Raw genomic sequence first — 57,671 nt, 5'->3', positions numbered from 1 at the left:
ACATTCCTCATCTCACATACTTATACCGGCATCGCCACCAATCCGGCAGCACGGCGGGCAATCGCCTCTGCGTCACGTAATGTCGCGCCTAGGGCGGTAATATGGCCCATTTTGCGACCAACTCGTTCGTCGCGCTTGCCGTAAAAGTGCATATGCGCACCGGGCACATCCAGTGCTGCAACGATAGCATCGGTATTGATCGGACCATTCCGCTGCCCAAGTAGGTTGACCATCACTGCTGCCGGCGCGCGCATGGTTGTCGCACCCAGCGGCCAGCCGAGCACAGCGCGCAAATGCTGTTCAAATTGCGAGGTGACGCAGGCTTCAATCGTATAGTGGCCGGAATTGTGGGGCCGCGGGGCCAACTCATTAATCAGCACATGGCCGTCGGCGAGGGCAAATAATTCGACACCAAAAATGCCCACACCGTCAACTGCCTGTATGGCAGCGACTGCCAACTCAGTCGCAGTAATTGCGGTATCCGGCGCGATGGCTGCCGGGGCATAGACAACGTGGCAAATGTGGTTTTGCTGCACCGTCTCAACCACCGGGTAGACTGTCGTTGTACCATCACGGCGACGGGCCACCATAACCGCCAATTCACGGGTAAACGGTACCCACGCCTCAACCAGCAATGGGCTGCCGCTGCGAGTCAATCGTTCCCACGCCGGAACGACATCGGCCGGCCCGCGCAACGTGGCATTGCCATAGCCATCGTAACCGTTACGGCGCGTCTTGAGCACCAAAGGCCAGCCAAACGCCTGCGCAGCTGCAAGGACATCATCGGGTCCGTCTACGGCCCGAAACGGGGGCACCGCAAGCCCTGCCGCTACTAGGCGCTCCTTCTGTGACAACTTATCTTGTACTACAGCGACAGTTGCCGGCGACGGCCACACCGGTGTACCTAACTCCTCAACCCGCCTAAGTAACCGGGCATCGATAAACTCATTCTCGAGCGTGACGACATCACACTGACGAGCAAAGGCAGCCAGTACCGCTTCGTCTTCCCCTGGCCCGACCACCGTATACTGTGTATACCGTGCCGCCGGGCTATCCGGCACCCGCTCGCAGATGACAATCTCAATCCCCAGACTTATTGCGGCTTGCACAAGCATCTGGGCTAATTGTCCACCGCCAAAGATTCCTACCCGCATACTGCACCAATGCACGAACAACTGCCACGCTAGATATAGTACCGTCAGAATAAGGGATGTGCAAGCTGCGCTATAATACAGCAGATATGACCAACTAACGCAAGGAGCATTTCAATATGTCCACTTCATCACGTGCTACTCGTCGCCGACCAACCCAACGGCCTAACCCAGCTCGCCGTCCGGTAGCTCGTTCACTTGAACCACCAGATTACCGTCGCGAATATGCTGATGTCCGACAAGATCTGTTTTGGATTGCCGTCTGGGGTGGTCTCTTAACAGTTGTGATGATCGTTGCGTCATTTGTGATCTAGGTCATGGTCGTTAGCTACCGTTTACGCAGCAAAGCCGCACGGTTGCGGAACCTTGAACACAAGCTCTACAACGCGCCACCGCAAGGCTGGAGCGTTGTAGAGCTAGCCAAACAATGCGGTGTCAATCGCCGCACTATCTACCGCGACCTTGAGGCGCTCAGCGAAGCGGGAGTACCGATCTGGGAGCACAACGGTAAGTACGGTATTGACCGCAACACCTATCTCGCCACCGTTCGGCTCAACCTGCACGAAGCAGTCGCACTCTTTTTCGCGGCACGACTGCTCAGTCACCATAGCGACGAGCACAACCCGCATATTGTCACAGCGCTTGATCAACTCGCTGCCGGTCTTCCCGATCAAACCATTGCCGGTCATATGGCGCGGCTGGCAAGCATTGTTCGGGAACGACCACCCAATCCACACTACGTTCACACCCTCGAACTGCTTACCCGCGCATGGGCCGACCGGCAGATGGTGCGTATCCGCTACCGTTCCCCCAACCGACCACTCACCGAACGCGACATTGCCCCCTACTTTCTCGAAGTAGCACGGACAACACCGGGAGTTTACGTGATCGCGTATGACCGGCTACGCAACGATCTGCGCACCTTCAAACTTGAACGGATCGAGCACGCCCAACTCCTTGACGAACGGTTTGACATCCCGGCAGCATTCGACCCGTATGAGCGATTGGCACAGTCGTGGGAAGTCATGCACGAGACCGCAGTTACCATCCACTTACGCTTCAGCCCGGCTGTCGCCCCGCGTATCCGTGAGACACGCTGGCACCATAGTCAGCGCCTGATTGACAATGCCGATGGTAGCTGTGACCTGCATCTCACCGTTGCCGGCATCCGTGAAATTCTGAGCTGGGTGTTAAGCTGGGGACCTGATGTGAAAGTGTTGGCTCCACGCGAGTTGCAAGACACTGTGATCGACTACGCCCGCCGTCTCTTAGCACGGTACCAACAGGAGCGGTAGCGGCAACAAACTGGGTCGCGACAGCGACCCACAAACACGAACCGAGGCCAGCGCTAGCCGACCTCGGAACAACGACTACGAGCACTATTCCCTTACTCAGTCTCTTCGCCGTAGATCTCCTTAAGCAAGCTCTTCTTTGCCGGCTGCGTGCGGCTAGAGCGCCGCGCCTCCAACTCACTCTGTCGCTCTTGGGCGACATTCAGACGGCGCATGAAGCGATCAACTTGCCCGGCGGTATCAACGATACGCTGCTCACCGGTGTAGAACGGGTGGCAATTGGCACAAATTTCGACCCGTAGATTAGGACGGGTTGAACCGATCTTCCACACCGTACCGCACGTCGCACAGACAATACCATCGGTATAGTACTTAGGATGAATACCAGGTTTCACGACGCATCCTCTCTAAATTAATTAGCCGTTGTGTCGGCGGCAACTGGGATCACGCTCACCTTCTTTTGGGTGCGCGAATAGTGACTGAACTGCACAACGCCATCAACGAGGGCGTACAGCGTCCAATCGCGACCAACACCGACATTCGCACCTGGCTTAATTTTGGTGCCACACTGGCGGACGATGATATTACCGGCGCGCACAAGCTCGCCGCCGAAGCGCTTGACTCCGCGCATTTTCGGATTGCTATCACGCCCGTTGCGCGAGCTACCTACTCCTTTTTTGTGTGCCATGGTTCAAGCTCCTCTAGGCGACGATCTCGCTAATACGAATCTGCGTATAGCGCTGGCGATGGCCAGTGCGGCGGCGGTAGCGCGTCTTATTGCGGTAGCGGAAGACAACGATCTTCTCACCCTTCTGTTCACCAAGCACCTCTGCCCGCACGACAGCGCCTTCAACCAGCGGCGAGCCGATCTTGACCTGTTCCCCATTGCCGACTAACAACACTTCACCCAGCTCAATGTGGCTACCGGGTTCGGCTTTGAGCAGGTCAATGGTCAACACTTGGCCCGGCTCAACACGGTATTGCATGCCTCGGTCACGAATAATCGCATACACGGTCTTCTTCTCCTTGAGGCGACGCACGTATAGCGTCGAGACAACATGAAAACAGAGCGGTTACACCGCCCTTCGCCTTGCGTAGTATAGCAAAGGCTCGGTACAGTGTCAAACCGGCTATTCGCTCCGCGCAATCCGCGCCATCTCTTCACAGGCGCGTAGCGTCGCGATCCTGGCCCATCCCAGTGAAGCGTTTGCCCCAATCGCCAACAGCAGGATCAAATCATCGATCGAAGCCATAATAATATTCTGGTCTTGGCCTTCGTGAATAACGAGATGGCCGGGTTGTTGTTGACCAAGATGGCGACCAATTTCGGCCAATGCTAAGGTATTACCGGCAGCCAAAGCCGCTACCACCGTCACATTGATATCGCGCCGTCGGCTCCAGTGGCTGAGCACGAGGCCGCTCATGTCGGCCAGAATAGCACACTGCACCTCTGGGGCAAGCGCTAGATCCTTCAGCGACTGCCGCATCCGTTCCAGTTGGGCTTCCGAATAGCTCCGCCCACCACGCCCGCTCTGGTTCGGCGTGAGACGCATCGCCACCGCCGATGTAACCGGCGGCTGGACAGACTGACGTGAGCGCAACGCGGCCAACCGTTGACTAAATCGGCTGCCGGTCACCGCCTCTGCTGATGGCGGTTCGGTCCGGCCGGTGACCGGCTTGATCGGATCGAGCAATGTCGTCGCCGCGAGCCGTAACTGTTCGGCAGTAGCCGGTTTGGAGAGCACGTAGTCAATTTGCAATTCGGCTTGGAGTTGCGGCGATAAGCCTTCTGGGCTAATGGTGAACACGACAATCGCCGTGTTCGGATCGAGTTGGCGCACGCGCTGAATAAGCTCGATCCCGCTCATACCGGGCATCAGCAGATCGGTTACCAACAGATCGACCGGTTGACGCGAGATGTGCAACAAGGCAGCTTCTGCCGACGAAACATCACTTACCTCATACGATGTTTCATCGGTAAGAGCCAATGTCACCAATCGGCGAATTTGCGGATCATCATCAACGATCAGAATACGCTTGGGCATAACTGCTCCGGCGAACACCACGCCGCGCCGGTATGGGCGCGGCGGCGGCATGGACGTCGTGCATAGTATAGTATACCGGTTTTGCTCGTGATTGTCGCCGGGTTAGTAGTACCAATTTTAGGTCAATTATGGTTGCCGTTAATCCTCAACGATCCGAATATGGAGTTCTTTCAATTGCCGTTCATCAACCGGTGATGGCGCATTTGTCATGAGATCGACCGCTTGTTGCGTCTTGGGGAAGGCCATCACTTCGCGAATCGTCGGTTCATCGGCCAAGATCATCACCAACCGATCGATGCCGGGCGCAATTCCACCGTGGGGCGGTGCGCCATACTCAAAGGCTTCGAGCATATGACCAAATTGAGCTTGGGCCTTTTCCTCACTGATTCCGAGCAAAGAGAAGACCTGTTGCTGTACATCACGCCGATGGATACGAATACTACCACCACCGGCTTCATACCCATTGAGAATCAGATCGTAAGCCTTGGCCCGTACCTTACCGGGATCGGTCGCCAGCAGGTGAAGGTCTTCGTCTTTGGGGGACGTGAAGGGATGATGAACGGCATCCCAACGCTGCTCCTCTTCATTCCACTCAACCAGCGGAAAATCAACGACCCACGCAAAGCAGAGGGTATCGGGATCGGCCAATTGGAGCAATTCGGCCAGTTTTCGGCGCAGTTTATCAAGCGAGGCCGCCACAACCGCCGGCTGATCGGCAACGATCAACAGTAAATCGCCCGGTTGTGCCCCCATCCGTTGTGCCAGTGCGTCAAACTCGCCGGGTGCAAGATTCTTCGCAAAACTCGACCGCACGTCACCACCATCGGTAGGCACCACCGCCCATGCCAACCCTTTTGCTCCCCCAGACCGTGCCACCTCGGTCAATTCATCGATCTGCTTACGCGAGAAGTGACCACACCCCGGCGCCCGAATTCCCTTCACCTGACCACCCGCGGCCAAGACACTGCGGAAGACTTGAAATGGGGTCTCAGCTAACACATCACTTAGATTGACAAGTTTGAGATCGTACCGTAAATCGGGTTTATCCGAACCGTAGCGTTCTATCGCTTCCGCATATGTCAGACGGCGAAACGGCGTAAGCAAGCGTTTATGCGGTGTCACAGTCCGGCACAATTCGGTGAAGAGCCGTTCGATCAGATTGATGACATCCTCTTGATCGACAAAGCTCATCTCCATATCAAGTTGGGTAAATTCGGGCTGGCGGTCGGCTCGTTGATCTTCATCACGAAAACAGCGGGCAATCTGAAAGTATTTATCGTAGCCGGCAACCATCAGCAACTGCTTGAGTTGCTGTGGACTTTGTGGCAAGGCGTAGAACTTACCCGGATGCAACCGTGACGGCACTAAATAGTCACGCGCACCTTCAGGGGTTGATTTGATCAAAATCGGTGTTTCGATCTCGATAAAACCCTCGGCATCGAGAAAATCGCGAATAAACTTGACCACGCGATGGCGTAAGATCAAGTTACGCTGCATCCGTTCACGGCGGAGATCGAGATAGCGATACTTCAAGCGCACCGATTCATCTTCACCAGCCTCTTTCGCAATATAAATGGGTGGTGTCCGTGCCGGATTCAACACCTGCGCCGCAAATGCGTCTACTTCAATCTCGCCGGTAGCAATTTCGGGATTAACCGCTTCGGCAGGGCGAATCCGCACCTTTCCTCGCACCTGCAACACGTACTCCGAGCGCACTGTTTCGGCGACTGCGTGGGCAGCAGCATTGGCGCTATTAAAGACCACTTGCGTAATCCCATAGCGGTCGCGCAAATCGATGAATATCAGATCGCCATGATCGCGCCGGCGATGTACCCAGCCGGCCAGAGTCACCTCTTGGCCGGCGTGAGCGGGGCGCAACTCACCACAAGTATGTGAACGGTACATAATCTCTCCTGCCGGATCGAAGGCGGTAATGTTCGTATAGCCGTCGCATTATAACATACGCATAGGAATGAGCTTATTCACCGCTCTGCTCGATGAGGGTAGCCAACCACGGGGTCGTACTACCGACCGGCAATTCGCTCAGGGCTTGGTGGGCGGCACGTTGTTGCGCTGCCAATGACTCACGGGCCAATGGTAAACCATGGGTACGAATAATAGGTAAGGCTGCAGCGACCGTTTCAGGCGTAGGATGGGCAAACACCGCTTGAATTTCGTCTGGTGGTGCTGCACCGGCTGCCAAGATGAGCGCCAATGGCGCTTGACCACTTTGGATGAAGCTGCCCTGAGATTCGAGATCGCGAATTTCGGCGGCCAGTTGCCGGGCTAAACCAAGATGCTTGCCCAGTCGGGCGGCCGGCGCCAGGAATGTATCAGGGAGGTTGCTACACAGAATACCGGCCTGTGCTGCGGCAGCGGGAAGCGCACCGGCCAATGCCTCAGCGCGTTGCCAATAGGTTGCTAACGCCGTTTCATGTGGTATCAGATTGGTCACCGTCGTAAGCTGCCCTTCGCAGATCTGCATCACTGCGTGTGAATAGAGACCAATGATGCGTGGATCAGGACTAAGCGCCATCTCTCCGGATGCCAGTGCAAACAGATAGTCGCCCACCATCAATGCCACACCGTGATCCCATGCACCATTCTTCACCCGACCAAGACGACGTGCTTGTTCGTCGATTAAATCGTTGTGGGCACGAGTGGCAGCTTCAATCAGCTCCACCGCCGCCGCAGCATGGGCAACATACTCACCGGTAGCACCACCGAGACGGGCAACTGCCAGGACGAGCAACGCCCGCAAACGATCGGTTGGGTTGGCGATCAGATGAGGATTCACCATCGAGATGACGGTCGCACGCGCACGAGTCCGTTCATGGAGCAAGTACTCGACCAACAGCAAATCATGGTGCAATTCTGGCGGTACGGTGAGGGTCATGGTGTTCACTTTGCCTAAGAATGTTCATCCATCGTTTTGAAAGATACGCTATCAGTGCCCCACTGTCAACATTACGGTTGACACAATAGCATTCGCGTTTGACAATACAGGTATGTACCTGCATAGACACGAACGGAGGTGGAGTGTGACATTCAACCCCTCTCGCATCGGACGGGCCATTGGCATTACCGTTGGCGCCGTAGCAGCGCTGGCCGGTGTTGGTGCTGTGGCAGCCCTACGCCGACCTTTACCCCGCACGAGTGGTCGTGTGAGCCTACCTGGATTACGGGCAGCGGTGGAAATACGTCGTGACCGGTGGGGTATTCCCCACATTTACGCCGAACACAACGAAGATCTATTCTGTGCGCTCGGTTATGTACATGCCCAAGACCGCCTCTGGCAAATGGAACTGCACCGCCGGATCGGCCATGGTCGGTTGGCCGAAATCGTTGGTTCGATAGCTATTGATTCTGACCGCTTCATTCGTACACTCGGCTTTAGCCGGATCGCACATCGAGAAGTTGCGTTGCTTGACGATGAAACGGCAACGCTTATGAGTGCATACATCCGCGGCGTTAATGCCTGCATCGAGCAGGTTAGTCATCGGTTACCACTTGAGTTTACTATTCTCGGATTCCAACCTCAACCGTGGGAATTGGTCGATTTACTCGTGTGGCCAAAGATGATGGCCCTGAATCTCTCAACCAATTGGATGCAAGAGCTGCTGCAGGCCCAGATCGTGGCCGTCGTCGGAGCCAAGCGGGCAGTCACCCTCCGTCCGCGCTATCCTGAAGACGGGCCACTCACCGTGCCGGCAGAGGCTCACTATACCCCCGATCTCGGTACAGGGGCACTGCAACTGGCCGGTGATGCCTCACTCTTTACCGGTGAAACCGAAACGCCCCAAGGTTCAAACGCATGGGTGGTAAGCGGTACGCGCACAACCAGCGGCCGTCCACTCCTGGCAAATGATCCCCACCTGAACGTTGCCATCCCCAACCTCTGGTACCACGTCCATCTGGAGGGTGGCGATTTTCACGTCACCGGCGCCACTATTCCGGCTACCTGCGGTGTCGTGATCGGTCACAACCAACGGATCGCATGGGGCATAACCAATGCGCGTACCGACAACCAAGACCTGTTTATCGAACAATTCGACCCCGCCGACCCCCGACGGTACCGGTGGCGTGATGAATGGCGAACTGCCGATGTCGTCCGGGAAACGATTAAGGTCAAAGGTCAAACTGAACCGGTTGTGATCGATGTTCGCATTACCCATCACGGCCCCATTATCGATCCGGTTGCCGGGGAACTCCACAGCCAATCTACCGACGAATCGGCTCAAACCGCGCTGGCTTTACGTTGGACCGCCCTCGATCCCTCACCAACGCTGACTCGCGCTGTTCTAAAACTCAACCGGGCCCGTAATTGGACGGAGTTTCGTGCTGCTTTAACCGATTGGGACACCCCACCACAAAACTTCGTCTACGCCGACATTGAAGGCCACATCGGGTATTGTCTGGCCGGACGACTACCCCTTCGACGACAAGGCGATGGGATGCTGCCGGTCCCGGGTTGGAATGGCGAGTATGAATGGGAAGGTATGATCCCGTTTGACGAATTACCGAGCCAACTCGATCCGGCGAACGGTACGATTGTGAGTGCCAATCATCGAATCGCACCGAGTACATCACGCAACGCCCCTATTCAGGGCTTTTGGCTGAACCCATACCGTGCTCAGCGTATTCAAGCCCTGCTCGACGAGACCAAACAACACGATGTGCGCAGCTTTGCTCGTATTCAGAATGATGTACTATCGCTCCCTGGTAAAGCGCTGGTCGAACAAGTGGCTCGGCTCCAACTGGAAACAAGCATCGAGCAGCGCGTGCGTGATCTGTTCGTCACGTGGGACGGGCAACTGCGGGCTGATAGTATTGGTGGGGCCATCTATGACGAACTTCGCTACCGTCTTTTGCGCATCGTCTACCAGGAATTAGCCGATCTATTTAAACGGCCGGTTGCACTAGGATCGTTTAGCGTATTACCGGCAAATCTCTATCTCGAATGTGCCTTACCGATGATATTAGCCCGAATGGCTGAACGTCCTCTCGATCAGGTTGATGACTGGCTTAGTGGTGGGCGTAGTTGGGGCGGTGTGCTACGGGCTGCATTATCACAAGCCATCGCCGAACTTAGCGCACGCCTCGGTCCCGATCCGACGCGCTGGCAGTACGGACGGTTCCATACACTTACGTTACGACACCCGCTCGGTAGCATTCCGGCGCTCACACCACTGTTCAACCGGGGGCCGTGGCCAATGGGCGGCGATATTGATACGGTTAATCACTGCTATATTCCGCGCGATATTGCCGGAATGACCATCTACAATGCCCCGTCCCTACGCTTTATTTTTGATCTAAGTGATTGGGACAACGCACGGGCAATCTTACCCGCCGGTCAGAGTGGTCATCCGGCCAGTTCACACTATGCCGATATGACCGATGCTTGGCGTGTCGGTGCGTATCATCCGCTGGTATGGAGCCGAGCAGCTGTCGAGCGGTATACTGCTGATGTGTTAGTATTGACAGCAGATGGCTAAAACGGGAACTCATACAGCGATGTATCCGAGCGAACTGCCAACAACCGATCTCTTCCAGTTCATCGCCATGCACAGTGACCAACCGGTGTGGCTGGTAGGCGGTTCGGTGCGCGAATTGCTGGCCGGCCGCCAGCCAGCCGATATTGATCTTGCCGTCGCCGGGAGCGGGCTGGGCTTGGCGAAAACGTTAGCGACAGCCGGGGGTGGGACTTTCGTTGTTCTCGACGACGAGCGTGACACCGGTCGGGCCGTATTACCCGGTGGGGTGACTATCGATTGTGCAAGATTGCGTGCAGTCGACATCATGAGTGATCTCCACCTACGCGACTTTACGATCAATGCGTTGGCGCTCCCGCTAGCGGCAGCCATTCGAGGTGACTGGCATGATCTCATCGATCCGCTTGGCGGACAAGCCGATCTGGCGGCCGGTCGTTTGCGTCTCTGTCTGCTAACCGGTTTGCACGAAGATCCATTACGTATCGTGCGAGCCGGACGTTTTCGGTCTACCTACCATCTCACACCCGATTCCGAGCTCATCACGATGGCGCGACAGGCAGCACATGCGCTCGATACGGTAGCTGTAGAACGGATTCGCGACGAGATACTTAAATTGTGTGATGGTTCGGCAGCAGCAGCCGGCTTACGCTTCCTCGACGAAGTCAGGGCGCTTACCGTCATCTTCCCCGAACTCGAAGCAGCGCGCGACTGTGAACAACCGTATGTGCATTTTCTCCCGGTATTGGCGCACGTCTTGGAAACGGTGGCTGCCCTTGATTGGCTAATCGACAATGGTGAGTCACCGGTCGCAGTACAAACCAACCCGCACCTAAGCCGTCGGTTACCCTTTGCCGAGCGGTATCACGAGCACCTTCACCAGCGGCGAGGAATAGTACGACGGGCAGCGCTACTCAAACTCGCGGCCCTACTTCACGACAACGCCAAACCGCAGACAAAGGTTCATCACCCTGACGGTACGGTTACCTTCTACGGCCACCAAAGCCTAGGCGCCGAAACGGCTGCTCAGATCGGTAAGCGACTCCGCCTCAGTCGCACCGACACCGTCTATATCGTGACGATTGTCCGTGAACACATGCGACCGGGGCAGATGCGGAGCGGTGGGCAACTGACCGAACGCGGGATCAACCGCTTCTTTCGCGATACCGGCGATGCCGGTCCGGATGTGTTGTTACATGAACTAGCCGATCATTTAGCGACCCGCGGCCCATGGCTTGATCCGAGCGCATGGCACGACCATCTTGCGTGGGTTGGCGCGCTGCTAGACCGTTATTGGAATGCTCCAACGCCACCGCCACCACCCCTGCTACGTGGCGACGAGCTGATGACAAGCTTGGGGATCGGACCGGGGCCGGAAGTGGGCCGATTGCTGCGATTGATTCATGAGGCACAACAGGCTGGTGAAATTCACAATCTCGAAGAAGCGCTCACTCTAGCGCGAACGCTCCATCGTGCAGAGCGCTCGTAACCGTCTCAGCGCGGTCGGCGTGGCAATCGGATGCGATCGGTCGGCTGACGTTCGGTAGCCGACGAACTCTCGTCCTCAAGCAACGGTAAGAGAACGAGCGTCAGCACGATCATGACAAACAGCAGGATCGTCGGTAGCAACGACAGCAAATCAGACATCTGATGCCTCCCGTAACGATGCAATCTACAGCAATAGGCGATTGTATCGTACCGGAAAGCAGTGGTTAAAGGAATGAAAATGATCTGATGTTTCGCTGACTTTGGGGGAAAAAGATTAGCCCCCCTCAGAACTGGCAGTAAGAGTAACAACATGACACCAAGAAGCTGTTGCCGTGTAACCGGTGTCATATCTGAGAGGGAGAAACTGGCGAAGAGCCAACCGTGTTCCAACCAGCTTTCAGGGGGCTACTGCTGGAGGACGTCGCGGATAATTTGTTCAAGGCGGTCGAGTGAGAATGGCTTGGGTAAATAGTAGTCAACCCGCTGTTCACGAGCGCGTTTCTCGAGTTCGGGGGTTGCGTAAGCAGTGATCATGACTACGCTCGTATCAGGTGACGTCTCTTTCACAGCGGCGGCCAACTGCAAGCCATTCATGCCGGGCATATTGTAGTCGGTAATCACCAACGGCACCCGACGCAGCGCTATTTGGGCTAGCGCATCAGCTCCGCTATTCACGGTAATAATATCGTACCCCCCGGTCAAATCACGCATCAAGCGATGCAAAATAATGAGAATATCAGGCTCATCTTCGACCAGAATGATTGCCGGATTGCGACCGGAAAAGTCGGCCATAAAAACGCTCCTTAATCGCCAGCGTCTGCTGCCGCCCTGCCACTTCCTATCAGCTAGGGTAGCGGTATTGTAGCACAGCCCTGAATGACGGGCAAGCAAAGAATGGTATTATTACGAATAAGGATCCCGACTTCCCTTGCTTTGACCACATGATAGTGGGTCTGTAAAGAAGACACAACCCGTATGAACCAACTACCCGGCATTTTTCTCAACGTCCTTGCCCCTGTCTTTTTACTCGTCTTGCTCGGTTACCTGACCGGCCCACGGCTACAACTAGAAGCACGAACGCTATCACGGTTCGCCTATTTTATCCTCACCCCGGCATTTGTGTTTTACGTACTTAGCCAGACCCAAATTGAAGCTGGTCTGGCCGGGCGTATGATCGGCTTCATCACGGTGGTGTACCTCGGTTCGATCCTGGTCGCCTTGCTCATCGCCCGTCTCTTGAAGCGCGGTCCGGCAATGACCGCAGCATACGTTATGCTGGCTGCATTCGGCAATGTTGGCAATTTTGGCCTACCGATCATTCAGTTTGCCGAAGGGCCAGGGGCATTAGGTGTTGCGACGGTCTACTTCTTAGCCAATCTTGTGCTTGCGTTCATCGTCTGCGTAGGCGCAGCCAACTTCAGCCGTGGCTTCAGCGTCGGTATGGTCATTCAAGTCTTTCGCACACCGGCATTGCTGGCATTACCACCGGCTCTACTTTTCAACTGGTTCGAGATAACGCTCCCACCGGTTGTTATGCGCCCGCTCGAACTCCTGTCAGGCGCGCTCATTCCTACGATGTTGATCGTCTTGGGCGCACAACTCGCTGCTGCCGGTATTCCTCGCCTCAACGCTGATCTCTTCGTTGCCAGCGCAATTCGGCTAATTAGCGGTCCGGCGTTAGCATTTGGGATCGTCGAGTGGTTTGCCCTGCCACAACTCGAACGCAACGTTGGCATCTTGCAAGCCAGTATGCCGACTGCGGTATTAGTCAGCATTATTGCAATGGAAAACGATCTCTTACCCGAATTTGTTACTGCCACCGTACTCTTCTCGAATCTTGCCAGCATTGTCACACTCGCAATAGTACTTGTCTTCCTTTAACATAACAACGAAAACAATGAAACTACCGATCGAGTAATCGTTTTATCTGCCATAAAAGCAACGTTTGCGCAATTTTATCAGATCAGGTATAATTAAGAGTACCGATCTCTAATTCACAGATTGCCTAGGAGCACAGCATGAAACGACGAGAGTTTCTTCGTGGCGCCGCCGCAGGCATTTTTGGCGGTCTTGGTCTAACCTTGGCTGCTTGTGGTCAGCCTCCGGCTGTTACCAATCCACCCACTGCTGCCCCGGCTCAGCCGACCACTGCCGGTGGCGAAGCACCAACCGCCGCAGCAACGACAGCCGCTCCGACTGCCCAAGCCCCGGCCCAAGGTTCGTCGATGCCGGCCATCGAGTGGCGCATGGGTACAAGCTGGCCGATCTCGCTCGACACCATCTACGGCGGTGCGACGGTGCTGGCCGAGCGAGTGGCCGAGCTGTCCAACGGCATGTTCAAGATCACAACCTTCCCCGCCGGCGAACTCTTCCCCGGTCTTGAAGTGTTGCAGAACGTGTCGCAAGCCACCGTCGAAGCAGGTCACACTGCACTGTACTACTACGTCGGTCTTGATCCGGCGTGGGCTTTTGCTACCTCACTACCCTTTGGTTTGACGGCGCAACAACAGAACGCTTGGCTCTACCACGGTGGCGGTGAGCAGGCGATCAATAAGTTGGGTGAGAACTTCGGTGTGATCTGCTTTGCCGCCGGCAACACCGGCACACAAATGGGTGGCTGGTTCCGCCGCGAGATTAACACTGTCGCCGATTTGCAAGGCCTCAAGATGCGTATCCCCGGTCTCGGCGCACAAGTCATGGGGCGCATTGGCGTGGTCACGCAGACCTTGCCCGGTGGTGAGATTTTCCAAGCCCTTTCGACCGGGGCAATCGACGCTGCCGAGTGGGTTGGTCCGTATGATGACGAAAAGTTGGGCCTACCCGATGCTACCGAATACTACTACACTCCTGGTTGGTGGGAGCCAGGACCTTCGCTCCACGCAGTGTTTAACCTCGATGCATGGAATAAGCTGCCGAAAGAGTATCAGAACTTCATTCGCGTCGCGGCATGGGAATCGAATATGAACATGCTCGCGAAATACGATGCGTTGAACAATGACGCCCTTGAACGGATTGTCGCGAAGGGCAAGAAATTGCGCCCATACAGCGACGAGATTCTCAGCGCAGCGCGGAAAGCAGCTTTTGAGCTGTTTGCTGAGTACGAGGGCAAATCGGCGGCATTTAAGGAAATCTTCCCTGGTTGGAACACTTTCCGCCAGAAGATTCAGCGCTGGCACCAGACCAACGAGCTGCCGTTCAATATGTTCGTTAAGAATAACCCATACTAATTCTTAGCCAGGAGAGTACAGCAGTAAGAATCTGCTGTATCTCTCCATAACGAACCGGAGGGGGTGTAATCCTTTCCGGTTTTTTGTTGCTCAGTTTGCTCGGTAAATAACAGTGCTTGGTACTAGATTGGCAAAACCGGAGGGGGTGTCGTCCCCTTCCGGTTTTTGTTGAGCAATGAAGTGAAATCGTGATAGCAACCCTACTGACCAAACGAGATAGCCGGCAGATAGAGCGCCAACTGGGGAAAGAAGATTAAGATTACGACAATTGCCAACTGAATCGCGATAAACGGAACTACACCACGATAAATATCAGCGGTCGTGACTCCAGGTGGAGCTACCCCACGCAGATAGAAGAGTGCGAAACCAAACGGCGGTGTGAGGAATGATGTCTGCAAGTTAGCACCAAGCAGTACACCAAACCAAACCAGATCGAAGCCCAACGTTTTCGCCACCGGTACAAAAAGCGGGATGACGATAAAGCAAATCTCAAAGAAATCGATAAAGAAACCGAGGAAAAAGACAATTAGCATGCTCACGATCAAAAAACCCCATGCACCACCAGGCAGATTGGTCATCAGATCAAAGACAAACTTATCACCACTGAGTGCACGGAAGACCAGAGCAAATGCGGTTGAACCGATGAGAATAAAAATCACCATGGTGGTAGCACGCATGGTGGAATCGCAGACTGCGATAAAATTCTTCCATGTTAGACGACGATTTACCAGCGCCAGCAACGTTGCCCCTAACGCACCCACTGCACCGGCCTCGGTCGCAGTGGCAATACCAAAGAAGATCGAACCAAGCACAGCCACGATCAGCAACAGCGGCGGGATCATGACCTGCACTACCCGCTTCGCCAGCGCCGCACCGGTCATCGAGCGGGCCGACAACGGCAGGGCCGGGGCCATTTCTGGTTTCAGCAGCGCAACGACCCAGCAGTAGAAGGCGAGCGCCGCCGACAGCAACAAGCCGGGGATTAGCGAACCAAGGAAGAGGCGGCCCACTGAGACGCCGATCTGGTCGCCGAGCACCACCAACACCACCGACGGCGGAATAATCTGGCCGAGGGTACCGGCAGCGCAGATCACGCCGCACGCCAGCTCTTTGTTGTAGCCGTAGCGCAGCATGATCGGCAGCGAAATCAGGCCCATCGCCACCACTGTTGCCGCCACCACGCCGGTGGTAGCGGCCAACAATGCGCCGACAACCACCACTGAGATCGCCAAACCACCCCGAATTGGCCCGAAGAGCACTCCCATCGTATCGAGCAAATCTTCGGCCAAACCGGATTTTTCGAGCATAGAGCCGAGAAAGATAAAGTAGGGAATAGCGAGAAGGGTATAATTCGACATCACGTTAAAGATACGCGACGGCATCGCCCGAATAATAATCGGGTCAAAAATACCCAGAGATACACCGATAATACCGAATACGATCGCCGTAGCACCGAGCGAGAAGGCCACCGGATAACCGATACCAAGTATCACCAGTGCGCCAAGAAACATCGTGGGACCGAGCCAATCGTACATGGATCCTCCAGAAACTACAATCGCGTTTCGTGTTCTTCTTCAACTTGGCTTGGGTCAAGCAACCCGCGATACGCAGCGAAATACTTGATTACCTCTGATATACCTTGGATAATCAGAAGCATAGGGCTGATCAATAGGAAGGTCTTAATAAGATAACGTGGTAAACCACCCGGATCAGATGAGTTTTCGCGAATACGCCACGATTGTTCAACATACGGCCAACTAAAATAGAGGAGAAGCCCACAGAATGGGATCAAAAAGAAGATAGTGCCAAGCAAATTTACAAGAGCCTTGCGCTTAGGGGAAAAATTACTGTAGAACACATCAACCCGCACATGCTCATTATGCTTCAACGCATAGGCTGCACCAAGTAAGAAAATGAGCGAAAAGATATACCATTGGGCTTCAATGTAGAAGTTAGATCCGAGAGTACGACCTATTGCACGACCAACATAGCGATTCGCAACATTCCATACCCCAACAGCCACCACGATCGGCACCAAAATGTACGCTAAGCGCCCAACCCATTCAGTGAAGGTGTCGATGATCCGTGAAAGGCGCAATAAAGCTTGCACGGCAATCCTTCCTTCCCAGTCCACAGCCTATGTCCAATACAAAAATTTGCCAAAGCCTAACAAAGCGAATGCCGAAATAGACATTCGCAGAGGGAAGTTTGAAACCTCAAAGTGGAAACAAGCAACTTTATAGGTTTATGGTACACGGAGTCAGCGATCTTGTCAAAAAGCGAAGGTGGTCATGCTACGACCACCCCCTTCGCTTCATATATGTGGACGACAGCTATTCGTGCGTAGCTCCCCACTTCTCCGGCATCCGCCAGAGGCTCGACAGGATGAGATCGCGCACCGACAAAAGCTCTTTGGGCAGCCGGTCGTAGAGCTTGATGAACAACTCTTCGTGGAGCAACACCTCTTGCTGCCACTCAGCGACATTACACTCCATTACCTGCTCGAACTGTTCGGGGGTAAACTGAAGACCACGCCAATCGATATCTTCGTAGCGTGGTACCCAGCCAATGGGAGTCTCAACACTGACTGCTTGCCCATGAGCACGCTCAACAATCCACTTCAACACCCGTAAATTTTCACCAAAACCCGGCCAGATGAACTTACCGTTTTCATCTTTGCGGAACCAGTTGACGCCAAAGATGCGCGGGGGGTTCTTCAAACGTCGCCCAAAGCTCAGCCAGTGGTTAAAGTAATCACCCATGTGGTAGCCAATGAAGGGTAGCATGGCGAATGGATCGCGCCGTACAATTCCCTGCTGACCCATAGCCGCAGCCGTCGTTTCCGAACCCATCGTCGCTGCCAGATACACGCCATACGTCCAGTTGAAGGCCTGATACACCAGCGGAACGGTGCGACTACGTCGCCCACCGAAGATGAAGGCTTCAATCGGCACGCCATTCGGATTTTCCCACTCAGGATCGATAGCCGGGTTTTGGCGAGCCGGGGCCGTGAAACGAGCATTAGGATGGGCGGCCAACCGACCACAATCCGGCGTCCAATCACGACCTTGCCAGTCGATCAGATGGGCCGGTGGCTCATCGGTCATTCCTTCCCACCAGACATCACCATCATCGGTTAAGGCTACGTTGGTAAAGATACTATTGGCCCGGCAACTCTCCATCGCATTAGGGTTCGTCTTGTATGATGTACCCGGCGCCACACCGAAATAGCCGGCTTCAGGATTAATTGCATAGAGCTTGCCATCTGGGCCGGGTTTGATCCATGCAATATCATCGCCAACTGTGGTCACTTCCCACCCTGCCCGCTTGAACTCCTTCGGTGGGATTAACATAGCGAAATTGGTCTTACCACACGCCGAGGGGAACGCAGCAGCCACATACGTCTTTCGCCCACTTGGCTCCTTGACCCCTAAGATCAACATATGTTCGGCCAGCCAACCCTCTTGGCGAGCCATCACCGAGGCAATCCGTAAGGCAAAACACTTCTTTCCGAGCAGTGCATTGCCTCCATAGCCGGATCCAAAACTCCAAATCGAGCGCTCCTCAGGGAAGTGAACAATGTACTTGGTTGGATTACACGGCCACGGTACATCAGGCTGGCCCACCTCAAGCGGCATCCCTACGCTATGTAGGCATGGAATGTAGTCACCGTTCTCGCCCAAGACATCGTAAATCTTGGTCGAAACACGAGTCATAATATGCATATTGACGACGACGTAAGGCGAGTCGGTCAACTGGATACCGATATGGGCAATTGGTGAACCAAGCGGTCCCATACTAAACGGGATGACATACATTGTCCGCCCACGCATGCTGCCCTTGAACAGCTTCAGCAAGATTTCTTTCATCTCTTTCGGTGCCATCCAGTTGTTCGTTGGACCGGCATCATCCTTTGAGATGCTGCAAATAAACGTGCGATCTTCGACACGGGCAACATCTGAAGGATCAGAGCGAGCAAGAAAACTATTAGGGCGAAGCTTCGGATTGAGGCGGATGAAGGTACCTGTTTCAACCATCTGGTTGCAGAGCATATCGTACTCGGCCTGCGTTCCATCACAGAAGTGAATGTGCGCCGGCTCACAGAGTTCGACGATCTCTTTAATCCACTCGCGGAGCCGATGGTGCCTAATGTATGTAGGGAACTGCATACTCTCCTCCCTTTTTTCAAGGCTACAACCGGAGAATGAAAGCTGTGACAACTTGCACAGTCGCAATCATAGCACGAATTGTTACCTATATGCAGGTAGGAAGCAGTAGACTCTCGGCAACAATTACGCAACCAACTACTTGAGCGCGACATGTCACCTGCCACTCTGTGGTATACTGTTGTGCCTGCATCATGCAGTAGACCCATAAGGAGCGAGATAACGATGGAAACTGCGTTGTACATTGCTATTCTGGTGATTAGCGCTGTCATGAGTGTGCTGGTGATTTTGCAGTCGCGAGGCGGTGGCATCAACCGTGATACCAGCTCGATCTACCATACGCGGCGTGGAGTCGAGAAGACGTTGTATCAAGCCACGATTGCGCTGGGAGTGAGTTTTTTACTGCTGGCGCTGATTACGAGTCTGCCGATCTTCGATTAGATTATGGCCCGCCGTATCCGTTGGCAAATTACCATTGCCCTGTTCGGTATTAGCGTTATCGTCGGTTTGTTTGGGCGTTTGGCTGCCCTGAGTGCCTCAACCGATAATCCAGCTATCGGTGGTACCTACCGTGAGGCAGTGGTCGGTTCGCCCATTATGCCGATCCCGCTGCTCAACGATCCGATTACCGATCCGACCGGTCGCGTGTTGATCAGTCTGCTCTTCGACGGTCTCACTCGCATTGGGATCGATGGGTTGATTGAACCGGCGCTTGCGGAAGGGTATACGGTTGATGCAACCGGTGAGATGTACACCTTTACGCTACGCTCGGGATTACGCTGGCACGATGGGACGCCGATTACCACCAATGATGTTATCTTTACCGTCCGCACCTTGCAAGAGCTGGAGACACCCGGCGAGCCGGCACTTGCCAATTTTTGGCGCACAACTCTCGTCGAACGGGTAGATAATCGAACAATGCGGTTTATTCTATCCGGCCCTTTTGCACCTTTTCCGGCATTGGCACGTATGCCGATCTTGCCGGCGCATCTCTTGCGTGGTATTGCGCCTTCCGAATGGCCAACCGGTGACTTTGCTCGGCGACTGATCGGGAGTGGCCCCTTCCGTTTGGCCGAATTGCGGGCTGATGCCGCCATCCTCACTGCCAACCCAACTTATTACAATGGGCGGCCATTCCTCGATCAGATTGAGTTGCGCTTTATGGCTACGCCCGAAGCAGCGGTTGCTGCGCTCTTGCGGGGTGAAGTGATGGGTTTTGCCGAGCGATGGGGAACTAATCTCAAAACTGTTGATGTACCCGGTGAAGAACGCCGCATCGTTTTACCGATAGATGAATATACGACGCTAACGTTTAATCTGCGCCTACCTTTATTTCAAGAGATTCCCCTGCGACGAGCACTGGCCCTCGGCCTCAACCGTGATGCTCTGATTGAGACGGTACTCAACGGACTAGCCCAACCGATTGATACACCGCTCTTGCCCGGTACATGGGCCGATGATCCGACGATACGTCGTGTACCTGCCGATCCGACGGTTGCAGCCGAACGACTGGCCGAACTTGACTTCGAGCCGGGTAGTGATGGAATCCGCCAGCGCGGTGCCCAGCGCCTGAGCTTTCGTTTGCTGGTTGATCAAGATGAACGACGGTTGGCAGTTGCTACGGCCATTGCTGAACAATGGCATGCGATTGGGGTAGAGGTAACGGTTGAATCGGTTGAGAGTACTACCCTCGTCGAACGATTGCGCAAGGGCGATTTCATGGCAGCAATCCATACGTGGACGCGCATCGGCCCTGATCCCGACGTGTACAGCCTCTGGCATTCTAGCCAAGCCAAGGGTGGTCTGAATTATGCCGGTCTGAACGATGGACGGATCGACACCTTGCTCGAACAAGCCCGATCGGAACCAGAATTGGCTGCACGGGCAGAACTCTACCACGAGTTTCAACGCCGATGGCTGGAGTTGTCGCCGGCAATAACCCTCTACCAACCGCAGTACCTCATCGTCAGTAGTGCAAATGTGCAAGGCCGAGCCTTTGCCAGTCCTGATTTTGCCAATCAAACCCTCTTCGGCGCCGAAGATCGGTTCCGCGATGTGCAGCGTTGGTTTGTCAATAGCTTTCGCCGCCTCGAAGGTGATCTGCCGTAGAACGCTTATTCTATAGTCCCGGCAAGCGCAGATCACGCAGATCGAACACCGGTCCCTCGATGCAGCATCGCTGCCAACCATGGCGTGTCTCGATCTGGCAAACGCGACAAATACCTAGACCACAGGGCAACGGCCCGGCTACGATGACTTGCGCAAATCCGCGTTCCCACCGTAATCGCATGGTACGGATGGCATCCACTGCTATACCAAAAAGCTGCGGTGGCAAGGCAAAGATGATTTGATCGGCCCACCGTAGGGGATTGTCCACCGGAGAAGCCGTGAGGAGATTGAACAATGCCGCCGCACCGCCGGTACTCGTCTGCACTTCAACCGTTGCTGGCAAGAGAAACGGCGGTGGGAGATATCCCTCATCACCGGTGAGCCAAAGGGAAATACTCAGGCGGGCAGCGTACTGACGAGCCGTAAACAGGAGGGCCGGCAACGTCGGGCCAACTCCGGCCAGCAACAAGGTTTGAGTCGTCGGGTTTGGCGTTACCGCCGGAACAACCGGCATACACACGTCGAGTTGCGTCCCCACCGGGTATCCGGCCAACCTCCCTCCTGCCGAATCACGTGGATCGATCAGTAATTCGACGGTACCACTATGGTGATCGACGCCGGCCAAAAAGAATACCGACCACAAGAGCGGATCAAAGCTGGGTGAAACGCACACAAGCACAAACTGGCCGGGCCGAGCGGTACGCGCAATCTCCGGTGCGATAAGAGACAGCCATACGAGATGGCCAAATTGGCGACGTTCGCGAATCGTCGCAGTATAATAGAGTGGCATGCAGGTTACCCTTGTTCTATCAACCGGCCATCAACCCCACTGAGCGAGTGGTTAGACACTCTATGAACGATGCTGTCGTCGTCAACTCATCCAACTGGTGGAACCAACCACTCACGGCAACAGGCTGGCTAAGCCATCTCCGCCGCTACGAAGCGGTGTTGCTATTCGCAAGCCTCGCACTCTACCTCTACACCCGTTTCACCGATCTGAGTGTATTCCCGATCTATTTCTTCTGTGATGAAGCGATTCATGGCGTGTTAGCGCGTGATCTGATTGCCAACGGGTTCCGGGATAGCAATGGGGTTTGGTTACCACCGTATTTTCGCAACGCTGAAAAGTGGAGCCTTAGCCTAAGTGTTTATGTTCATGCAGTAAGTATACTTCTCTTTGGGTTTAACCATTCGGTCTGGATGACCCGTGCCACATCAGTTATCGTCGGTCTGCTGGTCCCGATCGGCATTGCCGCACTCCTTCGCTTCGGCTACCACAACCGGTATTGGTGGCTTGGTATTCTCGCCCTCTGTGGTATGCCGGCGTGGTTTCTCCATTCACGCACTGCGTTCGAAACGGCGCTGATGGTTGCGTTCTATGCCTGCTTTCTCGCAGCATACGTGGCCTATTGCCATTACGACGACCGCTGGATTGTGGCGGTGATTTTGTTTGGAGCGGCTACCTTCTACAGTTACACCAACGGCCAGGGCGTGATGTTGATCAGTAGCCTGCTGCTGTTGATCAGCGATGCTCGGTACCATGTTAGCCGACCACCAGTACGCCTATGGATGGCGCTTGCGCTGTTCGTCGTTGTACTGATACCACTGGTCCGTTTTCGCCAACTCGAACCTGACGCCACAGTCGAACATCTCCGTACCCTCAATTCGTACTGGCTCCAACCGATGCCGCTTGGCGAAAAGATCCAACGTTTTCTTACGTTGTACGGTCAAGGACTCGATCCACGCTATTGGTTTTGGCCCAATACTATCGATCTCGACCGGCATCGCTTTCCTGATCGCGGCCATATACCGCTGCTGTTGTTGCCGTTCATCACCATCGGACTAGGAGTGTGTCTGTGGCGATGGCACGATTCACGCTACCGGCTGCTCATTATTGCCGTACTTGCGGCACCCTTCAGTAGTGCGCTGGTCGGTATTGCGGTAACCCGAACCTTGGCAATGGTGGTACCGGCGGCTCTGCTGAGTGTCATCGGACTGAACGCAGTGATCGAACGCCTCGTACCGCATCGGCAACGACTTGTGGCGCTCACATTGGGGCTTGTTCTCGCCCTCGACAGTCTCATCCTGCTGCGTACCGCTGTGCTCGGTGGACCACTTTGGTTCCGCGACTACGGCTTGTACGGTATGCAATACGGCGCACCTCAGATCTTCGGCGAGACGGTGCCAATGCTGTTGGCGCGTAACCCCCAAGCCATAGTACGGGTATCACCGGTGTGGGCAAACAATCCGAACAGTTTCGTTGATTTTTTTCTCGATCCGGCACAACGCCAACGTGTTAGCTTGACTAGCATTGATGCCTATCTGTACTATCGCGGTGATCTTGATCGACAACGCGATATTTTTATTATGACCGCCACCGAGTATCAGCAAGCACAAGAAAGCGGCAAGTTTATTATTGAACCGCCTGAACAGATCATTCCATACCCTGATGACCAACCCGGTTTTTACGTGGTTCGGCTCAGCTATGTCGCGAACATCGACGAACTACTAGCAGCCGAACGCGCGACACGCGCCGCGTTGATTGAGGAGCCGTTCGTCATTGCCGGAAAAGAGTTGGTGGTCGCGCACTCCCACTTTGATATAGGGAGCGTCGCCGATCTCTTCGATGGCAATCCGGCTACGTTGGCCCGCGGGTTTGAGGCAAACCCTCTGGTGATTGAGTTGCGCTTTACCAATCCCCAACCGGTAAACGAGATCGAATTGACCCTAGGGACGATGGATCTCGATTTGACCGTCACCATCACAACACCAGAGGGAGCAACAACAACTATCAGCCAACCGTATCGCAACTTACCACCCGACCCGACAGTATCCCTCGCCCTACCTCAAACGGTAATGGCAGCACACGTGCGTTTCGCTATCTTGCAAGTGGGGATCGGCGAGCCAGCTCACATCCACGTGCGTGAAGTGCGCTGGCGGTAAGGCGGTTCATCAGTCACTTGCACCCACTGCATCGGCAATCACCTTAGCCCGACGCAGATCGGTTACTAACGCGCTCGCCAACGCTACTGCCCGTGCTCCGACCTGCAACATCGCCCGCGCATGATCGGGAGCCGCGATACCACCCATTCCGATCACTGGTGCTGACACTGCCGCGGCAACGGCCGCAACCATGCTGAGAGCAATAGGAAAAATAGCCGGCCCGCCCAGCCGTCCATATACAAGCTGGCCGTCTGCCAGTGGCATACAGGCTGGCAACCCACCGATTAAGGCAATTGCATCAGCACCGGCAGCAATACTGGCTTGGGCCACGGCCACCGGATCGGGTAATTCACCGGGCAGACGGACAATCAGCGGCAAGAGAGTCGCACGTCGTACAGCCGCGACTCGCTGCGCAGCTTCGGCGGCGGTGAGCGCCGGCAAAGCCACCTCGAAGCCGGCAACACCGGCGACACCATCGAGGGCAGCGGCAACATCGGCTGCCTCTGCGCCGGCGATACTCACCAACACCGGTATGTGGTAGCCGGCCCAGCGTGGAGCTAGCCGATCACGCACCTGCTTGACACTCAGGCTGGTATTACCGTGGTGATAAAGGACGCCGGCCGGCGTGGCGAGTATCTGCGGTTGACCGCGCCGACCGGCTACGGTAACGGTCGAGCTAATAATCGCGCCGAGACCGTGGTCGGAATGTGGTTGGGTGAGGCCAAGCCACCGCACCACCCCAACGACATCACCGAGACTACCGGCAGCGGCAATCACCGGTGTCGTGATGGTCAGGGTGTGTGGGTTATGGGGAGCAAGATCGATCATGCTTGCTCTTTAGCATGATAGCCTAATTCGGCCAGCGCCCGTCGCGCTTCACCTTCTTCGTCCCACGGCAACGTATGATCGGCGTAGATGATACTACCTTCGTGGCCTTTGCCTAACAGCAACACCATATCACCGGGCCGAGCGGCAGCGATTGCCGTCCGTATCGCTTGTGCCCGGTCGGGAATACACAGGTAGCCACTACCGGGTCGTTTACCGGCTCGTTCGGCGCCGGTAGCGATCTGGGCAATGATCGCCTCACGATCTTCGCCACGCGGGTCTTCATCGGTCAACACGAGCAAATCACACATCCGACCGGCAATCTCGCCTTGAATGGTGCGTTTGCTCACATCGCGTTCACCAGCGCTGCCAAACACAGCGATCATCCGACCTGTCACCTGTGGGCGGAGCATTGTAAAGATTTGCTCAAATGAATCGGGATTGTGTGCGTAATCGACGATTACGGTAAACGGCTGACCAGCATTGATCGACACCATCCGCCCACGTGGGGCACGGACATGAGCGACAGCGGCAGCAGCACGTTCGAGCGGTACACCTTGCGTAAGGGCAACAGTGAGTGCGGCCAGTACGTTACTAGCATTGAAACGTCCGGGAAGCGGCACGGTCACTTCAATTTCACCCCACGGTGAATGGACCCGCATGTGGCTACTTGCCGGCCCGCTGTGAACAATCTGACCTTGCACGTCGGCAGGAGCATGCAATGCATAGCGTAATCGCATCGTTTGCGACGGTGCGGCAGCCAGGAACGTACCGTGATGCGGATCATCGGCGTTCACAATAGCCCACGTCGGGCCATTGCGTTCAGCAAGCAGGGCAAAGAGTTGGGCTTTGTCGGCACGGTATTGCTCAAAGGTACCGTGAAAGTCGAGATGTTCGTGACCGATGTTAAGCATCACCGCCACAGCAAACGCGCAACCCACCAATCGCCCCCAACGCGGTGAGAGAGCATGAGAAGTGGACTCAATCACAGCAGTGTCGCACCCAGATACAACCATTTCGCGCAAGAGGGCCTGTACTTCTGGCGCTTCCGGCGTACTCTGACGGGTGTCATTCGGCCAGCGCCGCGTACCGATCTGAAAATCAACCGTACTGATCATACCTACAGTACGCCCGGCAGCAGCCAAGAGCCGAGCCGTCAGGTCGGTGGTCGTACTCTTCCCTTTGGTGCCGGTAATCCCGATGGTCGTCAACTGTTGCCCTGGATGCTCGTAAAAGGCGGCAGCCAAAGGCGCTAGCGCCACCCGACTGTCGGCAACAACCACGACCGGCACTTCGGCCGACACCGCACCACGCCAGTACCGTTGATCGACGACCACCGCTGCCGCTCCGGCAGCAATTGCTTGTGGGATAAAGTCATGGCCATCGCTATGCTGCCCACGAATCGCGACAAACAGACTCCCCGGCGTCACCCGGCGCGAGTCGTAGACAAGAGCACTGATCGGTGTAGCAAGGTCACCGATCAGATGGTACACGGATACATCAGACAACAAATCAGCGAGTGTTTTCGGCATAGCACATCTTTCTGCGACGCGAAACAGCGGATTAGCCTCCCAATGCACGCCGCGCAAGCGCATACAGTGGTGGCATCAACACGACATCGAATGCCGGGACGAAACGCACAATTCGGCCACCAAATCCCTTCTTAAAGCGATAGACACCGATTAGAGGATCATGGTGGGCTGCTTGTTCGAGGGCCAGACGGGTCTGTTCATCAGGCGCATAGGCGGCTTGACCAAGGGCATCGGGGATGCCCCACAGATCGTAACCGATACAGCCCAATGCACGCGCCCAACGCATTGCATGCCACTCAAGGAGATGATTAGCGCCACTGCGCAAACCCACGTCCGTTGCCCCACTGTAGAGATAACGCCCATAACGAGCATCGGCGAAAACCAGATGAGCAGCGACCGGCCCGCCATCGTGTTCGGCGATCAGCAACCGAGCACGCGGCCGGTGCAGTCGCCACGCAGCGGTGTAATACTCAGGACTATGAATAGCAAATGACGCTCGACTACCGGTAGCCTGCATAATAGTATAAAACGTCGTAAGATCGGTTTCATCGCCTACCCGCACGGTCACGCCAAGCCGCTCGGCGCGGCGAATATCGGCGCGATGACCCTTCGAGCAAGCAGCGAAGAGCGCCTCTTCGGTCGGTTGGAGGTCGACCAAAATGGTACTACGGGGTTGGATCGTCTCGGCTATTGGCCAGCGATGACGGTGTACCCAATCCATCAGGGTCGTTGCGTGGGGTTCATCAAGCAATACATTCGGTTCCAATCTGATCAGTACCGCAGCCATCCGCCAACCCAACCATCGCAACGCCCGTATCAACCGATCATCAATGGCCGGATCGCCAGCCAACAACGGGCCACGTGGCACATAGCCGAATGCCAAACCATAAGCTCGGCGAAACAACACCTGGCAACCGGCGACAGGGGTCCCCATCGAATCGAACACCGCCAACCGGCGGCAATGCCAGCCAAATTGTTCTTTCAGCCTACCCCACGGACTCGCCTGCAACAAATTACCGTGCGGATGAGCAGCGACGAAGGCATCCCACTGCACCTGATCGGGAATGCCGATGAACCACCTCATACCCGTACCCATTGTCGCTCGGCATAGCGCATATTCTGCGGTGCAACGCGCATTGCGTATTCGGTAACGGCCGCCGGCATCGCCGCCGTACCGCCGAAGAGCACACCCAATTGACTGGCATACGCCGAGATCGCGGTTATCTTGCGCGTAAGCAATACCTCATCGAGCGGAACATAGCGCGGTGCATAACGTTCACGCCCGATCATCGTCATGCGTTGCTCGACGGCTGCTTCCTGCCGCGCATAAGGAAAATCCTCGTAATAAGCATAGGAGACACCTGTTTCAAGCAACGCAGCAGTTGCCGCGCTAAAGACCAGTTGATGATCGACATGGAGGCCAACACCTAAGGGAAGATAAAAACTGGCCCGCGCGTAGCGTTCGGTTAAGCTAGCGATGAGTGTACGAACCACATCGGCCAGATCATCATCAGGGGCCGGAACGGCAAACAGCTTCGTCTCATCGGCATAGACATCGGGTCGGCGATAAATCGCATCCAGTGCGGGGACAAGCAAGGCATCGACGCCAAGTACACCCAGCGCCGCAGCATCTTCAACTCGTCGGTGAGCAACGACCGTGGCCGGTGGCAAACCCCAGCGGGCATGCAACGATTGGGCAAACGGACTAAACTCGGTATCCGGTGGTGGGCTACCACTACAGATATTTACCACTAAGACCGGTTCACCGAGAGTGGTAGCGCGGGCAATAAAGCCTCCACAGGAAAGCGCCGCATCATCAAGATGCGGCGACAACACGATATGACGATAGCCGTCGGGCAATGTCGCGGCCTGTTCGGTAACAAACGGCATACATCCTCAGAGGGTATCAAAATCGAGTTCGGCAAGCGCATCTTGGGCCGCCTGCGCCCGGGTTTCATCCCGTGAACGAGACAGCCGTTGCAAAATCCGGCGTGCATCTGGGCCACCCACCTGACCGAGCGCCCAAATCGCCGCAAGGGCTACTTCAGTATCTTCCTCTTCCACCAACGGCAAGAGTAACGGCAGCAAATCACGCCCATCTTCACCAAATTCACCGACCGCACGTGCCGCTTCGTAGCGTAACGCCGGCGACGGGCTTTGCAACTCGCGTTTGATATACGGCATCCAGGTCGGTAGCATTGAGCGGCCCATCGCCAAGACAGCACTCTCACGCATGAGAATGTCATCTTCATAGTACGCCCGCCCGATAGCATCTTGGGCAGCGTGCGACGTGGCAAAGTAACCGAGGGCCTCAATAGCCCGCCGCCGCACCTCAAGCGGCTGAGCCTCATCATTAGCAGCCGCAAGTAATGCTGCATGCAAGCGTTCACAGGCACTTGCCGCCAACTCACCGATCTCGGCACGATAGGCAAAACGAGCGAGGCTGAGCAATGCCGCAGCTCGCACCTCACCCGCCGGGTCGTGGATCATCTGAATCAGTCGATCCATCATCTGTTCGTGGTCATCTTCCCACAACCCTTCAATGGCCAGCACCCGGATTTCGGGGTCTTGATCGGCTAGACAGGCGCGGAACACCGGACGGTAATCAAGCTGGATCTGCTCTTCTGCCATCTCGGCAAGCAGACGCATGATGTGGCGTCGCCGTTCGAGACTAAATGTACGCCACTGTTCCCAAAAAATGTAGACACTTTCGGGACCAAGGTTCGCCAGCAATTTCAGATCGAGGCGAGTTGGCGCTTTGTCACTCGTTTCAAGCTGAGCAACACGTTCAGCAAACGTTGGTTTGATCATAATGATATACGTAGGTGATTATCCAACCGGGTACATATACACTATCGTCGTAGGAAAGAGAGGGCAGCTCTCAGAAGCTGCCCCTCTTCATCGATATTGGCTTGGATAAGAGAACCTCACCTGAAACTCGTATACTCACCGATTGCAGATCAACAGCCGCCAGCGCTACTCATCGTCTTCGATATAGCGACCACTGCGCCGGCGCAAAGTCGGCTGAATCGGCAAATTTTCCTCATCCTCAGCTTCATCAGCTCCCCTCTCCACCGATGGCGGGGTGAAGAGGAAACTCCCCGGTGCAGCCGGATCGGCAGCGATAGAGGGGTGACTATTGATGAGTGCTTGTAGAAATGAGCGTGACGCCGGACGCAGCACATTGTACGCAATAAATACATCATCGAACGTCACACGGTACATGGGCTGGTCACGGCTCCCACTCCGTTCCCCCATCGTTTCGCACACGTGTTCGAGGATCATCTCTGCCTTACGCCGTTCACCCATCGCAAACGCCTTCAGATTGCGCAGCTTGCCGTAGTGATTCTGCTCAGGCAGCAGATCGTCATCAACCATGCAATAGAAGGTCATATTCGCGAAGGAGAACTTATTCTTCTTTTCATCGAACGTCAGCAAGCGTGCCATCGTTTCATCAGCCTCTTCATAGCTGATCGAAAAGACATTCACAGCATCGGTACGACTAATCGTGATCAGCGCACCGGGCACAAGATGCTCGTGGAAGAAGTCCTCTAGCCCTTGCAACCACCCACCGCGGTTACCGGTCGGATAACGGACTTCTACCAAATACGAGCTAAAGTGCTGTGGCGAATTGAAGCGCAGAACGGCACTGCGTTGATCGGCGAAGACCGGTTTCGGCAACAGCGCAGTCATCGCCGCATCGAGCGGCAGCACGCCGTACTCCCATTCAAAGAAGGTCAGGAAGCGTGTCACACTCCCACTTGCGGCAATCGACGCAGCACTCTCATCGGCGAGACTATCGTCAAAGCCCTCGATGAGATAGGATGTCAACTGCCCCATCTCTGCCGCTTTCACGCGCTTCGAGCCAATCGAGGGCAAGCCCTTCGTTGACCAGATGTTTGCCCCTTCAACCCCAACAAACTCAAAATCCTTCTCGCGCGACAAGCGATAGTTGAGCGAGAAACGGAAGACTTCGTAATCGGGTTGACGCGGGTTATGATAGTAGAGGTCGGCGATGATCTCGGTATCGAGAAGCGGCTCGTTCCGTTCGATAATGTAGTCGCGAATCTTGCGGAGATCGTTTTTACCAAAGCTGACAAGGTTCGCCTCAGGATAATGCAAGCGACCAAAGCTCACGATGCGCCGCAGTGGATCTTGCTCAAGCCGCTCGGTCAGAACACGCTCAAGCAGCGAACCGTGTTCAGCAACTATCTCGGCTGGCGAGCGACGTAGATCAATCGCGACCCCCTCGACAACGATCACCGTGCTCGGCTTGGCAGGTTCGGATGGCAGCGTCACCTCGGTAGCTACCGGCTCAGCTACAGCCGGCTCAGACGACCCAACCACCTCAGCCGTCGTCTCGCCTTCTACCGGCGGTGTCGTCACCTCGGCCACAGCCGGTGATGGCTTCAATTCAGTGACCGGTTGCTCAACCACAACCGGCTCTCCTACAGCCGGTGCAGGCACTTCTACCGGCGACACTTGTTCGGCGGCTTTGGCAGCCGCTACCAACCGTGCCTGCTCAATCCAATAATCGGAGATATACACCGGCTCTACCGTCGTTAATGCCGGACGTGATGTCGACACCACAACGCTCAGATCGTCAACCGGTAGTGGTTTCTCCGGATCGTAGAGACGCTGTTTAAATGTATGGGTATCAGTTGTGTCGGGCGAAACATAATGCCCTTGCCGAGAGGTAACAAATACGACCTGACCGTTTATCTCCTCTCGAGTAAACCGCGCATCGGCGGCAAGAGCAGCTTCGAGTTCAGCACGCACACTATCAGGATCGCGTTGGAGCCGGGCAGCAAAAAACTCAACCAGATTGCTGAGGGTCTGGCGGATAGGGGCATCAACGGCGAAGAGGATACCTTGCGCGGTCATTAGTCGCCATACTTCATCGGCCAATGTTCCAGTTGTGGCGGTCATTCGCTCTCCTCCGTCACCAACTTGTGTAAGATTTCGAGATATTGAAGCAACACTTCGCGCACGTCCTTCGGTTCACCGCTTGCACGCAACCATTGGAGCAAACGGTCGATAGCAGTATCGCCAAAGATGATCGTCTTCGCGTCCATTTTGCCCCCAACTATACTTACAGACAACAGGAAACAGAGAGGCGGACGATGCCTCCCTGCTATCCGTAGGGCTACGATATAGCTTATTGCATTGTAACATTGCTCGGCGCTCCGTGCAAACAGCGCTGAGCATCAATCCGATAAACTATCGAGTGCCATCGCCACTGCCCCGATCGCTACACTATCGGGACCAAGAATCGAGGCAACGACCGGCACCGGACGGGTAAATTGTGGCGCAATAAAATTGTTCACCTTCGACGCAATCGCCTCAACGAAGCGATCGCCGCCAATCCGAACGACAATTCCACCCAGCACGACCATTTCAGGATCAAGGAGTGCAATGACCTGGGCAATCCGGGTAGCCATCAAATCGACGGTATGCTGCACAACTCGATGCGCCACCGGGTGATCGCTAAAGATGTCTTCCAACCGATCGGTAGTGAGTCCCCCAGCAGCAGCTCGCCGTAACAACCCCCCAATCGAAACTAACTCTTCGAGCGTCTCCGGACGACCATCACCATCCCATCCGTGCCCGACGACCGCGTGCCCGATTTCGCCGGCCATTGAGTGTGCGCCGTGATAAAGACGACCGTTCAACACCGCACCACCACCGACACCGGTACTGAGGTGGAAGTAGAAGAGATGTTGGCATCCCTTCCCAACCCCAAACGTCGCCTCACCGAGTGCGATCAAGTTCGCATCATTATCGATCAGGGTGACGGTATCAAACGCCTGCTCAAACCGTTCCTGGAGAGGGTAATTTTCCCAACCGGGCCGCCGGAGTGCTAAGCGCACTGTACCATAGCGTAGATCGACCGGTCCACTAAAACCGACACCAACCCGTACCAATCGATCGATGGTTGCGCCGGTATGAGCCATTAGGCCTCGTGCCAGTTCAACGACACGCTTAACTGTGGCGTCGGGATCTTCGTGCTCGACCGATTCGATCGCTGCGTTGTGATAGGTATGATGCTGGAGATCGACCAACGCTACCCGCAAACCGTAACTACCGAGATCGATCCCCAGAATATAACCTTGATTACCGAGAACGCCCCACAGGTTCTGCGTCAACCGTTCACCGATCAGGGTAGGCAGATCTTTCATAGGGGGTTCCTCTCTGAATTATCTTTTCAGGTTATCGGCTACACCGGTGTTGTGAGATTATAGCATATCCTGATCGCGTTGCGCAGTTTTCACCGATGTTGGTTCGGCAACAAAGAGTAGGAGGGCAAGAACACCCAAAATGGCAGCAGCAATACGTGATAAAGACCAGTTTGGTTGTACACACGTGGTACATTCACTCGTTACGACCGGCAACGACGTGACTGCTGGAGCAGTAGACAACATGGTGGGTAGAGCACCAGAAACCGGTACACGGGGTAACAATGAGGCAGGCCGACGATTGGTGGGGACGATAACTACCGTCACAGCCAATTCCGCCGAAGCCTGTATTGCCGGCGGTATGGACATCGGTACATTGGTAGCAACCAGCACTGCCACCCCAGATGCTGACAAAGCCGGCTGTCGCCGGATAACACTACCAACCGTTGCGGTTGAATAACGAAACGTGTCAATCACCGTGCCCGACGGGTCGTGTAATTGAACACTATCGCCACTGTTGTTCAGCAAAGCCCGCGAAAGTGAAATCCGCACTGTTGCCCCTGCCATCAATTCCTGTTCAGAGAGCAACCGACGCTGACCGCTAGCATCGGTGATAAACCAACCACCGAGCTGAATCGGTGTCGTCAGTTGATTGGCAAGTTCAATCCATTCACTCTGCCCACTCTCTGGGATCGGCAACAACGCACCGATCACCACACTTCCTGCCGGCCAAGCAGTCGGGATGGCGCTTACCATTGACGCCGTTGTCCTCGTCACCGTCGGTGTTTTTGTAGCCGTCGGCGTTTTTGTAGCCGTTGGTGTTTTTGTAGCCGTCGGCGTTTTTGTAGCCGTCGGTGTTTTTGTAGCCGTTGGTGTTTTTGTAGCGGTGGGGGTCTTCGTCATAGTCGGTGTTTTTGTGTACGTCGGGGTATTGGAAGCAGTAGGAGTCTTGGTTACTGTGGGCGTGTTAGTCACCACTGCGCTAGACGGAACCGTTGCCGTCGCAGGCGCTGTCGGAGTGGGAAAGATATTCGCCGCGCCCGGCGTCGCCACCGTACTGATCACCCACGCATTGGCGTCAACCTCACGCCGCGCATAGACCGTCGTGGCGGTCAGCGCCGGGTACGTCACCACCGTACTCATCGCCCGCTCTCCCCACCACAACCGCAGCGCACCGCCGCTATCGGGGAGCGTCCCGCGCGGCACCTCGACCACGACATACGCCCCCGGCGCTATCGTCAGGTCGGGGAGCGCGCGCCGCACGCTGCTGCCACTGCTGCTCACCCGCTCCACGACCCACCCAACCACTACCACTGTACTCTCACCCCGGTTGGTCAGCTCAATCCATTCCACCTCCCCTGCCGCCGCGATCTCGGTGATGATGACCTGCTCGACCGCCGGGGTTGCTGTCGCCGTGACCGTCGGGGTTGCTGTTTCGGTCGGCGATGCCGTCGCCACCGGTGTCGCCGTGACCGTCGGGGTTGTGGTGGCAGGCGCTGTCGGAGTGGGAAAGATATTCGCCGCGCCCGGCGTCGCCACCGTACTGATCACCCACGCATCGGCGTCAACCTCACGCCGCGCATAGACCGTCGTGGCGGTCAGCGCCGGGTACGTCACCACCGTACTCATCGCCCGCTCTCCCCACCACAACCGCAGCGCACCGCCGCTATCGGGGAGCGTCCCGCGCGGCACCTCGACCACGACATACGCCCCCGGCGCTATCGTCAGGTCGGGGAGCGCGCGCCGCACGCTGCTGCCACTGCTGCTCACCCGCTCCACGACCCACCCAACCACTACCACTGTACTCTCACCCCGGTTGGTCAGCTCAATCCATTCCACCTCCCCTGCCGCCGCGATCTCGGTGATGATGACCTGCTCGACCGCCGGGGTTGCTGTCGCCGTGACCGTCGGGGTTGCTGTTTCGGTCGGCGATGCCGTCGCCACCGGTGTCGCCGTTTCGGTCGGCAGTGCCGTCGCTACCAATGTCGCGGTTGGGGAGGATATGTCGGTGGCAATTGTCGCGGTAGGCGTGGACATGCCGATGGCCGTCATCGTCACGGTAGCAGTCATCGTTTCACTTGTCGCAGACGGGACTATCATTGTCGGTGCTACGCCACCATTCCATACCGATTGTGATGATGGACCGATCTGCCAATACGGGCTCCCATCGGGTTGGCGAGCAATTGTCTGATCGCGTGACACTATTGTCAGCGGACTCTGATCAATTAAGTTGCCGAAACGGTCACTCAACTGAACCTGATCTGGATCATTATTGTTGAGTATCGGGTTAGACAGCTCAACAACCAGTAAATCACCGGGTGGGATAATCGTGCCCTCAGCAATGATCGTATGGAGACCGCCAATCGTAGCATCATCAATCCGCCAGCCGCTGAGATCGATGGGCAACGCGCCGGAATTATAGAGTTCTACCCATTCCGCGCCGGTCGACGGATAATGCATGACCTCGTTGATGAGGACCGATGGAAGCTGGGCATACAATGGTTGCCACCAACCACCGACCAAGCCCAAGATCAGAATTGTGATGAACCTCCAACACATTGCGGTTACTCCGGTAGATTGCGTGCTCTACTAATAAACCGCACAAGGTGGAAAAAAGATGCGCGAACATTGAACAATCGTGAAGCATTGTCGCTGACCTCGCTGCCCACAACAAAAAAACGACGGTTTATTGCACCGTCGCTCCGATCCTCAACACATTGTGATAGCTTCACAAACTAATGCTCATCGCATAATGCGACAGATCAGACCTCCATCCCAATCTTCTGTTCCATTCTGCTGCAAACACATCGCAATCTTACACCAACGGTAACTGACCATACGATGCCAAGCGATGGGCAAAGCGGGTTGTTTCGGGTAGGCGGAAGCGTGTTGTACAAGCCATCACCACTTCAGTGGCACGGTCGAGACTTACCCGATGACCGGGCGAAACAAAGACCGGCTGGGCATCAGCGCGCGTGCGCAACACCCAGCCGATCTGTTCTGAGCCGTCGTACAATGGACTACGTGCACCTCGCACCGTCGGCGGTGCCACATAGCGACCAATTAATCGCTGTTTCGCACAACCAATAGTCGGCAGATTCAGCAACACGCCAAGATGACAAGCAATCCCACACCTCCGCGGATGAGCAATACCGTGCCCATCACAGATCACCATATCAGGCTCGGTGTGTAAGTGGTCGAAGGCGGCAATCATCGCCGGCACCTCCCGAAAAGCCAATAAACCCGGCACATAGGGGAATGTCACCGGCTGGCGTACCAATGCGTAATCGACCGGCGCCAGATCAGGAAAGCGCAAGACGACGACCGCCGCACGGATCACAGTACCTTCGTTCTCAAAACCGGCATCGACACCGGCCACCAGACGTAGGTCGCTAAACTCATCACAAAGCGACACACGTGCGCGTAACGCATGCTGTTCGGCAATTGCCGCCGCAATACGTTCATCGTGATCATCAATCGTCGGCATATCGCTCTTCACGCCAGGGGTCGGCGTTATTGTTATAACCGTAGCGTTCCCAGAAACCAAGCCGGTCGTGATCGAGGAACTCCAAGCCGCGTAGCCACTTTGCGCTCTTCCAGAAGTACTTCTTGGGGACCAATAAGCGCAGTGGATACCCGTGCTCAGGAGTCAGCTCTTGGTTATCATACTTATAAGCCAACAGCACATCATCATCGAGCAGAACATCAAGCGGAAGATTCGCCGTATAACCCTGTTCGCTGTGGGCAACGACAAACCGCGCCGATGGTTTGAGTGGTGGAATATGACGCAGAAATTCACGAAAACTGACACCTTCCCACACCGTATCGAGTTTGCTCCAGCGCGTCACACAATGGATATCGGTCTTAATCGTCACCGTCGGCAGAGCACGAAATTCAAGAAAACTGAACCGAACCGGCTCAGCCAACTCTCCCCAACACCGCAGATCCCACTGCTCTTCAACATTGGTATACTGAGGGACGGTCCCGTAATGCAACACCGGAAATTTGTCAGTGACATATTGCCCCGGTGGAACACGCTTATCCTGATCGGTTGGATCTTTTCGTTTGAAAGGGTTAAACATGCGTCCCTCCTTGGATCACACTATAACGATAGAAGCTTCTTTTCAAACGTTATTATACTGCATATGAAAGGAGTTGGGGATGACGACCTTTGTCCGTGCATCACTTGATCGTCCGGCCTACACCTTGCCCGGCTATTATTTTAGCTCAACCGACATCTTTATCCGTGAACAAGACCGCATCTTTGCGCGCACATGGGTCTGCGTCGGGCGGAGTGAAGATGTCGCTACTGCCGGCGCATACCGTCTAATCGAAGTCGCCGGCGAAAGCCTTATCCTCCTACGCGACCAGACCGGTCAACTCCATGCACATTATAACGTCTGTCGTCATCGCGGAGCGCGTCTCTGCACAGAGTTGCAAGGTAAGTTAGGCGAAACGATTGTCTGTCCGTACCACGCATGGACGTACCGGCTCGATGGGACACTGGCGACCGCTCGCTATATGCAGGACGCGCCGGGGTTTCGCTGTGAAGACTGGCCGTTACTGAGTGCTGCCGTCGCCGAATGGGATGGGTTTGTGTTCGTATCACTGGCCGAACAGCCCGTTGCATTCGAGCGCGCGTTTGCGCCGCTCATCGGAAAGTTTCAGGCGTGGGATTCCGGACGATTGCGCTGCGGCGCTCAGATTGTTTACGAAGTGGCGGCCAACTGGAAGCTGATTATTGCTAACTATTCGGAGTGTTACCATTGCCCACTTATTCACCCCGAACTCGTAGCCGTTTCTCCGTGGCAAAGCGGGCGCAACGATCTGACGAGTGGCCCGTTTCTCGGTGGATATATGGATCTGAAACACGAGAGCATGACGCTAGACGGTCATACTCGTCGCCCACCGTTGCCCGGTCTAAACGCCGAAGATCGGCGGCGCGTTTATTACTACTCCATCTTTCCCAATCTGCTCCTCAGTCTCCATCCCGATTACGTGATGGCGCATCGTCTAATCCCACAACGCCCCGATGCAACGACGATTGTCTGTTCCTGGTACTTTGCGCCGGAAGTAATGGCTACACCCGATTTCGATCCTTCTGACGCCGTTGAGTTTTGGGATCGCACCAACCGCCAAGACTGGCGAGTCTGCGAGTTATCGCAGCAAGGAGTCAGTTCACGTGCGTATCGCCCCGGCCCGTATGCTCAATCAGAAGGATTGTTGTGGCAATTCGATCAGGAATATCTACGGATCATGGGTGAAGAATAAGATACACACGTTATGCGAATCTTCATGTGTACCTACGGCAGTCGCGGTGACGTTCAACCATTTGTGGCACTGGGGAAGGCACTCCGCGCTGCCGGTCACACCCCGATCCTCGCTGCACCGGCCCGCTTTGCCACATTTGCTGCGGCGTATGGAATTGACTTTGTACCACTACCGGGTGATGTCGAAACACTGGCACGGCAGATCGCCGACGAAGCTCGTAACCGTCCGTTACGCTTAATCGGTATTGTCTACCGCTTTGCTCTACCACTCGGCGTCGAAGTGGCGCGTCGGCTGCAACGAGCAGCAGCAAATGCCGATGTGATTATCCATACATTTTTGACGGTTGCCGTCGGTCATCTCTATGCTCAGCAATACGGCATTCGTGAATGGGCCGTCGATCTCTTTCCCTTTTTCGACCCACCCGATGAGATTGCCAGCATTATGTGGCCGAAGACCTCGATGGGACTACGCTGGCGCCGACTGAGCCATCGTTTCGCCCAGACTGTCTTTCAATATAGCCAGCAGCTCACCTATCGCATGATCCGCCGACGTGCGCCAGACATCGGTCCACCTCGTCTATCGTGGGCGATGCCCGGTCGTCAGATTCCACTGTTGCTCGCCTACAGCGCGACGCTTGTCCCGCCGGGAACAGGACCACTTACGGTACAAACGGGTCCGTGGTATCTGGAGCATACTTACTGGCAACCGCCGCCCGATCTCCGTGTCTTTCTCGCCGGTGGTCCACCACCGGTTGTCGTCAATTTTGGCAGTATGGCAACGCGCGACACACCACAACTGATGCATATCGTACTGTCGGCGCTACGCCAGACCGGTCAGCGGGGCATTATCCAACGCGGTTGGGCACGACTCGAACTCACCAATCGATCCAACGACATCTATCTCGCCGATGAACTGCCGCACGATTGGCTTCTCCCGCAAGCCGCCGCGATGATTCATCACGGTGGCGCAGGGACAACCGCTACCGCGCTCCGCGCCGGCATCCCCGCCATCATCATACCGTTTGCCGCCGATCAACCGTTTTGGGCTTGGCGTGCGCACCTGACCGGCGCCAATCCACCACCGATCTCGCCGAGCGAATTGTCGGTTGCGCGTTTATGTTACGCCCTTGAACAGGCACTGGCACCGGAATACCGTCAGCGCGCTGCCAACGTAAGCGCACAAATGCAAGTTGAAAAAGGAGTAGTAGCCGCCGTCGAGCAGATTGAACGGCGGTATTTTGGGACTAAACAAGAAGCTCTCTTCACAAGATAATTTAGCGCTACTAAATAATTTTTCTAGCTACCATTCAACACTACCCGATCCGGCACCTACGCCTCGTGCCGAACCATCATCCTACCGTACCGACGACAGATCGAACAACAAGATGCCTTCATCGCGCGTACTAACGGCTAATTGCCGACCATCAGGGGTAATAGCGAGATCGAGCACCGCACCGGAAGCCAAATCGATCTCTCGCAGTAATTCGCCGTTGCTGATGTTGTAAAATCCCAGATAACCGCTAATTGTACCGGCAACTAACACCTTACCATTGGGCGTAATGGCAACACTCGTCATCCAGCCGCGATCTGCCGGCAGACTCATCTGCAATACTTCGGCATAACCATGCGCCACATCGCGCATCCGCAACGAACCATCGCTACTAGCGCTGAGGAGAAGCGTACCAGAGAAGACTAACTTCGCAATCGGCCCATTGTGACCACGGAGAATTTGCGGATTCCCCCCACGCGCCAGCTCCCAGACGGCAATCTGCGGTGCATCAGCAGGCTGGTTCGTCGCAGCAGCGAGATAAGCGTTGTCGGCACTGAAGGCCAACGTATAAACCGGCCCACTCAGACCGTCCAACCGACGTAAGTAGGTGCGGCTCGCCGTCTCCCACAGGTAGATTTCACCCCGCTCGTTCCCAACTGCGATCAAACTACGATCCGGACTTACCGCCAGATTGAGCGGAAAACCATTCATGCCGTCGAGCATTTCGTTGGGACGGCGATTGGTTAAATCAATGACGACAATCTCACCGGCTTCACTAATTGCCACCACTTCGTTATTGCTAATACATTCGATATAATCATTCGTCGCCGCGCCACCGTCAAGGTTCAAGGTACGTCCACTCTCAAGGACATGCACTCGTACCGCACCGTTCGCACCGCTCGCAACTAGCAACTTGCCGTCAGGGCTATAGTGAACACCCGTTACAACCCCTTGAGTTATTTGAAAACTCTGCACGATCTGGGCTGAAGCCACATCCCAAATAGCCAGATTCCCGCCCATATCGCTCGATGAGAGAATACGCGAACCATCGGGGCTCCAGCTTAAGCCAAGTAAACGAAGACCGCGTTGCCGCAACACTTCACGCTCGACCCCATTCACCGGATTCCAGAGCCGTACACTCCCATCGAGGCTAGCACTAGCCAACAGGCGACCATCCGGGCTGTACGCGACCCCACGAATCACCACCCACCCATCATGACCACGCAGTTCGCGCTGAACATTTCCTGTTTCAGCATCGAGGAGGTAGACATTACCGTTAATCGATCCGGCTGCGATTTGACGACCATCAGGAGAAAACGCGATCCCCGTCATCCAAAACGGTGTATTACTTTGGGTATCAACCGGCGCGGTAAACCGAAACGTATCGATCTGCTGCCCGCTCACTACATCCCACAAGCGCACCGTCCCATCGCGCGAGGCTGAGGCCAATCGCCGACCATCAGGACTAAACGTCACATTGCCGAGCAAGTCGGTATGTCCTCGCAACACCACGAGCGTCTCGCCACGGGCAACGTCCCAAATCCTAATTGTGCGGTCAGCACTCCCCGAAGCTAGCAATCGGCCATCGGGACTAAACGCCAGCGAGCGGATCCAATCTTCGTGACCTTGCAACTGGAGCACCTCACGACCGTTACGCACATTCCACAACCGCACGACCGGATCATCTTGCGCACCAGAAGCAAGGATTGTACCATCAGGGCTAAACACTAACGCACTAACATCACCCAAATGACCGTTGAGCGATTGTCGTAAGGCCAACGTCTCAGCATCCCGCAGCTGTACCACCTTACCAACAGCAACCGCAATGAGTTGACTGTCGGGGCTATACGTTGCAGCACCTAGACCGTCTTCACGTAGCTGAGCGGTTTGCGCAATCGCCTCAACCTGTTGTCGCAATTCTGTCGTCACTGCAGCAGACGGAGTAGGCAAAGCAGGCGCTGTCGGTGCCATCGCCGCAGTACTACCGAGCCACCCGAAGACCGAGCTATTGGTCATATACAAACCAACTAGCACTGCCACCAGGACACACACGCCGAGCGCAATCACGGCCAAACCGCCCACAATTGCCAACAAACACGAGGTACTTAGAAAAGGCCGCGACGGCGCGGTGGCTACCGGTGTATTCGCCGATGCTGTCGGTACGGCAATTGGTGGTGGAGTGGGAGGCAACGGTCCAGCCGGCGCCGGAGTAGGTACAGCAGTCACCGGCGCCGTCGGAGGAGGGACAGGCACTACCGGGGTAACCGGATGTTCAATTGGCGGGGTAGCCCCCATCGGTCGTCCCGCCATTAGCCGAACCGTCTCGAGCGCGCTCCGCATCTCGCTTACCTGCTGATAGCGGTTAGCCGGTTTCAATTCCAGTGCTCGCAAGGTCAATTGTTCGGCCAGTACCGACACCTGCGGATTCAACACGCGCGGTGCGTTGAGCGGCATCCCGGCTTGACGCTGATTGGCCGGCGGTGGCGGCCAACTGGTCAGCAGGAGGTACAACACTGCCCCCATCGCATAAATATCACTCACCGGAGCCGGCTCAACCGTATGATCGTACAACTCCGGTGCACGATACGGTGTTGCCTCTGTCCCAATATGGCGCGCACAGGCGAACGGCGCCAAACTCAACCCGCCTTCCGGTGATGACCACAAATCACAAGTACGTACATCACCCAACAAGAGTGGCGGCTGATGACGATGCAACCGTTCAAGAACCGCCAATAAGCGGTCGACTATCGCCAGCGTCTCTTGTTCAGACAACGGTGATCCGCGTTCTCGCGCAAACCGTTCTAAATCTGACCCACCCGGATCATCGGCTACCAGATAGCATACGTGTTCAATCGCAAAATAGTCGCGCAGCGCCAAGAAGCCCGGCATCTGCACCTGCGCCAGCTCGCGGGCTAACCGCAAGACATCGTTCACCGCCGTCTGATCCGGCTGTGGCAAGGCGGTAATCAAGACGCGCAGCGATGAACGCTGATCAATCGCCCGGTAAAGCTCAGCATCGGGGTAAGCGTCGAGCACAACGGTAATCCGGTAATATCCGTTTAGCAAGGTATCGATTGCGAGCATGGCGACCCTTTGCAGATACTCAATTCCGAATCGACGACCCGCCCGCAACAGGGCGGATCGCGATGAGCACTCTCCTTCAGTATACGGGATGTCTCAATCGGCTGCAGCAAGAATCTGTGGTTGAATCATCAGATCGCCGCGGGCCTGTGCTTCGGTAATACGTTCAACACAGCGATTCGCACTGATCACTGCTCCCTCAATTGAGGCCAAGAAGGGTTGGCGCGTATAATCGCCGGCGAGGAACAAATTGCGCACCGGTGTGGCCTGATCGGGCCGATACTTATCGACCCCCGGCAATGCCTGGTAGACCGAATTGGGAATACGTACAATCGTGTGCTTGAGCAGTTTGGCTTCGCGGGCAATCGGGTGCAAACGCACAAACTCACTCATCACAAATTGCACTAACTCAGCATCGGACAAGTTGATCAGCTCGGCAGCCGGCGCGACCACAAACTGCATGATACTTCGCTCACCCTTATGATACTCCGGGGCCACCATCGCCATATCGGCATAGACGCTCAGATGGGTACCGGCACTAAACAACAGGTTATCGACGCCGGCAATCCGACGGTCGAAGAAGAGTTGCATCGTGATCACCGGCGACCCTTTCAGATGGTTCAGGTTCGCGAAATAGGGCATCTCACGGAGAGCCGGCGAAAGAACTTTGCGTAGATTATGCACCGGCATCGCCGAGACATAGACATCACCGGTCACCAGACGACCATCGTCGAGCCGGAATCCACTCACCTGATTCGTCTCGGCATCGTATTCAATGGCAGCCACACGTGCATTCAGCTCGACCTTTCCTCCCAACCGCTCGATCTGCGCAATCAGCGGGCGCCAAATGTTGGTATCGGGTGAACCTTTAACGAGCGCCATGCGCGGTGCTTCTTTCTCATGCGCAAAGTGGAGCATTGCCGTTAACGGTAGCTTGGCCGAGACGCGATCGGCGCGCTGGAAGTTGAGCGCAAGCGCCATGGTATGCATCACTTCATCCAGCGACCGCTGACCCATCCCATGACGCAAGTGCCACGAGGCGTAGGTCTCGTTGTCTTGTTGATCGACGTACTCCTGATCGCCAAAAATTACCCGTATCAGCCCTAACCCCATGCGCAGCTTATCGGCCAACGAGAGCGGCTTAAAGGCAAAAACACCGGCTAGACCGTTGAAGGGTGTCGGTAACCACGGGACAAATCGGATTGGCGCCAAACCGTGACGCTCGGAGACGAAGATCATCTCCGCCGGCTTCCAATTGAAGGTGTCGCCAAGACCGTACCGCTCCAGAAACGCCAAGAGATTGCGATACGCACCAAAAAAGACGTGCAATCCGCTTTCAATCCAGTCACCATCGGCATCTTGCCACGCCGATACCTTACCACCGGGCACATGTCGCTTCTCGAGCACGATCACGTCGTGACCGCGCTCGACCATCGTCCGCGCTACGACCATGCCGGCAGGGCCGGCACCTGCAATCACAATCCGCATAGTTGTGTGATCCTCGTCGCTATTCAATGTGCAAAAATGAACAACCTACATCTTTATAGCACGGTTAGGATGGTGACGCAAGACAGATGAACAGTTCTTGCACAGGTTTTTTATGTCAAATCAACGTGACGTCATCACGTGTGGTAGGATGGTGATAACAAAGCCGATGCACCGTCCCCGCTGGGTAACGATGAAACCGTATGTACCGTCTCATCCTGCTCGCACTTGCCTTGCTGGCGCTGATCAGTGGGCAATTCTTACAACTACGGCTCCCACGCCCGCTCAACGTGCCACCACCACGCACGGTTATCACCACCAACCCGTTGATCGGTGTCCATACGCGCCTGACCGGGATCGGTGATGAAGCCTACATTCGCCACACCCTCGCGCAAGTCAACGAGATGGGAGCAAGCTGGATTGGAGAACTCTTTCCGTGGGCCTACATTCAGCCTCGTTCCCGTTATGGCTTCGATTGGACAGGAGCCGATATGGTGATCGCCCACGCCCGTGCTCAAGGCCTCCAAGTCGTTGCCCGGCTCGACATTGTACCAGCTTGGGCCCGTCCACCCAATACCACCGACCGCTATCTCGATCGCGACCACTTTGCCGATTTCGCACGCTTTGCTGCTGCATTTGCGTCGCGGTATGCACTGCAAGGAGTACGCCATATTGTCATTTGGAATGAGCCGAATCTACGTTTTGAGTGGGGTGAACGTCCACCTGATCCCGGTGCATATACCGATCTGCTCAAACAGACCTATCCGGCAATCAAGGCAGTTGCTCCAGAGACCATTGTGATTGCCGGCGCACTGTCACCCGGCCCAAGCCTTGAAGGTGGGAATCTACGAATGGACGATATGCAGTTTCTCGCTTCACTCGCCGATGCCGGCGCGTTTCCTTTTTTCGATATGTGGGCCGTTCACGCCTACGGCGGCCTTGAACCACCAGAAACCGCCCCCGCACCCGACCGAGTTAATTTTCGACGCATTGAGCTGGTGCGCGCACTGCTTGATCGACTCGGTGGCTCCGACAAACGGATCATCATTACTGAAGGTGGCTATAACGACCACCCACGCTGGAGTGGTGCTGTGCGCCCCGCCGACCGTGTACGCTGGACGATTGCCACCTACGAATGGTCACGCCGATACCCATGGCTAGAAGCGACCATTGTTTGGCAATTCAGTACGCCGTTCCGTACTCGCTCCTACCCCGATGCCTGGAACTTCGTCGACCCTGACGGCACACCTCGCGCTATTTACCTGGCCGTGCAAGAGTATGCCCGTACCGGTAAACTGCCGGAGCTGATGAGCAGGCCCTAGAGCCGGTTATGCACTTCAGCGATAGCCGTAGCGCGCTTTCAGCTTGACGCGCCAAACTCTATCCACCTACCGTTTGTGATGAGGAATGAGCCGTCGTCGCACCCTTCCCAACCGTTTGACCGCAAACGCGCTACAGTGCGAGATCGTGTTGCCTCAGATTTGTATGGAATGCGGTGGATTGTCTGCACAGATGCACCTTGGCGGGAGCTGCCACCGATCTGCGACCGAAGGACGCCGTCGCGCAGCTCCCCCGGTGCTGGCTAACGACAATGGGATATTATGGTGCGCGCACCGGCTCCGACGGGCATAACCACCGCAAGGGCAACACGAACCACCTGGCGGCTGCTGCCGTGATTGTCACGCCTGTCACCTATTAGGAACGTGCACCAGCGCTCGTTGACCGGAGCGAATCCGGGAACCCAACCGGCGGCTGCTGCTTAGACCCCGACACGCAACCAAAAGTCGCCAACCGACGCCAACCGGTCGGCAGCCTGTCGGAGCTTCGGGCTGTGGCCGTACTGCATCTTGTGTGGTCGAACAAGCACAACAAGCTCTGGGGAGGACGTGCGATTGGCAACAACAGCACCGGTTCATCCCTCTGGTATAATTGCCGAAAGTGTATCAACCACACCTGATGTCTGCACCGCGCCGTTCAGCAGACAACCAGATAGGAGAGTTCCATGTCTGCCAAGATGGAATATCACTTTGCTCGCCGTCTCGCTGCGCTTGAAGCCTCGGCTACTGCCGCGATGACGGCTCGCGTCGCTCAAATGCGTGCCGCCGGAATCAACGTTATCTCATTTAGTGTAGGAGAGCCTGATTTCGATACCCCCGAACCGATTAAGCAAGCGGCGATTGCCGGTATCCACGCGAACCACACCCATTACACACCTACCGGCGGTACGCTCGAACTGCGCAAGGCTGTCGCCGCCCGCGTCACTGCTGACCAAGGCATTACCTACGGTCTCGGCCAGGTAACGGTAACGACCGGCGCAAAAGAAGCCCTCTACCTCGCCTTTCAGGCGCTGTGCGACGAGGGTGATGAAGCGATTATTCCTGCTCCATATTGGGTAAGTTATGTTGAGCAGGCCAAGTTGGCCGGTGCTACTCCGATTACGCCACAAACAACCGAACAGACCGGTTTTAAGCTGACACCTGACCAACTACGGGCGAGCCTAAGTGAACGCACGCGAGTTGTTGTACTCAATTCGCCATCAAACCCGACCGGTGCGGTCTACAGCGCCAAGGAACTGGCAGCACTGGCCGATGTGTTGCGTGATCATCCGGCCATTATTATCACCGACGAGATTTACGATGCAATCTCGTATGTTCCCTACGCACGCCTGTTACGCATTGCCCCTGATTTAGCCGAACGCACCTTGGTCGTCAACGGCGCTGCCAAGGCGTATGCCATGACCGGCTGGCGCATCGGTTATGTCGCCGGTCCGCAACCGATTATCGAGGCAATTAAAGCTATTCAGAGCCATACCAGTACCCACACATCGAGCATCTCGCAAGATGCAGCACTGGCGGCCTACACGCCCAACCCAACGGTCGAAGCTGCGGTCACGTCAATGACCGCTGAATTCCACCGCCGTCGCGATCTTATTCTTGAACTGTTGGCAACAATCCCCGGCATAAGCTGCACTGTACCAGACGGTGCGTTTTACGTATTCCCCAACGTCAGTGCCCTGCTCCATCGCCCATTACGCAACGGGAAGATTTGCACGACCAGCGAGGAGCTAAACCTATACTTGCTCGAAGAGGCGCATATCGCCTGTGTCGCCGGTGAAGCCTTCGGCGCACCCGGCTACCTGCGCCTATCATACGCTACCGGTAGTGAAGATATCCGGATCGGTATGCAGCGCTTCCGTGAAGCAGTACTTGTCGACCACGCCTAATTCAGACTACCTCAGCAGGGCAGTCGGCGATGACTGCCCTTGCTGCCATACCCTATCACTCGTATGCCAACCGCCTTTCCTCATCACACGCAGTTGCCCGATCCGACGGCGCTCGCCGGTCGGCGAGTTGTTGTGGTCGGTGACATTACCCTTGACGAGTACCTTTACGGTCGACCTACCCGCCTCTCGCGTGAAGCACCGATCCCGGTGTTAGAGTACCTACGGCGCGAAACTATTCTCGGCGGGGCAGCCAATCCGGCTCGTAATATCGTCGCTCTCGGTTCGCACGCCAGTCTTGTCGCTGTTATCGGTGACGATGAAGAGGGCAAGCATCTCCGCACCCTCCTACACACGGCGGCGATTGACGACAGTGGCGTCATCACGATTACCGGACGGAAGACGACCCGCAAAACTCGGATTCTGGCCGATGCCAGCCCACGTCTTCCCCAACAGGTTGCACGCCTCGACCGACTCGACCGCAGCCCTCTCGCACCAGTTATTGAAGAGCGGGTGATCGCAGCACTTGCCGAGCAGATACCGTATGCTGACGCAGTAATCTGTTCCGATTATCAACTGGGGTTACTCACCCCACGGGTCGTTGATGCGGTGCGTGATTTATGTCGACGGCATGGGGCAATCTTTGCGGTTGATGCACAGGGAAATGCCCATTACTACCACCACGCCAGCCTCTTTCGTTGCAACGACGCCGAGGCCGCTGCAACGCTAGGCATGTCTGCAATCGACGATGAAACCATCGCCGGTGCAATTAGCCGGCTGTACCGCACACTTGCCGCGCGTCTTGTGATCGTTACCCGTGGCCCTGCCGGATTGGCCCTGATCGGTGATGACGAGCCATACCTCCAACTCCCGGCCTACCGCGTCAGCGAAGTCTTTGATACGACTGGTGCCGGCGATACGTTCATTGCCGTCGCAACGTTGGCACTGGCTGCCGGTTATCGTGGCAAGATTGCAGCAGCATTAGCCAACATCGCCGCAGCACTTGTCGTCAGGCGGTTGGGCAATGCGGTGGTAACACCAACCGAATTGGCCGCGGCACTTGCCACTGCCGAAGTGTGAACATAAAACAAGAACAGGAGCATTTGGCAAACACTCCACCGCTCCTGTTATCACCGATCATCAATTGTGAATTAACAACCTGCGCGTATCACTCGATTGCACTAAGCCGCTTAAAAGCACTCAGTGCCTCCGCCTCGGTCTGATAAATTTCGGCATACTGTGCCAACCCGACCATGCGGAAAATCTTCTGAAAGTGTGGCGACAAGCCACTAATCGCTAGCTTTTGCCCATGCTGGTTTACTTCGGTGACAATGCCGATCAGAATTGCAATCCCCGCACTATTGATATAGTCATTCTGGCGAAAGTTGAGCAGAATGTAACGAGCACCCTGCGTCGTTACTTGGCGATACGCATTATTGATCTTTTCTTCGGCGAATGTCGTCACATCACCGATCAGATCAATAATTGCAACTCCTTCACGATGACGGATATTGACATTTAACTCATCTTCTAACATCGACCACTCCTCAATATGTAACAACGCATCATGCAGACGTCACGATATATTCACCTCAACACCGGCTGGATCGCGATAAAACACGAGGCGCATCCGCGTACCATTGTGAGCATCGGCGCTAACGCTTACTTCATCCGCGAGCGACACGATTAACCCAAACCCCAAGTCGCGCAGTGATGTAGGTTGTTTGAGCGACCACTGCACCGGCTTGCACGGTAATACCAATGAGCCGCCAATCTCAGCATACACTTCAACGACCAGTTGACGTTCATCTACCTCACACACGACCTGTATTTTACGTTGCGGATCGGAATGGCACCCCTGTTCCATCGCGCTCACGCATGCCTCGCAAAGTACTGTCTTCACGTCTTCTATGCGCTCAAGTGGCATACCACACCGTAAAGCGAGCGTCGAGACCGCATCACGAGCAATCACTTCATAGCCAAGAATGCTGGGTAGGATGAGATGCATGACTCTTTCCGGTTTAGTGATTATTCGTTGACGATCGTTCGAGATGGACGACCATCCGTACCTGATTCCCTCCATCTGGCGCTAACGTAAACTCCACCTTGTCCATTAACTCGCGTATCAACCAGATACCCCAACCACCCTTATCGGCCCGTTGCAAAGCATCAGCGATACGGGGCTGTGCTGTCGTCCGGGTTGGATCGAGAAATTGGCGACCCTGATCGGCCACACTCACGATCAATTCATCAGGCCGAATGGTAAGTACGACCACCACCTTCATGGCGGCGTCAGACTGATTGCCATGTTCGATGGCATTCGTTACCGCTTCACCAATCGCTGTCCGCAGCGCATCGATTCGATCGGGCGAAAAACCCATGCGACGCGCCAGCGACGCTGCCGTATCCATAGCGACTCGCTCATACCCCAAACGGCTTGGCAGGCGCAATTCGATAACTTGTTCGGAGGCGCCTTCTTGATCGGTCATTCCTACCTTCCGTTGCTTGAACCATACCCCAATAGGATAAGTTTGATACCTGCTTCATCGACTGAATGCACGTATACCGGCACGACGCCGTTCCACCGCAGGGCCGGTCTCTACAGGCATAACTTCGGGTGCAACTCGCCCTCGTGAGCACCAGGCACTCAAGATTTTTGCCGCATTCACGTCGCGGTCATGGTGCGTACCGCACGTGCCGTCCGTCCATTCCCAAACGAAACGCGGTAAGTTTTTCACCACGGTACCGCACCCTGAACACGTCTTCGAGGAGGGAAGCCACGGATTGGCTTCCATCAGCATCGCCCCCGAGAGCGCCACCTGGTCGCGAAGCCTGCGCTTGAACTCGTGCATCCCGATGTCGGCAATCGCACGGGCAAGCTGCCGGTTGTGCAGCCAATCCCGCCGAATGGTGGCAATGCACGCGTGAAGTCGCGCCAAGCGCAGCGCCGATTTGCACCGGTTGTTGCTGACGATGGCTTTGCAACGATAGTGACGGCTCAAACGGCGCAGACGCTTAAGGTGCTTGGGTAACGTCTTCGGGCCTTCCAGTCTTTCACCAGTTGAAAGCGTTACTAACGTGGTGACGCCAAGATCAATGCCCACCGCCGCTTGGCTCGCGCGGAGGGGCTTGGGCACTTCAACCTCGACAGGGAGGGAAACGTACCAACGGTCTGCCACGCTCTCACACATGGCAGACAGGGGTTTGCCACTCAAGCGCAGCGCCTCACGCATCTTTACCCACCCGACAATGGGCCGGTTGATACGCTTGCCTGCACAGCGAACGATGCCCAACTCGTTGTCAAAACGGGCACTGTCGTGACTACCCTTCTTTTTGAAGGTGGAATACCCGCTTTCCTTACGGAAAAAGCGATTGCATGCCTTGCCTAGATTCGTGATGGCCTGCTGCGGTACACACTCAGGTATGCACTTGATCGCGTTCGGTTGCCGTCTCAGGGCTGCCTCGTGTGGGTTGGGAAGCACATGTTTGTACGCTTTGTCGTGCGTTAGCCACTCCTTGAGCACCCAGTTGTCGACAAACCGCACCACACCAACTGCCTCGCGCAGGAACACTTCTTGCGCTTGTATCGAACAAAACTCAATGTTGTGCGCGAGTACTACCGACATTCCAGCACCTCATTGGCCCAAACACTGCGCTTCATTGCGATGATTACGGTGCATTTGGGTATCCTATCCCCGTTGAGGTACATATTTGTCAACAGACGACAACCCCATCCCAACGAAAGGGTTTTGATGTGATACTACTATGATAGCATACGCCTCAGCCAATGTGCATCTAGACTCCAGATCGAAAATCTAGCCTCCCACGAAATAGGTGCATCATAGCGGAATATTGCCGTGTTTACGTGCCGGCAGGCTCTGCCGCTTTGTGCGGGCCAAGCGTAATGCACGGATCAATGCCGGACGTGTCTCGCGCGGTTCGATCACGGCGTCGATATACCCGCGCTCAGCAGCGACATACGGGTTTGCAAAGCGATTCTGGTAATCTTCCACCAGTTCGGCCAGGCGAGTAGCCGGGTCATCGGCTTCGGCCAACTCTTTGCGGAAGATGATCCGCACTGCGGCATCCACACCCATCACTGCAATCTCCGCAGTCGGCCACGCAAAGTTGAAATCTGCGCGAATATGCTTACTGGCCATGACATCGTATGCCCCACCATAGGCTTTGCGGGTAATGACTGTCAACTTCGGCACGGTCGCTTCGCAATAGGCGTACAGTAGCTTTGCACCATGGCGAATGATACCGCCGTATTCTTGTTGGGTGCCCGGCAAGAATCCGGGTACATCAACAAACGTCACCAAGGGAATGTTAAAGGCATCACAGAAGCGCACAAACCGCGCTGCCTTCACCGAACTGTCAATATCAAGCGTGCCGGCCATCTGCAATGGCTGATTACCGACAACCCCAACTACATGCCCATCGAGCCGGGCAAAACCGATCACAATATTTTTGGCCCACGCCGGCTGCACCTCAAAGAAAAACCCGTCATCAACCACCGATTCAATCACTTTAATCATATCGTAGGCTTTGCGCGGATTATCAGGGATAATGCTCTGCAACTCCTCATCCATCCGCTCAGGATCATCAGTCGGCGGTTGATACGGCGGATCTTCCATATTATTCGAAGGTAAGAACGACAGCAGTGTCCGTAATTGATCAAAGCACTCGTCCTCCGTATCGGCAGCAAAATGGGCAACCCCACTCCGCGTGTTGTGGGTCATAGCCCCACCCAATTCTTCAAACCCTACTTCCTCACCGGTCACCGTCTTGATCACATCAGGACCGGTAATAAACATTTGACTAATGTTTTTGACCATAAAGATAAAATCGGTCATGGCCGGTGAATAGACCGCACCACCGGCGCAGGGGCCGGCAATAATCGAAAGTTGAGGGATCACGCCGCTACTGATCACGTTACGATAGAAGATTTCGGCGTAGCCACCAAGACTAACCACACCTTCTTGAATCCGCGCACCACCACTGTCGTTAATCCCAATACACGGCACTCCCATCCGCAACGCCAGATCCATCACCTTGCAAATCTTCTCGGCAAAAACCTCACCGAGCGAACCTCCGAACACGGTAAAGTCTTGGGCGAAGACACATACCGGACGCCCATCTATCGTCCCGTGACCGGTAATAACCCCATCACCAAGTGGCTTGCGCCGTTCCATCCCAAACGCCGATGTCCGATGAACGGCAAACGCATCGAGTTCGACAAACGAACCGGGATCAAGCAGCCGATCAATGCGCTCCCGTGCAGTCAATTTACCACGCTCATGTTGGCGAGCAATTGCTGTCGGGTCCTGATTGCGTGCCCGTTCACGTCGCTCACGCAGGGCTGCAATCTTTTCTACGGTTGTCTGCGCCATAGCACTCCTCACTTCAATAGCCGGCTTCTCCTGCCGGCACTTTAGATAAGCAAATTTTATCAACTCTTGCACCGGCCTTGCCGTACTACGGTTAACGCAAAGACCGGCACGGCATCAATGATCCGGCGCCAACGTGATGGCTGCACCACGAACCGAAACGCCCATTCCAACCCTAACCGACGTAACAGTCGTGGTGCCCGCGGGACACGTCCGGCCAGATAATCAAACGTCCCTCCTACTCCCATTGCCAATGGAATGCGTAACACCGGCTGATTACGGGCAATCCACAACTCTTGGCGCGGATGACCATACGCCACCAATAGAATATCCGGCTGTGCCGCGGCAATGATCTGACGCTGTTCTTCATCATTCGCCGGGTCGGGCGAACCAGCATAACAACCGGCTATCTGCAAACGAGGCCAACGTTGCTGTAATACCGCCGCCGCTGCTTCAGCCACCCCCGGACCCGCTCCTAAAAAAAAGATGCGATAGCCGCGCTCGGCAGCCAAGGCTGCCAGTCGCAGCGTAAGTTCAACACCGGTCACTCGCCCGCGGAGCGGAGTACCAAGCCAGCGTGCTGCCAATAACACACCAAACCCATCCGGTGTATTCAGGTCAGACGCCTGTAGTACAGAACTGAAGGCCGAATTCCGCTGCGCCTCCATAATAAACTCTGGGTTGACCGTACAGATCTGGTGCGGCCCACCACGTTCAATCATTGCCTGTACCAGCGCTACCGCTTCTGGTTCAGTAATATCATCAATCGGTACGCCCAAAATCTTAATTCGGCCCGATCGCATGACCATTCCTATGAGTATGCTATTGGTTTTGTTACCTCTCATCATACCGCATCCGGCTACAAATGCAGACGTACCATCCTGCTGTTCCATCCGGTTTGAACCCGGCCAGGGTCACACCTCTCCCATTACTCCATCCACATTCTTGTCCACAGGTTTGACAAAGACCGACGACAATGCTATACTCCACTACTGCTGCGAAGAAATTGCGCAGCAGAATGTCTGTGCGCCATGCGGCCCACTTCTAAGGCGCAGTGGCATACTGCGACCAGATCTTTGGGCCAGTTATTATTTTGTCTGCAAAAGGTTGTTTATCGCAGGCCGTTTCAAAGGAGAGCAGTAGATGCCGACTATTAACCAACTTGTTCGGAAGCCGCGCAAGCCGGTGGTCAAAAAGACAAAAGCCCCGGCCCTGCGCTTCACCTACAACTCGCTGAAGGGGAAGCTGACTCGCGGCCGCGGATCGCCACAGAAGCGCGGCGTCTGCACCAAGGTCACAACGATGACGCCGAAGAAGCCTAATTCGGCGCTGCGCAAGATCGCCCGCGTGCGGCTCTCCAACGGCCTTGAGGTGACGGCATATATCCCCGGCGAGGGGCACAATCTGCAAGAGCACTCAGTGGTGTTGATCCGCGGTGGTCGTGTGAAGGACTTGCCCGGCGTGCGCTACCACATCGTCCGTGGGACGCTCGATACCCAGGGTGTTAGTGGTCGCAAGCAGGGTCGGAGCAAATACGGTACGAAGAAGAACCAACCGGTCGGCAAGGGTGCTCCCGCCGGCAAGGGCGGCAAGAAGTAAGAGAGGTGCGGTATGCCCCGTCGCGGTGTAGTTGAACGGCGGCCGATTCCGCCGGATGCTCGTTACCATAGCGTTCTCGTGCAGAAGTTTATTAACAAGGTTATGGAGCGCGGCAAGAAGAGTCTTGCCGAGCGGATTGTGTATCAGGCGCTCGATCTCGCTGCCGAAAAGCTCAAGAAGCCGCAACTGGAGATTTTCGAGCAGGCACTGCGGAATGCGAGCCCTTCCATCGAAGTAAAACCCAAGCGCGTTGGTGGTGCGACGTATCAGGTACCGGTCGAGGTGAAGAGCGATCGCCGCCATTCACTCGCGATGCGCTGGCTGATTATGTCAGCCCGTGCTCGCACCGGTAAGCCGATGGTCGAACGCCTCGCCGCTGAGTTGATCGATGCCTATAACAACACCGGTACGACGATCAAACGCAAAGAAGACGTTCACCGCATGGCGGAAGCTAACCGCGCTTTCGCCCACTATGGCCGGCTCTAACGTCGGTCTCGGTTTAGAGGTATGGCGGCGTATGTCGCCTCACGTAGGAGTATGTGACGGGTATGCCACGTCAGATCGAACTCGACAAAGTACGTAACATCGGCATTATTGCCCATATCGACGCGGGGAAGACGACCACAACCGAGCGGATCTTGTTCTACACCGGTCGCACCTACAAGATTGGCGAGGTACACGAAGGGACCGCGACGATGGACTGGATGCCGCAGGAGCAGGAGCGCGGGATTACTATCACCGCCGCCGCTACCACTGCCCCTTGGCGGCTCAACGGCGTTGAGTATCGGATCAATATCATCGATACTCCCGGCCACGTTGACTTTACGGTAGAGGTGGAACGATCACTGCGCGTTCTCGACGGTGGTATCGTCGTGTTCGACGGCGTGGCTGGCGTTGAACCTCAGTCCGAGACGGTCTGGCGACAGGCCGATAAGTACAACGTGCCGCGTATCTGCTTCGTGAATAAGATGGATCGCGTCGGCGCCAGCTTCGAGCGCTGTGTGCAGATGATTAAGGATCGCCTCGGCGCGAAGCCGGCAGTTGTCCAGTTGCCGATTGGGGTTGAGGATACCTTCCGCGGGACAATTGACCTCTTCACCATGAAGGCAACTATTTACTACGATGACCTCGGTAAGGATATTCGCGAAGAGGAGATTCCCGCCGAGCTACGGCCTGCCGCCGAAAAGGCGCGCAATGAGCTGGTTGAGATGATCGCCGAAACTGATGATGAGTTGACCTTGCTGTATCTCGAAGGCCAGGAGTTGACCGTCGAGGAACTGAAGCGAGGTCTCCGTAAGGCGACCATCGAACGTAAGTTGGTGCCGGTGCTCTGTGGCGCTGCCCTGCGTAATAAGGGTATTCAAAAGTTGCTTGATGCGGTGATTGAGTATCTGCCGTCACCACTCGACCGCCCGGCTATTACCGGCACACTGCCCGGTCAGGTGATGGGTGATGAGGGTGTGGAGGTGATTACCCGCCGTGTCAGTGACGATGAGCCGTTTACCGCTCTCGTCTTTAAGATCGTTGCCGACCCCTACGTCGGTAAGCTGGCCTATTTCCGTGTCTACGCCGGCAAGATTACGAAGGGGTCGTATGTGCTCAACTCGACTCGCGGACAGCGTGAACGGCTTGGCCGCCTCCTGCGGATGCACGCCAATCACCGCGAGGATATTGATGAAGTCTACGCCGGTGAGATCGCGGCCATGGTCGGTCCTAAGAATTCATATACCGGTGATACGATCTGCGATCCCGATCACCCAATCGTGCTCGAGAGCATCCGCTTCCCCGAACCGGTGATCGAGATGGCGATTGAGCCGAAGACGAAGGCCGACCAAGATAAAATGTCGATCGCGCTCAGCCGGTTAGCCGAGGAAGACCCGACCTTCCGAGTCTATACCGACCAGGAAACCGGCCAGACGATCATCAAAGGTATGGGCGAGTTGCACCTTGAAGTGATCGTTGACCGCATGCGCCGCGAATATAAGGTCGAGGCGAATCAGGGAAAGCCTCAAGTCTCGTACCGCGAGACAATTACCGTTCCGGTCGATCAAGAGTCGCGCTTCGTGCGCCAAACCGGTGGTAAGGGCCAGTACGGTCACGTGAAGATTAAGTTTGAGCCGTTGCCCCCCGGTAAGGGCTTCGAGTTCGTTAATGCTATCGTCGGCGGTGTCATTCCCAAAGAGTACATCCCCGCTGTTGAACAAGGTTTGCGCGAAGCAATGCAGACCGGTGTGATCGCCGGCTATCCGGTGGTCGATCTGAAGGCTACCCTGTACGATGGTTCGTACCACGAAGTTGACTCTTCGGAAATGGCCTTTAAGATCGCTGCCTCGATGTGTCTCAAAGAGGCAGTCCGTCGCGGTAAGCCACAATTGCTTGAACCGATTATGAAGGTCGAGACGGTCACACCCGAGGAATTCCTCGGTACAGTTATCGGCGATTTCAATTCGCGCCGTGGCCGGATCGAAGGTATCGAGGCGCGTGGAAATGCTCAAGTCGTGCGCGCTTTCGTACCATTGGCGAATATGTTCGGTTATATGACCGATCTCCGCTCGGCAACGCAAGGGCGCGCTACTGCTTCAATGGAGTTTGACCACTACGAACCTTTGCCCGAGGCGCTGGCGAAGGAGATTATCGAGAAACGTAGCGCGAATTAGTGAGGGACGACGGGGACGGTCGCCCCGTGCGACCGTCCCTTTCTGCAACGATGGAGCTACGCCTGCTAACACCACCGCGTTGGACCGATTACGAGTTACTCGACTCGGGTCACGGTGCGAAATTGGAACGGTTTGGCCCGTATGTGTTAGCCCGACCGGAAACGCAGGCGATCTGGTCGCCTCAGCTTCCGCCAACTGCGTGGCAGCGGGCCGATGCCACCTTCCGTCGTACCCGCGGTGACGAGGGACCGGGTGAGTGGCATAGCCATCGTCCCTTACCTGAACGCTGGCAGCTCGATGCGAATGGTGTTCGTTGTTGGGTGCGCTTGACGCCGTTTCGGCATACCGGTGTCTTTCCTGAACATAGCGCACATTGGGAATGGCTGGCGCAACAAGTTCGACGACGTAACCAACCGCGGGCATTGGTGTTGTTTGGCTATACCGGATTGAGTAGTCTACACCTTGCTCGCCACGGTGCCTATGTGACACACGTTGATGCTTCGAAGCCTGCTGTGCGCTGGGCTCAAGAAAATCAGGCACTGGCCGAGTTAACCGATCGCCCGATCCGGTGGCTGATCGATGATGTCGGTAAGTTCGTGGCCCGCGAATTGCGACGCGGTAATCGTTACGACCTGATTTTGCTCGATCCGCCGGTATTCGGTCGTGGGCCAAATGGCGAGATTTGGCGATTGCATGAACAGTTGCCAACGTTACTCGCTCAGTGCGCTCGTTTGTTGAGCACACAACCGCTTGGGGTGTTGGTCTGTGCTTACGCTACCACTATCTCGGCGCTGACCATCGGTAATCTTCTGGCCGAAACCATGGCGCCGTTTGCAGGATATATAACCGCCGGCGAGTTGGCAATCCCGGAACAGACAACTCGCCGCCTGTTGCCGACGGCTATCTATGCCGTCTGGTCTGATCGGGAACTAGCCGTATCTGGCTGACAGGATAAGAAGATCGCGCAAGAACGCGGAGGAACAACACAATGGCCAAACAGAAATTTGAGCGGACGAAACCGCACGTCAACGTCGGCACCATCGGCCACGTCGACCACGGGAAGACGACGCTGACCGCAGCCATTACCAAGGTGCTCTCCCTCAAGGGCGCCGCCCAGTTTATGGCGTATGACCAGATCGACAACGCTCCCGAAGAGCGGGCGCGTGGCATTACCATCGCCATTCGCCACGTCGAGTATCAGACCGACAAGCGCCACTACGCCCACGTCGACTGCCCCGGTCACGCCGACTATATCA

General features: G+C 55.6%; 51 protein-coding genes. 19 read left to right on the top strand and 32 right to left on the bottom strand.

The window, feature by feature from the left end; all coding sequences use genetic code 11:
• Positions 1-20 precede the first annotated feature (20 nt).
• Positions 21-1,154: a 5-(carboxyamino)imidazole ribonucleotide synthase gene (locus ACP5OT_RS09415; RefSeq protein WP_424675196.1), complete on the bottom strand. Its 1,134-nt coding sequence runs from the start codon at positions 1,152-1,154 to the stop codon at positions 21-23.
• 116 nt (positions 1,155-1,270) lie between these two features.
• Here ACP5OT_RS09415 and ACP5OT_RS09410 point away from each other — a divergent pair, with 116 nt between their 5' ends.
• Together ACP5OT_RS09410 and ACP5OT_RS09405 are read left to right on the top strand one after the other, a co-directional pair.
• Entirely contained in the window at positions 1,271-1,465 is a 195-nt protein-coding gene (locus ACP5OT_RS09410) for a hypothetical protein (protein WP_424675197.1), read from the top strand.
• Positions 1,466-1,468: 3 nt separating this feature from the next.
• Entirely contained in the window at positions 1,469-2,446 is a 978-nt protein-coding gene (locus ACP5OT_RS09405) for a helix-turn-helix transcriptional regulator (RefSeq protein ID WP_424675198.1), read from the top strand.
• 92 nt (positions 2,447-2,538) lie between these two features.
• On the opposite strand, the gene rpmE is transcribed toward ACP5OT_RS09405, so the two are convergent.
• The 6 genes from rpmE to ACP5OT_RS09375 form a co-directional block, all read right to left on the bottom strand.
• On the bottom strand, positions 2,539-2,838 hold the full coding sequence (gene rpmE, locus ACP5OT_RS09400; protein WP_424675199.1) for a 50S ribosomal protein L31: 300 nt from the start codon (positions 2,836-2,838) through the stop codon (positions 2,539-2,541).
• 17 nt (positions 2,839-2,855) lie between these two features.
• Positions 2,856-3,131, bottom strand: coding sequence for a 50S ribosomal protein L27 (gene rpmA / locus ACP5OT_RS09395; RefSeq protein ID WP_424675200.1), 276 nt, complete (start codon positions 3,129-3,131; stop codon positions 2,856-2,858).
• Between the two features lie 13 nt (positions 3,132-3,144).
• Positions 3,145-3,456, bottom strand: a complete 312-nt coding sequence (gene rplU, locus ACP5OT_RS09390; protein ID WP_424675201.1) for a 50S ribosomal protein L21 — start codon at positions 3,454-3,456, stop codon at positions 3,145-3,147.
• Between the two features lie 117 nt (positions 3,457-3,573).
• Positions 3,574-4,488 carry a response regulator gene (locus ACP5OT_RS09385; RefSeq protein ID WP_424675202.1) on the bottom strand — a complete coding sequence of 305 codons (915 nt, stop codon included), beginning with the start codon at positions 4,486-4,488 and terminating at the stop codon, positions 3,574-3,576.
• Between the two features lie 138 nt (positions 4,489-4,626).
• Positions 4,627-6,393, bottom strand: coding sequence for an aspartate--tRNA ligase (gene aspS, locus ACP5OT_RS09380; RefSeq protein ID WP_424675203.1), 1,767 nt, complete (start codon positions 6,391-6,393; stop codon positions 4,627-4,629).
• 73 nt (positions 6,394-6,466) lie between these two features.
• Positions 6,467-7,384 carry a polyprenyl synthetase family protein gene (locus ACP5OT_RS09375; RefSeq protein ID WP_424675204.1) on the bottom strand — a complete coding sequence of 306 codons (918 nt, stop codon included), beginning with the start codon at positions 7,382-7,384 and terminating at the stop codon, positions 6,467-6,469.
• A gap of 145 nt (positions 7,385-7,529) precedes the next feature.
• Here ACP5OT_RS09375 and ACP5OT_RS09370 point away from each other — a divergent pair, with 145 nt between their 5' ends.
• Together ACP5OT_RS09370 and ACP5OT_RS09365 are read left to right on the top strand one after the other, a co-directional pair.
• Positions 7,530-9,983 carry a penicillin acylase family protein gene (locus ACP5OT_RS09370; protein ID WP_424675205.1) on the top strand — a complete coding sequence of 818 codons (2,454 nt, stop codon included), beginning with the start codon at positions 7,530-7,532 and terminating at the stop codon, positions 9,981-9,983.
• Positions 9,984-10,002: 19 nt separating this feature from the next.
• A complete protein-coding gene (locus tag ACP5OT_RS09365; RefSeq protein ID WP_424675206.1) occupies positions 10,003-11,466 on the top strand; it encodes an HD domain-containing protein in 1,464 nt (487 codons plus the stop codon).
• Between the two features lie 5 nt (positions 11,467-11,471).
• Here ACP5OT_RS09365 and ACP5OT_RS09360 read toward each other — a convergent pair whose 3' ends face one another.
• Entirely contained in the window at positions 11,472-11,624 is a 153-nt protein-coding gene (locus ACP5OT_RS09360) for a hypothetical protein (RefSeq protein ID WP_424675207.1), read from the bottom strand.
• Between the two features lie 246 nt (positions 11,625-11,870).
• A complete protein-coding gene (locus tag ACP5OT_RS09355) occupies positions 11,871-12,257 on the bottom strand; it encodes a response regulator (protein WP_015941775.1) in 387 nt (128 codons plus the stop codon).
• 183 nt (positions 12,258-12,440) lie between these two features.
• Between ACP5OT_RS09355 and ACP5OT_RS09350 the strand changes: the two genes are divergently transcribed.
• Together ACP5OT_RS09350 and ACP5OT_RS09345 are read left to right on the top strand one after the other, a co-directional pair.
• Positions 12,441-13,346, top strand: a complete 906-nt coding sequence (locus tag ACP5OT_RS09350; protein WP_424675208.1) for an AEC family transporter — start codon at positions 12,441-12,443, stop codon at positions 13,344-13,346.
• Between the two features lie 137 nt (positions 13,347-13,483).
• Positions 13,484-14,692 (top strand): TRAP transporter substrate-binding protein, encoded by a 1,209-nt coding sequence (locus tag ACP5OT_RS09345; protein WP_424675209.1) that lies wholly within the window; start codon positions 13,484-13,486, stop codon positions 14,690-14,692.
• A 200-nt stretch (positions 14,693-14,892) separates the two neighbouring features.
• On the opposite strand, the gene ACP5OT_RS09340 is transcribed toward ACP5OT_RS09345, so the two are convergent.
• The 3 genes from ACP5OT_RS09340 to ACP5OT_RS09330 all read right to left on the bottom strand — a co-directional run bounded on the left by ACP5OT_RS09340 (position 14,893) and on the right by ACP5OT_RS09330 (position 18,861).
• A complete protein-coding gene (locus ACP5OT_RS09340; RefSeq protein ID WP_424675210.1) occupies positions 14,893-16,227 on the bottom strand; it encodes a TRAP transporter large permease in 1,335 nt (444 codons plus the stop codon).
• 14 nt (positions 16,228-16,241) lie between these two features.
• On the bottom strand, positions 16,242-16,802 hold the full coding sequence (locus tag ACP5OT_RS09335; RefSeq protein WP_424675211.1) for a TRAP transporter small permease subunit: 561 nt from the start codon (positions 16,800-16,802) through the stop codon (positions 16,242-16,244).
• A 223-nt stretch (positions 16,803-17,025) separates the two neighbouring features.
• Complete coding sequence (locus ACP5OT_RS09330) at positions 17,026-18,861, bottom strand: phosphoenolpyruvate carboxykinase (GTP) (RefSeq protein ID WP_424675212.1); 1,836 nt, start codon at positions 18,859-18,861, stop codon at positions 17,026-17,028.
• Between the two features lie 222 nt (positions 18,862-19,083).
• Between ACP5OT_RS09330 and secG the strand changes: the two genes are divergently transcribed.
• Positions 19,084-19,299: a preprotein translocase subunit SecG gene (gene secG, locus ACP5OT_RS09325; RefSeq protein ID WP_424675213.1), complete on the top strand. Its 216-nt coding sequence runs from the start codon at positions 19,084-19,086 to the stop codon at positions 19,297-19,299.
• Between the two features lie 3 nt (positions 19,300-19,302).
• The gene (locus ACP5OT_RS09320; RefSeq protein ID WP_424675214.1) at positions 19,303-20,967 is read left to right on the top strand and encodes a peptide ABC transporter substrate-binding protein; all 1,665 of its coding nucleotides are present in this window, start codon (positions 19,303-19,305) and stop codon (positions 20,965-20,967) included.
• 10 nt (positions 20,968-20,977) lie between these two features.
• Here ACP5OT_RS09320 and ACP5OT_RS09315 read toward each other — a convergent pair whose 3' ends face one another.
• Positions 20,978-21,757 (bottom strand): hypothetical protein, encoded by a 780-nt coding sequence (locus tag ACP5OT_RS09315; RefSeq protein ID WP_424675215.1) that lies wholly within the window; start codon positions 21,755-21,757, stop codon positions 20,978-20,980.
• 62 nt (positions 21,758-21,819) lie between these two features.
• Here ACP5OT_RS09315 and ACP5OT_RS09310 point away from each other — a divergent pair, with 62 nt between their 5' ends.
• The gene (locus tag ACP5OT_RS09310; RefSeq protein ID WP_428131969.1) at positions 21,820-23,910 is read left to right on the top strand and encodes a hypothetical protein; all 2,091 of its coding nucleotides are present in this window, start codon (positions 21,820-21,822) and stop codon (positions 23,908-23,910) included.
• Between the two features lie 9 nt (positions 23,911-23,919).
• On the opposite strand, the gene ACP5OT_RS09305 is transcribed toward ACP5OT_RS09310, so the two are convergent.
• The 11 genes from ACP5OT_RS09305 to ACP5OT_RS09255 form a co-directional block, all read right to left on the bottom strand.
• Positions 23,920-24,738 carry a dihydroorotate dehydrogenase gene (locus tag ACP5OT_RS09305; protein WP_424675217.1) on the bottom strand — a complete coding sequence of 273 codons (819 nt, stop codon included), beginning with the start codon at positions 24,736-24,738 and terminating at the stop codon, positions 23,920-23,922.
• The gene (locus tag ACP5OT_RS09300; RefSeq protein WP_428131967.1) at positions 24,735-26,267 is read right to left on the bottom strand and encodes a UDP-N-acetylmuramoyl-L-alanyl-D-glutamate--2,6-diaminopimelate ligase; all 1,533 of its coding nucleotides are present in this window, start codon (positions 26,265-26,267) and stop codon (positions 24,735-24,737) included. The genes ACP5OT_RS09305 and ACP5OT_RS09300 overlap by 4 nt, the downstream gene beginning before the upstream one ends.
• Positions 26,268-26,298: 31 nt before the next feature.
• The gene (locus ACP5OT_RS09295; RefSeq protein WP_424675219.1) at positions 26,299-27,351 is read right to left on the bottom strand and encodes a lipid II:glycine glycyltransferase FemX; all 1,053 of its coding nucleotides are present in this window, start codon (positions 27,349-27,351) and stop codon (positions 26,299-26,301) included.
• A complete protein-coding gene (locus ACP5OT_RS09290; protein WP_424675220.1) occupies positions 27,348-28,157 on the bottom strand; it encodes a PIG-L deacetylase family protein in 810 nt (269 codons plus the stop codon). The genes ACP5OT_RS09295 and ACP5OT_RS09290 overlap by 4 nt, the downstream gene beginning before the upstream one ends.
• Positions 28,158-28,163: 6 nt before the next feature.
• Positions 28,164-29,078, bottom strand: coding sequence for a HEAT repeat domain-containing protein (locus ACP5OT_RS09285; protein ID WP_428131965.1), 915 nt, complete (start codon positions 29,076-29,078; stop codon positions 28,164-28,166).
• Positions 29,079-29,243: 165 nt separating this feature from the next.
• A complete protein-coding gene (locus ACP5OT_RS09280; RefSeq protein WP_424675222.1) occupies positions 29,244-31,196 on the bottom strand; it encodes a hypothetical protein in 1,953 nt (650 codons plus the stop codon).
• The gene (locus tag ACP5OT_RS09275) at positions 31,193-31,342 is read right to left on the bottom strand and encodes a hypothetical protein (protein ID WP_015941759.1); all 150 of its coding nucleotides are present in this window, start codon (positions 31,340-31,342) and stop codon (positions 31,193-31,195) included. Before ACP5OT_RS09275 ends, ACP5OT_RS09280 begins: the two co-directional genes overlap by 4 nt.
• A gap of 132 nt (positions 31,343-31,474) precedes the next feature.
• On the bottom strand, positions 31,475-32,446 hold the full coding sequence (locus ACP5OT_RS09270) for an ROK family protein (RefSeq protein WP_424675223.1): 972 nt from the start codon (positions 32,444-32,446) through the stop codon (positions 31,475-31,477).
• A 57-nt stretch (positions 32,447-32,503) separates the two neighbouring features.
• Positions 32,504-35,002 (bottom strand): lamin tail domain-containing protein, encoded by a 2,499-nt coding sequence (locus ACP5OT_RS09265; RefSeq protein ID WP_428131962.1) that lies wholly within the window; start codon positions 35,000-35,002, stop codon positions 32,504-32,506.
• A 256-nt stretch (positions 35,003-35,258) separates the two neighbouring features.
• Positions 35,259-35,930 carry a deoxyribonuclease V gene (gene nfi, locus ACP5OT_RS09260; RefSeq protein WP_424675225.1) on the bottom strand — a complete coding sequence of 224 codons (672 nt, stop codon included), beginning with the start codon at positions 35,928-35,930 and terminating at the stop codon, positions 35,259-35,261.
• A complete protein-coding gene (locus tag ACP5OT_RS09255; RefSeq protein ID WP_424675226.1) occupies positions 35,917-36,525 on the bottom strand; it encodes a sulfite oxidase-like oxidoreductase in 609 nt (202 codons plus the stop codon). The genes nfi and ACP5OT_RS09255 overlap by 14 nt, the downstream gene beginning before the upstream one ends.
• 79 nt (positions 36,526-36,604) lie before the next feature.
• On the opposite strand from ACP5OT_RS09255, the gene ACP5OT_RS09250 reads away from it, so the two are divergent.
• Positions 36,605-37,714, top strand: a complete 1,110-nt coding sequence (locus ACP5OT_RS09250) for an aromatic ring-hydroxylating oxygenase subunit alpha (protein WP_428111445.1) — start codon at positions 36,605-36,607, stop codon at positions 37,712-37,714.
• A 12-nt stretch (positions 37,715-37,726) separates the two neighbouring features.
• The gene (locus ACP5OT_RS09245) at positions 37,727-38,986 is read left to right on the top strand and encodes a glycosyltransferase (protein WP_428111447.1); all 1,260 of its coding nucleotides are present in this window, start codon (positions 37,727-37,729) and stop codon (positions 38,984-38,986) included.
• Between the two features lie 81 nt (positions 38,987-39,067).
• On the opposite strand, the gene ACP5OT_RS09240 is transcribed toward ACP5OT_RS09245, so the two are convergent.
• Both ACP5OT_RS09240 and ACP5OT_RS09235 read right to left on the bottom strand, forming a co-directional pair.
• Positions 39,068-42,067 (bottom strand): protein kinase domain-containing protein, encoded by a 3,000-nt coding sequence (locus tag ACP5OT_RS09240; RefSeq protein ID WP_428111449.1) that lies wholly within the window; start codon positions 42,065-42,067, stop codon positions 39,068-39,070.
• Positions 42,068-42,160: 93 nt separating this feature from the next.
• On the bottom strand, positions 42,161-43,552 hold the full coding sequence (locus tag ACP5OT_RS09235) for an FAD-dependent oxidoreductase (protein ID WP_424675230.1): 1,392 nt from the start codon (positions 43,550-43,552) through the stop codon (positions 42,161-42,163).
• Between the two features lie 200 nt (positions 43,553-43,752).
• Here ACP5OT_RS09235 and ACP5OT_RS09230 point away from each other — a divergent pair, with 200 nt between their 5' ends.
• The 3 genes from ACP5OT_RS09230 (at position 43,753) to ACP5OT_RS09220 (ending at position 47,849) form a co-directional block, all read left to right on the top strand.
• Positions 43,753-44,871, top strand: a complete 1,119-nt coding sequence (locus ACP5OT_RS09230; protein ID WP_428111451.1) for a hypothetical protein — start codon at positions 43,753-43,755, stop codon at positions 44,869-44,871.
• 680 nt (positions 44,872-45,551) lie between these two features.
• Positions 45,552-46,772: a pyridoxal phosphate-dependent aminotransferase gene (locus tag ACP5OT_RS09225; RefSeq protein ID WP_424675232.1), complete on the top strand. Its 1,221-nt coding sequence runs from the start codon at positions 45,552-45,554 to the stop codon at positions 46,770-46,772.
• Positions 46,773-46,835: 63 nt separating this feature from the next.
• Positions 46,836-47,849 (top strand): bifunctional heptose 7-phosphate kinase/heptose 1-phosphate adenyltransferase, encoded by a 1,014-nt coding sequence (locus ACP5OT_RS09220; RefSeq protein WP_424675233.1) that lies wholly within the window; start codon positions 46,836-46,838, stop codon positions 47,847-47,849.
• Between the two features lie 88 nt (positions 47,850-47,937).
• On the opposite strand, the gene ACP5OT_RS09215 is transcribed toward ACP5OT_RS09220, so the two are convergent.
• The 6 genes from ACP5OT_RS09215 to ACP5OT_RS09190 all read right to left on the bottom strand — a co-directional run bounded on the left by ACP5OT_RS09215 (position 47,938) and on the right by ACP5OT_RS09190 (position 52,962).
• A complete protein-coding gene (locus ACP5OT_RS09215; protein ID WP_424675234.1) occupies positions 47,938-48,306 on the bottom strand; it encodes an STAS domain-containing protein in 369 nt (122 codons plus the stop codon).
• A gap of 39 nt (positions 48,307-48,345) precedes the next feature.
• Positions 48,346-48,777: an ATP-binding protein gene (locus ACP5OT_RS09210; RefSeq protein ID WP_424675235.1), complete on the bottom strand. Its 432-nt coding sequence runs from the start codon at positions 48,775-48,777 to the stop codon at positions 48,346-48,348.
• A gap of 13 nt (positions 48,778-48,790) precedes the next feature.
• Positions 48,791-49,258 carry an ATP-binding protein gene (locus tag ACP5OT_RS09205; RefSeq protein WP_015941745.1) on the bottom strand — a complete coding sequence of 156 codons (468 nt, stop codon included), beginning with the start codon at positions 49,256-49,258 and terminating at the stop codon, positions 48,791-48,793.
• A gap of 54 nt (positions 49,259-49,312) precedes the next feature.
• Complete coding sequence (locus tag ACP5OT_RS09200) at positions 49,313-50,395, bottom strand: RNA-guided endonuclease InsQ/TnpB family protein (protein ID WP_424675236.1); 1,083 nt, start codon at positions 50,393-50,395, stop codon at positions 49,313-49,315.
• A 213-nt stretch (positions 50,396-50,608) separates the two neighbouring features.
• The gene (locus tag ACP5OT_RS09195) at positions 50,609-52,162 is read right to left on the bottom strand and encodes an acyl-CoA carboxylase subunit beta (protein ID WP_424675237.1); all 1,554 of its coding nucleotides are present in this window, start codon (positions 52,160-52,162) and stop codon (positions 50,609-50,611) included.
• 59 nt (positions 52,163-52,221) lie between these two features.
• The gene (locus ACP5OT_RS09190) at positions 52,222-52,962 is read right to left on the bottom strand and encodes a WecB/TagA/CpsF family glycosyltransferase (protein ID WP_424675238.1); all 741 of its coding nucleotides are present in this window, start codon (positions 52,960-52,962) and stop codon (positions 52,222-52,224) included.
• 340 nt (positions 52,963-53,302) lie between these two features.
• Here ACP5OT_RS09190 and rpsL point away from each other — a divergent pair, with 340 nt between their 5' ends.
• The 5 genes from rpsL to ACP5OT_RS09165 form a co-directional block, all read left to right on the top strand.
• Positions 53,303-53,758: a 30S ribosomal protein S12 gene (gene rpsL / locus ACP5OT_RS09185; protein ID WP_015941742.1), complete on the top strand. Its 456-nt coding sequence runs from the start codon at positions 53,303-53,305 to the stop codon at positions 53,756-53,758.
• 12 nt (positions 53,759-53,770) lie between these two features.
• On the top strand, positions 53,771-54,244 hold the full coding sequence (gene rpsG / locus ACP5OT_RS09180; protein ID WP_424675239.1) for a 30S ribosomal protein S7: 474 nt from the start codon (positions 53,771-53,773) through the stop codon (positions 54,242-54,244).
• A gap of 62 nt (positions 54,245-54,306) precedes the next feature.
• Positions 54,307-56,415 (top strand): elongation factor G, encoded by a 2,109-nt coding sequence (gene fusA, locus ACP5OT_RS09175; RefSeq protein ID WP_424675240.1) that lies wholly within the window; start codon positions 54,307-54,309, stop codon positions 56,413-56,415.
• 50 nt (positions 56,416-56,465) lie between these two features.
• Positions 56,466-57,362: a class I SAM-dependent methyltransferase gene (locus ACP5OT_RS09170; protein ID WP_424675241.1), complete on the top strand. Its 897-nt coding sequence runs from the start codon at positions 56,466-56,468 to the stop codon at positions 57,360-57,362.
• 41 nt (positions 57,363-57,403) lie between these two features.
• Positions 57,404-57,671 (top strand): GTP-binding protein (locus tag ACP5OT_RS09165; RefSeq protein ID WP_428131960.1); only part of this gene is annotated, 268 nt, incomplete at its 3' end.

The organism is Chloroflexus sp. (genome assembly GCF_049970315.1).
Lineage (GTDB): Bacteria > Chloroflexota > Chloroflexia > Chloroflexales > Chloroflexaceae > Chloroflexus.
Note: the sequence above shows the minus strand (reverse complement) of the source record. Positions and strands in the feature narration are given on the sequence as shown.

Excerpts from the sequence above, each read along its gene's own strand:
- ACP5OT_RS09415 (WP_424675196.1), bottom strand. The coding sequence starts at position 1,154 with ATGCGGGTAGGAATCTTTGGCGGTGGACAATTAGCCCAGATGCTTGTG.
- ACP5OT_RS09410 (WP_424675197.1), top strand. The coding sequence starts at position 1,271 with ATGTCCACTTCATCACGTGCTACTCGTCGCCGACCAACCCAACGGCCT.
- ACP5OT_RS09405 (WP_424675198.1), top strand. The coding sequence starts at position 1,469 with ATGGTCGTTAGCTACCGTTTACGCAGCAAAGCCGCACGGTTGCGGAAC.
- rpmA (WP_424675200.1), bottom strand. The coding sequence starts at position 3,131 with ATGGCACACAAAAAAGGAGTAGGTAGCTCGCGCAACGGGCGTGATAGC.
- ACP5OT_RS09385 (WP_424675202.1), bottom strand. The coding sequence starts at position 4,488 with ATGCCCAAGCGTATTCTGATCGTTGATGATGATCCGCAAATTCGCCGA.
- aspS (WP_424675203.1), bottom strand. The coding sequence starts at position 6,393 with ATGTACCGTTCACATACTTGTGGTGAGTTGCGCCCCGCTCACGCCGGC.
- ACP5OT_RS09375 (WP_424675204.1), bottom strand. The coding sequence starts at position 7,384 with ATGACCCTCACCGTACCGCCAGAATTGCACCATGATTTGCTGTTGGTC.
- ACP5OT_RS09365 (WP_424675206.1), top strand. The coding sequence starts at position 10,003 with ATGTATCCGAGCGAACTGCCAACAACCGATCTCTTCCAGTTCATCGCC.
- ACP5OT_RS09360 (WP_424675207.1), bottom strand. The coding sequence starts at position 11,624 with ATGTCTGATTTGCTGTCGTTGCTACCGACGATCCTGCTGTTTGTCATG.
- ACP5OT_RS09355 (WP_015941775.1), bottom strand. The coding sequence starts at position 12,257 with ATGGCCGACTTTTCCGGTCGCAATCCGGCAATCATTCTGGTCGAAGAT.
- ACP5OT_RS09350 (WP_424675208.1), top strand. The coding sequence starts at position 12,441 with ATGAACCAACTACCCGGCATTTTTCTCAACGTCCTTGCCCCTGTCTTT.
- ACP5OT_RS09345 (WP_424675209.1), top strand. The coding sequence starts at position 13,484 with ATGAAACGACGAGAGTTTCTTCGTGGCGCCGCCGCAGGCATTTTTGGC.
- ACP5OT_RS09340 (WP_424675210.1), bottom strand. The coding sequence starts at position 16,227 with ATGTACGATTGGCTCGGTCCCACGATGTTTCTTGGCGCACTGGTGATA.
- ACP5OT_RS09330 (WP_424675212.1), bottom strand. The coding sequence starts at position 18,861 with ATGCAGTTCCCTACATACATTAGGCACCATCGGCTCCGCGAGTGGATT.
- secG (WP_424675213.1), top strand. The coding sequence starts at position 19,084 with ATGGAAACTGCGTTGTACATTGCTATTCTGGTGATTAGCGCTGTCATG.
- ACP5OT_RS09320 (WP_424675214.1), top strand. The coding sequence starts at position 19,303 with ATGGCCCGCCGTATCCGTTGGCAAATTACCATTGCCCTGTTCGGTATT.
- ACP5OT_RS09315 (WP_424675215.1), bottom strand. The coding sequence starts at position 21,757 with ATGCCACTCTATTATACTGCGACGATTCGCGAACGTCGCCAATTTGGC.
- ACP5OT_RS09310 (WP_428131969.1), top strand. The coding sequence starts at position 21,820 with ATGAACGATGCTGTCGTCGTCAACTCATCCAACTGGTGGAACCAACCA.
- ACP5OT_RS09305 (WP_424675217.1), bottom strand. The coding sequence starts at position 24,738 with ATGATCGATCTTGCTCCCCATAACCCACACACCCTGACCATCACGACA.
- ACP5OT_RS09300 (WP_428131967.1), bottom strand. The coding sequence starts at position 26,267 with ATGCCGAAAACACTCGCTGATTTGTTGTCTGATGTATCCGTGTACCAT.
- ACP5OT_RS09295 (WP_424675219.1), bottom strand. The coding sequence starts at position 27,351 with ATGAGGTGGTTCATCGGCATTCCCGATCAGGTGCAGTGGGATGCCTTC.
- ACP5OT_RS09290 (WP_424675220.1), bottom strand. The coding sequence starts at position 28,157 with ATGCCGTTTGTTACCGAACAGGCCGCGACATTGCCCGACGGCTATCGT.
- ACP5OT_RS09285 (WP_428131965.1), bottom strand. The coding sequence starts at position 29,078 with ATGATCAAACCAACGTTTGCTGAACGTGTTGCTCAGCTTGAAACGAGT.
- ACP5OT_RS09280 (WP_424675222.1), bottom strand. The coding sequence starts at position 31,196 with ATGACCGCCACAACTGGAACATTGGCCGATGAAGTATGGCGACTAATG.
- ACP5OT_RS09275 (WP_015941759.1), bottom strand. The coding sequence starts at position 31,342 with ATGGACGCGAAGACGATCATCTTTGGCGATACTGCTATCGACCGTTTG.
- ACP5OT_RS09270 (WP_424675223.1), bottom strand. The coding sequence starts at position 32,446 with ATGAAAGATCTGCCTACCCTGATCGGTGAACGGTTGACGCAGAACCTG.
- ACP5OT_RS09265 (WP_428131962.1), bottom strand. The coding sequence starts at position 35,002 with ATGTGTTGGAGGTTCATCACAATTCTGATCTTGGGCTTGGTCGGTGGT.
- nfi (WP_424675225.1), bottom strand. The coding sequence starts at position 35,930 with ATGCCGACGATTGATGATCACGATGAACGTATTGCGGCGGCAATTGCC.
- ACP5OT_RS09255 (WP_424675226.1), bottom strand. The coding sequence starts at position 36,525 with ATGTTTAACCCTTTCAAACGAAAAGATCCAACCGATCAGGATAAGCGT.
- ACP5OT_RS09250 (WP_428111445.1), top strand. The coding sequence starts at position 36,605 with ATGACGACCTTTGTCCGTGCATCACTTGATCGTCCGGCCTACACCTTG.
- ACP5OT_RS09245 (WP_428111447.1), top strand. The coding sequence starts at position 37,727 with ATGCGAATCTTCATGTGTACCTACGGCAGTCGCGGTGACGTTCAACCA.
- ACP5OT_RS09240 (WP_428111449.1), bottom strand. The coding sequence starts at position 42,067 with ATGCTCGCAATCGATACCTTGCTAAACGGATATTACCGGATTACCGTT.
- ACP5OT_RS09235 (WP_424675230.1), bottom strand. The coding sequence starts at position 43,552 with ATGCGGATTGTGATTGCAGGTGCCGGCCCTGCCGGCATGGTCGTAGCG.
- ACP5OT_RS09230 (WP_428111451.1), top strand. The coding sequence starts at position 43,753 with ATGTACCGTCTCATCCTGCTCGCACTTGCCTTGCTGGCGCTGATCAGT.
- ACP5OT_RS09225 (WP_424675232.1), top strand. The coding sequence starts at position 45,552 with ATGTCTGCCAAGATGGAATATCACTTTGCTCGCCGTCTCGCTGCGCTT.
- ACP5OT_RS09220 (WP_424675233.1), top strand. The coding sequence starts at position 46,836 with ATGCCAACCGCCTTTCCTCATCACACGCAGTTGCCCGATCCGACGGCG.
- ACP5OT_RS09215 (WP_424675234.1), bottom strand. The coding sequence starts at position 48,306 with ATGTTAGAAGATGAGTTAAATGTCAATATCCGTCATCGTGAAGGAGTT.
- ACP5OT_RS09210 (WP_424675235.1), bottom strand. The coding sequence starts at position 48,777 with ATGCATCTCATCCTACCCAGCATTCTTGGCTATGAAGTGATTGCTCGT.
- ACP5OT_RS09205 (WP_015941745.1), bottom strand. The coding sequence starts at position 49,258 with ATGACCGATCAAGAAGGCGCCTCCGAACAAGTTATCGAATTGCGCCTG.
- ACP5OT_RS09200 (WP_424675236.1), bottom strand. The coding sequence starts at position 50,395 with ATGTCGGTAGTACTCGCGCACAACATTGAGTTTTGTTCGATACAAGCG.
- ACP5OT_RS09195 (WP_424675237.1), bottom strand. The coding sequence starts at position 52,162 with ATGGCGCAGACAACCGTAGAAAAGATTGCAGCCCTGCGTGAGCGACGT.
- ACP5OT_RS09190 (WP_424675238.1), bottom strand. The coding sequence starts at position 52,962 with ATGCGATCGGGCCGAATTAAGATTTTGGGCGTACCGATTGATGATATT.
- rpsL (WP_015941742.1), top strand. The coding sequence starts at position 53,303 with ATGCCGACTATTAACCAACTTGTTCGGAAGCCGCGCAAGCCGGTGGTC.
- rpsG (WP_424675239.1), top strand. The coding sequence starts at position 53,771 with ATGCCCCGTCGCGGTGTAGTTGAACGGCGGCCGATTCCGCCGGATGCT.
- fusA (WP_424675240.1), top strand. The coding sequence starts at position 54,307 with ATGCCACGTCAGATCGAACTCGACAAAGTACGTAACATCGGCATTATT.
- ACP5OT_RS09170 (WP_424675241.1), top strand. The coding sequence starts at position 56,466 with ATGGAGCTACGCCTGCTAACACCACCGCGTTGGACCGATTACGAGTTA.